A 55123-nucleotide genomic window follows, 5' to 3' on the forward strand; every position below is an offset into this window, starting at 1 on the left:
ACACCGTCATGCCCTTGCCATCGACCACGATCTTGCCCAGCGAGGAGTCGGCGAGCGCCAGGGACGCGGCACCCATGTCGCCGCTCGGGCTGCTTTCCGCCGGGGCGGAGGACACGGCGCTGGACTGGGCGTCGGCGGAGGGGGAAGCGGTATCGGTGGATCCCGAGTCGTTCGCGCATCCGGTCAGGGCCAATGCCAGGGCCACGACGGCTGAGGTTGCTGCGCACCAGGACTTCAGTGACGATTTCATGAGCTGTGCCTTTCTCGTGGTGTCCGCGTGAGCGGCTTGCCTGCTACACGAGGCGCAGCCCGTCCCGGTTCACTGATCCAGCAAATTCTTGTCCATCGGCGACTGCAGGACCGTCAGTCCGGCCAGGGTCTTCACCGTCACCTCGGCGATCTGGTCGACCGGCAGCGAGGTGGCGGCTTGGAGGGTGATCTTCTTGCCGGGCACTGCCTTCCACGTGGCGACCTGCATGGTGCTTCCCTTGGTGTCGGTCACCAGCAGCGCGTAGGACCACGGGCCGTTGGCGTCGCCGAATTCGTAGCCTGCGGGATAGTCGCAGTCGATGTTCAGCCGGGTGCCCCACGCCACCGACTCGAAGCCGACGTCGGCGCTCAGCGACTGCTCGGCAACCTGCTGCAGGGCAAGCACCGGTCCGGGAGCGGCCGGGCGCAGCAGGAACGGCAGGCCGATGCCCAGGATCACGGCGACGGCGGCCGCGGCCAGCAGGATCATGCGGGTGCCGCGGCGCCGGCGCGCGGAGGCCGCGCGCCGGGCGGTCTTCTCGAACAGGTCCGCCGGGGGCTGCGGCACCAGGGCCGTCACCTCTTCCGGGTCGTGCGCGCGCGAGAGCAAGCCCGGCAGCGCGCTGAGCTCGGATACGGCGCCCTGGCAGCGTTCGCAGTTCTCCAGGTGCTCTTCGAACAGCCGGCGGTCGGCCGGCTCCAGCGCGCCCAGCACATAGGCGGCATCCCATTGGGCGAACTTCTCATGCTCGCTCATCGTATTACTCCCCGTTCCTGGAGGGCCAGCTTCAAGGCCCTCATCCCATAGTGCAGCCGGGACTTCACGGTTCCGTCCGCGATGCCCAATTCCGTTGCGATCTGCTGCGTGCTGCAGGCGCCGTAGTAGGCCAGCACCACCACCTGCCGGTGCGGTTCGCTGAGCGCAGCGAGCGCGTCATGAATGAGGATCTCGTCGAAAATCTGGTCGGCGTGATCCGCGGCGGGCTGATCAGGCAGCCGTTCGATGCTGCGTTCATGCCGTGAGCGTGCGCTGCGGGACTGGTCGATCACCAGGTTGCGGGCCACCGTGAACATCCACCCGCGGACCTCTTCCACCGGTTCGTCGAGAATCCGCGGGGAATTCCAGGCTTTGAGCAGGGTCTCCTGGACGATGTCCTCCGCCTGGTACGAGTCTCTGGTCAGCGAGAAGACATAACGCCACAGCGGCTGCGCGTATCTTTCATGCAGCAGCCGCAGGGTGGCGTCATCGCTGGTTGTCACGCGCCCCTTTCGCGGCCGGGATTTTCCGAGTTGATTCTCGCTCATGCCTGATACACGAGCGAATCGGGCATTTCGTTCAATCCAGGCCAAGGATATCCGCAATCAGCCGGCGTGCGCTCGCCGGGGCCGAAGGCGCCGTGCCTATCTGTTCAGGGCCTGCTTGATGGCCCTGCCCAGCGGGGTGGGTGCGCGGCCGATCAGCCGGGCGAGGTCCGAGCCGTGCACCTCAAGGGCGCCGTCGCGGATACGCACGTCGGTGTCCACCAGGATCTCGGCGTAAACCTTGGGAATTCCGGACTGTTCGTAGATGCCGGCCAGGGTCTGCGGGTCCAGATCCCGGTAGGTGACCTCTTGCCCGGTGGCGGCGCCGAGCGCTCCGGCCAGCTGGCCGAGCGTGAAGGACTTGTCTCCGCCGAGCTCGTAGATGGTTCCCCCGGCAACCTGCTCATCCAGCAGGACGGCCGCTGCAGCCTCGGCGAAGTCCGCGCGGGTGGCGGCGCTGATTTTTCCCTCGCCCGCCGCGCCGAGGATCACCCCGCTGTTGAGGTAGCCCATGAGCTGGTCCGTGTAGTTCTCGGTGTACCAGCCGTTGCGCAGCAGGACATAGGGGATCCCGGATCCTGCCAGCAGGTCCTCGGTGGCCACGTGTTCGGCGGCCAGCTTCAGCTGGCCGGTGCGCGCGTTGGCGATGGATGTGTAGGCGATCAGCGACACGTTAACACGACGGGCGGTATTGATGATGTTCTCGTGCTGCGGGATCCGGTGTCCCACGTCGCTGCCGGAAATCAGCAGCAGCCTGTCGACGCCTTCGAGGGCCGCGACGAGCGTGTGCGCCGCGTTGTAGTCGGCGACGCGGGTCTCCACGCCCTTGGCTGCCAAGGCGGCGAGTTTCTGCGGGGACCTGCCGAGCGCGACCAGGCTGCCCGCTGGGGCGTCCCGGGATAACAGCGCATCGATAACGAGGGTGCCGAGTTTTCCGGTAGCTCCGGCGACTGCGATCTTCATGAGTTTCCTCCGTTGACGGTTACCGTTGCCAACGACGTGCCGGCCGAAGGCATTCCCGCGGCCGGTGGCAGGTCAGTGCAGAACTTCCGAAAACCTAGGATGCGGCGCTCAGCTCGCTGGCGCTTGCCTTCAGCAGGTCCTCGAAGATCGACTTGTTCCACTGGAACCCGCGCTTCGCCTCGTCCAGCACCGCTTCGGCATGCGAGGTGTTCGCCCCGAAAACATCGAGTTTGTCGCGGTAGGAATCCTTGTAGATTTTTGGCTTGTCGATGGCCTCGAACTTCCACATGTTCAATGCTTCATCGGGAATGGAATAGTGGCGGGATACGAGCTTTCCGATGGCTAGGCCGCCGGACAGGTCTCCCAGATAGCGCAGGTAGTGGTGGGCGACGAGGCGCGCCGGTTCCGCCGCCGAGGCGCGGATTGCCGCAACGTAGGCCTCGGTGGCCGGCAACGCCGCGGGGATCTCCTTCAACCCGTGGGCCGGCAGCAGGACATCCAGGTCTTTTGCAATCTGCCCACTGCGTTCAAGTGCCGCGTCGAAGATTTGGCGAAGTTCCGGATCCGCGGCAAGCACCCGGACTTCCTCTTCCAACGCACCGTAGATGTAGTGGTACTGGGCAATAAGCAGCATGTAGTCGCGTGCCGAGCGTTCCCCGCCCATCAGCGTGGTGATGAAGTCGCTGGATTCTGCGGCGTGGTGATCTTCCTGGGTGACGCTGCGAAGCCGGGCGGAAAACTGTGTTGCGTCGGTGGCGGTCATGTTGCCCGTCTTTCTTAGCGCGATTGGAATGGCGAAATTGCTTATTATGGCTAACCTAATTTCCGGTTCCAATCGAGGGTTGTTCCATTCCGCAGCAGACGGTGATTTCCGTGTTCACCGGACGGCGGACGCATCGGCTTGGGAAGCGGCAGGCCGTGGTCGCTGATATCGCGATTTTGCCCCACTAGCTCCTTCACCCATGGAGCCGCAACAGATCTTGCGTCCTGGTGCCGAGTCAAGAATTTGTCAGAGCTGTCGACAAGAATCGTCACAAGACGCTTTGTGACGTGCAAAATGACTCGTTTCAAGAGCGTTGATAACCGTTGCTGGGTTTCATGACGTTTTACTTACGTCACGCTTGGTCACATTCAACTCCGTGTTCGACACTGAAATTGTTCAAGAAATTGGACACCACACCATCCAGAGCGACTGAGAGACCTGGCTCGTTGACGTCGCAGCAACCACCCGACAGCGGAAGCGGTGCTAAGGCCCGGACCGATGGAGATCTTTTACTTCTCGATGCTGACGATCGTGTTAATCAATCGCAAAGCAGGGAAGAATGCTCCGCCTTAAGACGAAGTAAGGAGCGAACATGATCCACTTGCAAGACGTGACGACAACCTTTGGCGAAGGGGAAAACAAATTTACCGCCGTCAAGAACGTAAATCTTGACATTGCACAGGGCAGTATCCATGGCATTATCGGGTTCTCTGGGGCCGGTAAATCCACATTGCTGCGAAATATCAACCTCTTGCAAAGACCGACATCAGGGAAGGTGCTGGTCGAAGGTATCGACCTGATGTCACTCAATGAAGAGGAACTGCGCGCACAGCGGCATCAGATCGGAATGATTTTCCAGCATTTCAATCTGCTGAACAACCGAACAGCCGTTCAGAATGTTGAACTTAATCTGAAGTTCCAGGGCGTCCCAAAAAGGGAACGGCGCCAGCGAGCGTTGGAAGCACTCAGTGTTGTGGACCTGTCCGACAAAGCATCGGCCTATCCCGGCCAGCTATCTGGAGGCCAAAAACAACGGATTTCGATTGCAAGGGCGCTGGTTACGGAACCGAAAATTCTGCTTTGCGACGAGCCCACTAGCGCGGTTGATCCCCGAACGACCGCTTCGGTGCTGCAATACCTCAGCGACATCAATGCCAATCTCGGGATCACGACAATTATCGTCACGCACGAAATGAACGTCATTAAGGCAATTGCAGACAAAGTGTCGGTCATGGAAGACGGTTCAGTAGTTGAAGAATTTGAGCTGAGAAGTCTGAAGGAACCAGGTTTTGAACCACAAACTTCAATTGGCCGCTATTTGATTAGCGATGAAATTAGCCTGCAGCGCAGGAACAAAACCAATGAGCTTGCAACATCGGTCTTCGCCTAGATCGAAAGGGAGAAGAAACTGATGAACAACCTAAATGTACTGCTGACCACTCAAGGGGTATCAAGCTTCACCATCGAGCGAGTAGCTGAACTGGCACCCGAAATTTGGACTGCTATTGCGCAAACGCTAGCGATGCTCCTTGTCTCGATCCCTCTTGCAGTTCTGATAGGAACTCCATTAGGCATCTGGCTATATTCCATGTCACCCAATGGATTGCGTCCGCGGCCGCGACTGCATCGAGTAGTCGACGGGATCGTGAACACTCTGAGGTCGTTCCCGTTCCTGATCTTGCTTATCGCGATCATTCCATTCACCAGATTCGTTGTAGGAACAACCGTTGGCACGGCAGCGGTGATCGTCCCACTTACCATCAACGCTATCCCTTATTTTGCTCGGTTCGTCGAACAGAACATCACTCAACTCGGTTCAGGCGTTGTCGAAGCAGCACAGGCAATGGGTGCAACACGAGGACAAATCATCAGAGATGTCCTCCTAGTCGAAGCTAAACCGGCTCTCCTGTCTTCCATGACGATCATGACCGTCAGCTTTATCTCTTACTCAGCAATGGCCGGACTTGTAGGCGGCGGTGGCATCGGGGACTTTGCAATTCGCTACGGCTATTACAGATATGAAACCGGAGTCATGCTCATTGCGATCATTCTCATGATCCTCATGGTTCATGCAGTTCAACTTTTGGGAACCACGTTCTCGCGACGCGCAGACAAGCGCTAACCAACAAACCTCAGTCTTCGAATAGAGATCAAATCATGCAGAAAACAACTCGTCGTTCATTCCTGGCATTGGCAGCTAGTGCAGTGGCAGTCATGGGACTAACCTCCTGCGGGCTATCCGGTGGAAACGCCGCATCCTCCGACGATAAGACGATCAAGATGATCGTTACGGAATCAGCTCCCTCGCAGGAACCAACCAAGATCGCTCAGAAGATTTTGGAACAGCAGGGTTGGAAGTTGGAAGCCACATACGTTACCGACATCGTTCAGCCTAACCATGTGGTTTCCAACGGAGAATACGACGCGAACTTCTTCCAGCACGGAGCCTATCTTGAGCAGTTCAAAAAGGATCAGAATGTGGATGTTGAACCTGCGTTCTACACATACAGTTCGCCGGCTGGTGTGTATTCGTCGAAATACAAGTCGGCATCTGAACTGCCGGACGGGGCAAAGATTGCGTTGCCTGTAGACCCCGCAAACAATGGCAGGGCCTTGGCCCTCTTGGACAAAGCAGGGCTTTTGAAGGTTACCGAGGGAAAGAGCGTCATCCATTTGTCGCAGAAAGACATTCTGGAGAATCCGAAGAATTTCAGTTTCGTCGAGGTGGATCAGCAGTCTCTGTCGAAAACCCTGCCAGACGTTGATGCCGGATTCTTGTTTGCCCGCCTTGGAGCCGAAATTGGCCTGACTCCTGAAGATGCGCTGCTCTTTGAAAAAGAAGAAGAAGCCCTTCCGTATATCAACCTCGTTGCGGCCAAGCCGGGATTCATGGACACGGAAAAAGGCAAAGCACTTGAAGCTGCCTACCACTCTGATGAAGTCCGCGACTGGTACAAGAACTACCTTGATGGCGCATTGACCACCCCTTGGGATCGCGATTGGAAGGCCGACTTCGCGACGTGGAATAAGTAATTTTCGATCGAGGCTCGTTCCCCATCCGTCTCAGCTCGAGAGCGAACGAGCCCTCTTTTTAGCAGGATTTATGAGCGTCAACAAGTCGCCACTAGTTTTTGGAGAGAAATGAGCCTGCAAGCAACTGATTTAGTTGGCAGCGAAGCCGCCTACCAGCAGCTCTCGGCCCGCTTCAGCGAGGTATTCGCGCGCATCGCCGAAGGCACTCGCGAACGCGAACAGCAGCGCATCCTGCCCTTCGAGCAGGTCCAGTGGCTGAAGGACGCCGGATTCACCACGCTGCGCGTTCCGGCCAGCCACGGCGGGGATCCGGTCAGCCATGAGCATCTTTTCCGCCTGCTCATCGAACTGTCGGCCGCCGACTCCAATGTGTCGCACCTGCTGCGCAGCCATTTCTCGTTCGTTGAAACCATCGCGCTGCAGCCGCAGGAATTCCAGGACCGCTGGTTCCCGCGTGTGCTCGCCGGGGAGATCTTCGGCAATGCCGCCACCGAGCGCGGCGGCAACGCGCTGGGCAGCACCAACACCAAGCTCGTCAAGTCCGATGCCGGGTGGGTGCTGCGCGGCGAGAAGTACTACACCACCGGCTCGATCTTCGCTGACTGGGTAGTTGTCATGGCGACCACGGACGGCGTCGAGGGGCGCCAGTACGCGGTGGTCGACCGCCGCGCCCAGGGCGTTGAGATCCTCGACGACTGGGACGGCTTCGGCCAGCCGCTGACCGGCACCGGCACCGCGATCTTCACCAACGTCGCGGTGGACGAGCAGAACATCATCCAGCGCAAGGTGGCCTCCACCCTGGAGCCCGCGTTCTTCCAGCTGTGCCTGCTCTCGGTGCTGGTCGGCATCGGCAAGGCCGCCCGCAACGAAGCCGCCCGGATCGTCGCCACCCGCACCCGCACCTTCAACACCGGCTCCGGCGCGCTGTTCAAGGACGACCCGCAGATCCAGGAGCTTGTGGGACGCCTGGCCTCCAACGTCTTCGCCGCGGAATCGATTGTGGTGTCGGCGGCCCGAGACCTGGACGCCGCGCTGGACCCGAGCCTCGGACTGGATGCGGAGGCCGCCTTCCTGCGCGCCGAGCTCGCGGTGCAGCAGGCGCACGTGGCGGCCCCGAAGCTGGTCCTGGACGCCACCAGCGAGCTCTTCGACGTCACCGGCGCCTCGGCGGTCTCCACCTCCAAGTCGCTTGACCGCTTCTGGCGCAATGCCCGCACCGTCGCCACCCACAACCCGGTCGCCTTCAAGGCCCGCTCGGTGGGCGACTACTTCATCAACGGAACCATCCCGACGGGACTGCACTCGATCGGCGAAGCCAAGGGAGCCAAGTAGCCATGGGAACCTTCGACTCGCGGCCGCGCTTCCTGCTCTCGGCCTTCCTGATGAACACCTCCAGCCACATCCTCGGCGGCATGTGGCGCCACCCTCAGGCCGAGCAGCACAAGTTCAACGAGCTGGCGCTCTGGGTGGAGCTGGCCAAGAAGCTGGAAGACGCCAAGTTCGACAGCCTGTTCTTCGCCGACGTGGTGGGCTTGTACGGCGACCACGAGGGCGGCTGGGCCTCGCTGGTGCGCAAGGGGCTGCAGGTTCCGAGCCAGGACCCGCTGGTGCTGCTCTCCGCGCTGTCCGCCACCACCAGCGACATCGGGCTGGCCATGACCAGCTCGGTGGTGCAGGCGCACCCGTTCCAGTTCGCCCGCCAGGCCTCCACGCTCGACCACCTGTCCAACGGCCGCGTGGCCTGGAACATCGTGACCAGCGTGCTGGAGAACGCGCACCGAAACTTCGGCGGCGACAACCTGGTCGCGCACGACGACCGCTACGCCTGGGCCGAGGAGTACGTGGAAGCCGCCTACAAGCTCTGGGAGGGCTCTTGGGAGGACGATGCGCTCAAGGCAGACAAGGAGTCGGGCATCTACGCCGACCCGGCCCGGGTCAACAAGATCAACCACCGCGGCCAGCTGTACTCGATCGACGGGCCGCACCTGGCCCTGCCCAGCGTCCAGCGCACCCCGTTCCTGTTTCAGGCGGGGTCCTCGCCGCGCGGCTCGCAGTTCGCCGCCACCCATGCGGAGGCGACGTTCCTGTTTGCGCCGCACCCGGAATACGTGGCCAAGAAAAACGCCCAGCTGATCGGCAACCTCGAAGCCGCCGGCCGCACCCGCACGGATATCAAGGTCTTCGCAGGGCTCTCCTTCGTGGTCGGTTCCACCGAAGCAGAGGCCAAGGCCCTGGAAGCGGAATACGACCAGTATCTAGACCTGGAGGCCATCGTTGCCCATATTGGGGGAGGCATCGGCGTCGACCTCGGCGGGCTGGACTTGGACACTCCACTGGGCGCGGTGAAGACCGAAGGCGCCCAGGGCGTGCTGGAAGCGGTACTGGCCTCGACCCCGGGACGCAATCCAACCCTGCGCGACCTGGCGAACTACCGGGCCAAGGCCCAGCAGATCGTGGGCACCCCGGAACAGATCGTCGACGAGCTGGAGCGCTGGCAGGATGCCGGGATCGATGGGCTGAACATCATGAACCACGTGCTGCCCGGCTCGTACGACAACTTCATCGAAGGCGTCCTTCCGGAGCTGCGCCACCGCGGCCTGGCGCAGAGCGAGTATGCGCCGGGAAGCCTGCGGCAAAAGGTCTTCGGACGCGGGGACAAGCTCCCGGCAAACCATCCGGCAGCCCAGTACCGCGGCGCCTTCACCGAATACTCGGCCGCAAATTCCGAGGCCAGCCTGCAGTACCAGGGCTAGCAACAGAGCTTGGCAGGCAGATGCAACTGGGAGGGGATCTGCCTGCCATTTCCTGATCCGCAGACTTTCACCGGCAACGGCGGTATCGTTGCGCACATGGGCACCAACCACGTAAACGATCCCGCAGTCATCCGGCGATTGCTGACAAATCGAGGCCGCTGGGCAGTTGTCGGCTTGACCAACAATCCGCGGCGCGTTGCGCCTTCGGTCGCACGCTTCCTCCAGGACTCGCTGGGCATGGAAATCATTCCGGTGTCGCTCACCGGGGAGTCGGTATTCGGCCGGAGCGGTTACGAGAAGCTGGCGGAGATCCCGGGCACGATCGACGTGGTGAACTGCTTCGTCAATTCGCAGAAAGTCGGCGACGTCGTCGACCAGGCAATTGCCGTCGGCGCGCGGGCAATCTGGCTTCAACTAGGGGTGATAGACCAGAGCGCGGCACAGAGGGCAGCTGCTGCCGGCTTGGACGTCGTCATGGACACCTGCCCCATGATCGAATTTCCGCGTATTTAGCGACCCGGTATCGTCGGGGCGCCGATAGCCCAGCACGAAGCCGATTCAGGCTGATACCGTTGGCTCCGAAACGTGGATCGTTGAGGGAACCGGGGAGCTCACAATGTCGGGCAATGGATCGTCGCATAGCGACAAGGAACGCACGGAAAATGCCTGGCGGGCCTTGTGCCTGCAGATGCCCCGCGCCTATGAAGACCATCCGTTCGGGCCGGAAACGACAGTCTTCAAGGTCGCCGGCAGGGACCGGGAGAACGGCAAGCTGTTTGCCTTGATCATGCACCTGCACGGCGAACTGCTGCTGAACCTGAAATGCGAACCCGCGCTGGCTGACCAGCAGCGAAGCGAGCACCCGGAGATCACCCCGGGATATCACATGAACAAGAAGCACTGGAATTCGGTGCGAATGGGGCTGGACGAGCAAACCATGCGCGAGCTCATCGAGGACTCCTATGATCTGGTCGTCGACGGAATGCCGAACCGGGACAAGGAAGTCATCCGCCGTTCCTGGTGAATGCCGGCCAAGCCGGCAAGGCAAAAAGTATCGGGAGGGGCGGCTCTCCACCGTATTGGGGGTAAGTGGAGAGCCTCGCTGCCGCACAAATAACTTGGGGGATTATTTGCGCCGCCCCGGCAACAATGGATGGTTGCAAGCGCCATCCTAAATTCAGTCTTGTCAGGATGAATTTGGAATTCAATATACGGCTCAATCATTCACTACCTATATTTGCCCAGGCTGCTACCTGCAAATAGAAACAAGCGGCTCCTGCTTTCGGCATCGCCCGGGCCGGACGCCTCTATCCAAGGCACCGGGCCTGCGGCGCATGGTCCTGCTTCCGGGAATCTGGGGCCTGAGTCCAGGTCGGGGACCGGAGCCTTCGCGGATGCTTGAGGCGAGCCGACGCGGGGCATTGACAGCGCATCGTCGAATGAGAACCATGGATTCATGAGCCTGTTCATTACGTGCCCCGTCCAGAGCGTCGAGCGGGCCACTGCGTTCTACACAGCCCTCGGTTGGACGCTGAACTCCGAGATGTCCAGCGACGAGGTCGCCTGTTTTGCGATCTCGGCTGATCAGTATGTCATGCTCGGCAGCCGTGAAATGTATGCGAGTGTCGGAGGCGTGGAAGAACTTATCGGCGGGCCCGATACGCCCTCGAAGGTCACGGTGTCATTCGACCTGGGCAGCCGCGAAGCGGTCGACGAGCTGGTCGAGCGAGCTGGAGCCGCAGGAGGAAAAATCGGCGACACCGATGACTATCCGTTCATGTACCAGCGGCAGTTCGACGACCCGGACGGATACCACTATTCTCCGTTCTGGATGAAGGACGAGGCCGGCCCGACCACTTAAGCCCCTATCTGCCTCATGCCTTCTTGCCAGCCTCCGGAGAAGGTTCTGGCCGGGACCTGTGGACCACGGTTTCGCCAAAGGGACCAAGAATACATGTGCTGAAGGGCCCAAAACGCCGGTGGATCAATAGACTGGAAGCATGTACTTCATCGTTGTTAAATATCAGGTAAAGCCAGAATTCACCGACAGCTTCATGGACCACGTTGCCGAGTTCACCAAGGCCACCCGCGCCGAAGAAGGCAACCTGTGGTTTGACTGGTCGATCAGCGTCGAGGATCCCAACGAGTTCGTGCTCGTCGAGGCATTCCGCGATGACGAAGCCGCTGGCGCCCACGTCAACTCCGCACACTTCGCAGCCGGCCTGGAGTCCATGCGCCCGCTGCTGGTAACCACCCCGAAGATCGTCTCCCGCAAGGTCGACGGCGAGGACTGGGACGCCATGGGCGAACTGGTCATCGACTAATTCACTCATTAAGCGTTGAAGGCGCGGACCCCGTCAGGGGTCCGCGCCTTCGCTCTACGCAGCTGGTGCGGCGATCAGCCTAGTGGCTGTTCTTGTTTCCGAAGCGGCGTACCAGCAACAGGAGGATGCCCAGCAGGACGATGCCCCCGGCTGCCATGCCGATCCAGGATGCGCTGAAACCAGTCTGCGCCAGGTCATCACGGTCATTCTGGTTGCCGTTGTCCGTCGGGGTGGCCGAAGCTGTCGGCGTGGCCGAGCTGGTCGGCTCGCCCGACTCGTCAGGAGTCTGTGTCGGGGACGGGCTTGCAGTGGGCGATGCGCTTTCCGAAGGCGTCGGGCTGGCCGGCGGCTCGGCGGCCACCACGGTGAACGTGGTGGAGATGCTTTCGCGCTGCACCTGCGAGATCAGCAGCTCGTAGTCGCCGGCCTCGGTATCTTCGGCGATCGGCAGGGTGAACGTGGTGCTTCCCTGCGCATCGGCCGCCGGAATGTCGGTGATCTCCAGCTCGCCTCCGAAGGCCGACGCGGTGATCTGAGCGCCTTCCTCCAGCCCGGTGATGGTGACCTCGATGTCCTGGCCGGCTTCCGCCTCGGTGGCGGAAAGCTCGATCTGGGCCCAGTCGGTGCCTGCGACCATCGCGCGGCCCAGCGGGGCCGGGTCGACGACGTCGTGGGACTTGAAGTAGTTCACGGTGGCCTCCAGGTCGATCTGCCCGGAGTCGGCGTGGTTCGTGCCCTCGGCGAAGGCCGCGAAGTTGTCGCCGCCAGCGGCCAAAAACGCATTTGCTGCAACCTGGAAGGTGGCGGCTTCGTCCAGCGGTTCGCCGTTGAAGGTGATGTCCTTGATGTGCTCCCCGCGAGGTGCGTCCTCGACGTAGGTGTAGGACAGACCCTCGGAGATGCCCAGATGCAGCTTGGACCGCTCGGAGCCCTCCGGCTGCCACTGTTGTTCCAGCGCCTCGCGTACCTGCGCACCGGTCATTTCGAAGGTGATCAGCGTGTTGGCGAACGGTTGCACATCGGCGGCTTCCTTGTAGGAAACTTGGCCGTCCTTGTCGCTAGGAACCTTCGGGGCCTTCGCATACACCAGGTCTGCGCGCAGGCCACCCGGGTTCATGAAGGCAATCTGCGCCGGAGTTCCGGCGAAGTCCTCATTCGAGGTGGCCCACAAGTGGATGTCTGCTACAGTGTTGCCCAGCGTGGATTCCACACCGCGGTCGGATCCCGGTTTCTTGCCACCGCGCAGGATATCGGCGGAAATTTCTCCGACCTTCACGTTGCCGACTTCTTCGGAATCCGCCACCGCCTTCTTCACGATGTTTTGTACTGTTGCGTTCGCGGTGTAGTTTGGCTTCCAGTCGCCGGCCTCGTCCTCAGTTGCCAGTGGCAAGAGCCCAGTCGAGAAGCTGGTCACTTCACCGCTGGTTCGGTCGACCACGAGGGAGATCTTGCCCAGGGTTGTGCCGTACTGGTGGGCTTGGATGACCGGACGTTTAGTGCCCGTGGGCCCTGCGATGTTATCGCACTTGTACCCCTGGTGGGTGTGGCCGGACACAATGGCGTCCACTTGCTCGCTGGCACCACGGACCAGCTCGCCGTAGGTGGTTTTCTCTGCGGCGATAGCTTCGCAGGTGGTACTTTCCGAGCCGTTGTGGGTCAACGCGACAATGACAGATGCTTCGCCGTTGGTCGTGTCGCCGTCGGAAAGCTGCTTGGCGACGCGGTTGACCGCTTCGAGCTCGTTGCCGAACGCCAGGTCCTTGATACCTGTGGGAGTGACTAATGACGGGACATCTTCGGTCACGGTTCCGATGAAACCGACGTTGATGCCATTGACTTCCCGAATCGCGTATTCGCGCAGGGCTGGGATCTTGGTGCCCTTTTCATACACATTTGCTCCAAGGGCGAAATCTTCACCTTCCTGCCCCGACGCAGTGGCGTAGCGGTTGATGACGCGCCTGTCGCGGCCACTGAGATCGTCGAATCCCTTGTCGAATTCGTGGTTGCCTACCGCGGAAACATCGAGCCCGCCCGCGGCCAACGCGTCAATGGTCGGGTTGTCGTCCTGCGAGGCCGAAGCGAAGGTCGAGGCGCCGATGTTGTCGCCAGCTGAGACGAACAAGGTGTTCGGGTTTTGCGCGCGCAGTTCGTCGACTGCTCCTGCCAGGACTGCTGCGCCGGCAGAGTCGCTGTTGGGAGCGATGCGCCCGTGGAAATCATTGATGTCCAAGATGTCCAGGGTGAAAGTTTCGGCAGCTGGCTCTGCCACCGTTGCGGCCTGGGCTACCGCGCAACCGGCCGCAACCAAGGATGCGGTAGCCAGGGAAGTCAGCGAAATGTTCTTGATCCGCCTGAGCGCAGGCATAGATTCTCCTCAGAGTTAAGCGTGTGACTTCTCTCATGTTTATCCCATGAAGGTGAACCTGTCGATGCTTGAACGTAAATTTCACGTATAAAACAGATCTTTTTGTGCAGCAAGAGTCCTGTTCGGTGGGTTGCATCACTGGAAATGCCGCATGCCCTGCCGATGCGGCAGGGCATGCGGTGAAAAAGAGTCGGAGGCTTTAGCGCTGGCGCTTGCGTCGTGGATCTCCGGCGGTCACCGAGGAAGATCCGACGATGCCGCTGAGGAGCAGCATGGCTGCCGCAATGAACATCAGGGTTGAAGTGACCCAGCAGGTGGTTGCCAGAGAGCGTTGGGAGTTGTCCAGCGCGAGCACGAAAATGCAGACGCTGGCCAGCAGCAGTACTACGCCGAGCAACCGTGACTTCATCGTGCACCCTTGAATTGTCGATTTTCGCCAAATAATCGCGAAAACAATTCGCTATCGGCTGGAATAACATCAATGATGCCATAAATCCAGCCGGTTGAACATACGCCCAAAGTGGTAATTTACTGGGAAACGCTCAATCTGTGGGTTGAGAACGGTTTCCGAAGATCTTCTGCTAAACGCAGGACGTCAGGATCTTCTTGATGGAATCATGCTCGGCTTGTGTCATCCATGCACCGTACTTGGCCTTGACCTGGGTCTGCCGCGACACGTATTCGCAGCGGAAGTCCTTGTTTGGTGGCAGCCATGTTGCCGCGTCCTTGTCGCCCTTGGCGGCGTTTGTGGGTCCGTCCGAGGCGAGGAGATTCAACGGATCGTTGGCGAACTGGAGGCGCTCATCCTTGCTCCATTTCTGGGCGCCCTTCTGCCAGGCGTCCGACAGCGCGACGACATGGTCGATCTGTACGGCGGAACTTGTGGTTTGGCCGCGCTCGAAATTGATCGTCTTGCCCGTGTAGGGGTCATGGAAAGTTCCGCTCAATACCACGCAGTCGACCCGGGCCGGTTTGTATTCAACATTGTCCAGATCGCGAGCGAGGATATCGTTGCGCGCATCGCAGCCGTTGTTGTCGGTATCTTTCCATCCGTTGCTGAATTGCTCGCGAGAGTAGCCGGTCTTCGGTGCGCGACCCTTGATGGCGATGTCTTCCAATTGGTTCAGGGACGTGGCATACGTCGCCTGCTGATCGGCTGTCGGGGTCGCGGCCTGGGCGCCGTTTGTCCCGGTGAAATCCGTGGAAGCCAGCGATGAGCAGGAAACCAGTCCGAGGGTGGATGCGACGAGAACTAGGGACAGGGTGCGGCGCAGCAGTCGCATGCGGTGGTACTTCTCCTTGAATATGCGGCGGGACTGCAATCCGCGGTCCCAGCATTCGACTCTATGTGCCTGCACCGACGAAACTCTGATTCGCTCCAGGTGTCTTGCTGTGATTCTCTTCTCGGAAGTTGGCAGGCTGAATTGAAAAAGTTACCATTTTGCCGCCATAATCCGCTGTGACAAGTATTGTTTTCTTTCGGTAGACGAAATATGGTCAGCATGATGCTGATTTGAATGACCATCGGGATGTTGCTGTGAAGAAGTTTCTGTATCCACTGCTGGCCGGCGTACTGCTGCTCAGTGCCTGTACGACACCCGTATCCAAGCTTAAACCCGTGGAACAGCAAGATCTCGGCGGGTATGACTCGGCCTGGGAAGCGGAACAACACGGTGACGATCCCTACGCGAAGTATTACCAAGAAGGTGTTCCGATTTTCTCAGAGCTGCAAACACAGGTTCTGCGAGCTACCCCGATCTTCGGCGACCTTGATACGCGTGATGATGTGGACGAATTTGCCATGGGACTTTCGGGATTTTTCCGATCCACGACCTTTATAGGCGAAAATGGCGAGCAAGAGGTTATCAACGATTCGACATCCATGAGCGGCACCGCGGAAGAAGCGGGTGATTACAAGGTTGAATTTGGTTGCTGGGGTGTTGGGCGCGCGGCCGTGCAGGTTTTCATCAACGTAGATTTTCCGGAAATTGGCATGGAGCCATCGGTCGAGATCCCATTGACCTGCGAGGTCCCCGCAGCAACCACCCACGGCGAGTTTGAAATCGGTCCATCCGCCGAGAGCTACAGCATTTTGGTTTCCGGTGATCCCGAAACCATCGGATCCTACGAACTCAACCTGTACCAAAATGATGGCAAGTGAGCGAATGAAGAAAATGCTGCCTCTGCTCGGAGCTGTAATTCTTGCGCTCACGTCCTGCACAACTCCGGTGTCCCAGCTCGGCCCGCTAGATCGCGAATCGCCCAGGCAACAGTCAAACACCCTCCAATTCCAGCAACCCGTCGAGGAATCGTCGCCTGAGGAGATCGCCCACCGCCAAGAAGTTGCACTGCACTACCCGCCGCTGATGTATCTGGCGATGGTCGGAATATCCTCAGACCCTACCGCTATGGACGGCATAGGATTCTGGCAGGGCGAAATCGAGCAGCGCGGATATCAAGGGTTGGTTGCATGGAACGCCGCACGCTTTCTGTACCAGCAAGGCGGAACCCTTGCGCCGGAAGAACTCTCCTTGGAAACAGATGGCTTACCGGGTCCCTATTTGATCAAGTTCAGTTGTTCAGGCGTGGGCCAGATCGACCTACGCGTCAGGGATGGGCAGAGCGCCCTGAAGCAAAAAGTCGTCCAATGCTCGACAGAAGCAAACGTCGTGGAAGTCGAACTTGACGAGAAAAATATCGAGAATCTGGTCATCGAGCTGATCCCGGAGCTCTCGGCTCCGGCGGGTTTTGAAGTCCAGGTCATCCAGTAGCTCCGGAAACACCCGGCGAAGACACGTGTTCGGCCGTCCCGGACGGCTTGTGGTACTAATGGGACGTAGTGACACGGGGTGCCGCCATGCGGCTGAGATAAAACCCGTCGAACCTGATCCAGTTAGCACTGGCGAAGGGAATGTCCTGGATACCTCGATGCCACGCATCTACGCCGGGGTCCCGTTCGCCTTGACACATCTTCAAGGAGTTCGAGCACCATGAACGCACACGCAGCAACCGACACCGCAGCTTCTTCCACCACCGCACTGCCGCTCAAGGAACAACTGGTGCTGGTCACCGGCGGCGCCCGCGGGCTGGGCGCGGCCATCAGCGCCGCTTTTCTGGACGCCGGGGCGAAGGTCGTCGTCAACTACCGCAGCTCGTCGCAGGCGGCCGAGGAACTTGCCGCCGCATTCCCCGGACAGGCGCTGGCATTGCAGGCCGACGTGCGCGACGCCGCCGGGCTGAAGGACCTGGCCGCCGCCGCGGCCGAGCACTTCGGCCGCCCGATCACCACCTTGGTCAACAACGCGCTGGTGGATTTCTCCTTCAACGCAGATGCCCGTTCCAAGGCAGACGAGCTGTCCGCCGAAGAGCTCACGGCCCAGTTCGCCGGCTCCGTGCTCGCACCCGTCGCCGCGATCCAGGCAGTGCTTCCGGGCATGCGCCAGACAGGGTTTGGGCGCATCGTCAACATCGGTACGAATCTGTTCCAGCACCCAGTGGTTCCGTACCACGACTACACCGCCACCAAGGCGGCGCTGCTCTCGCTGACCCGCACCTTCGCGGACGACCTGGGCCCGGAAGGCATCAACGTCAACATGGTTTCCGGGGGCCTGCTGCGCACCACGGATGCCTCGGCCGCCACTCCTGAAGAGGTCTTCGACCTGATCGCCTCCGGTACCCCGCTGCGCCGGGTGACCTCGCCGGCCGAGCTCGCCGACGCGGTGCTGTTCTTCGCCTCGCCGCTCTCGCGCGGGGTGACCGGACAGAACCTGATCGTCGACGGCGGCCTGGTCAAGGGATGAGCGCATCGAGGAAGCAGGCCCGGTTCAACCTGTTCATCTACGGCGCGGGGCACCACCAGGCGGCCTGGCGGGCGCCGGATTCCCCGGCCGAGCGGCTGGGCGAGACCGCGTACTACGTGGAACTGGCGCAGCTGGCCGAACGCGGCCTGCTGGACGCGGTGTTCCTGGCCGACGGCCAGGCCGTCTCCCCGGAGGCCGCGGCGGCCGGACCGACCTGGTTCTTCGAACCGTTCACGCTGTTGTCGGCGCTGAGCCAGCACACCAGCCGGATCGGTCTGGTCTGCACGGTGTCCTCCAGCTTCTACACCCCGTTCCATGCCGCCCGCATGCTGGCCAGCCTGGACCGGCTTTCCGGAGGCCGGGCCGGGGCCAATGTGGTCACCAGCATGTGGGACTCCGAGGCGCAGAACCACGGGCGTGAAACGCTGGGCGACCATGCCTACCGCTACGGCCGCGCCAACGAGTTCATCACGGTGCTGCGAGGGCTGTTCGGTTCCTACCCGTCGGCTGCGGTGCGGGCCGACCGCGCAGGCGTGTTCACCGACCCGAAAAAGCTCTCGCGCATCGACCATGCAGGCGAGCACTTCGGGGTGCGCGGGCCGCTGAACATTCCCGACGGGCCGCAGGGCGCCCCGGTCCTCTTCCAGGCCGGGGCCTCCGCCCAGGGGCGCGAGCTCGCGGCGGTCCATGCCGAGGCGATCTACGCGGTGGCCGCCGACCGGCGGATGGCGCTGGACTACGCGCAGGACGTGCGTTCCCGGGCCGCAGCGGCCGGGCGCGATCCGCAGGCCCTGGCCATCATGCCGGGGCTGGTCGCCTACGTGGGCCGCACCCTGGAGGAGGCCAAGGACAAGCAGCGCAGGCTCAACGACCTGCTGCCCGTCGAGCAGGCCCTGGCCCAGCTGGCGGTATTCGTGCACCAGGACACCAGCGCCTGGGAGCTGGATGCACCGGTGCCCGTACTTCCCTCCGCCGCAGACTTCACCGGCCCGGCCGGACGCTACGCGACGATCCTGCGGTTGATCGAGATCCACCAGCCGACGGTGCGCGAGCTGCTCGGGCTGCTGGCGGCCGGGGGAGGGCACTGCACCTTGGTCGGAACGCCGGAGATGATCGCCGACGAGATCGAGCTCTGGCTGGATACCGGGGCGGCTGACGGCTTCAACCTGATGCCGCCGAGCCTGCCCGACGGCTTGGCGGATTTCGTCGAGCTGGTGATCCCCGAGCTGCAGCGCCGCGGACGCTTCCGCACCGCCTACGAGCACCGCACGCTGCGCGGCAATCTGGGCCTGCCGGCGCCGGTGGCCGGGGACGCGCTCGCCGGCGCGCGTTAGGAGCTGCGTCGTGATGCGCTGGCGGGAAGACAAACGAAGTGGATTGCGTTCGTGGATTCTTCTCCGGGGCCGGCAGGCCGCCGGCACAGCGGTCAGCGCATCAGCCGTCCTTCGCGAAGCGTCCAGTAGGAGGAAATGTGGCTGGAGCGCTTCGACAGGTTCCAGCGGTCGCAGATGCGGCTGATGGCCTTGACGGTGCTTCGTTCAGCATGGGCCACGACACCCAGGCCTTGGTGCGGGACCGCCAGCGTCTGGAAAGCCTCGGCCAGGACGTCGCTGCGTCCTGCCGGCACGCCGTCGCGGGAAAGCCAGCGTAAATCAATGCCCTGGGGATGTTTCACGTCAAACATTGCTCCTTCGTCGGCAATTTCAAGCAGCGCCACACCCTGCGCGTGCTCCGGCAGCGTTTCGAGGATCTTGGAGATCGCCGGTATCCCGGCTTCATCCGCGGCCAGCACATAGTAGTCGGCGCCCAGCTGGATGGAGGTCTTGCTGCGCGCCGGGGAAATGACCAGCGCCGCACCGGGCTCGACAGTGCCTGCCCAGTGTCCGACAGTTCCGGGCTCGCCGTGGAGCACGAAGTCGATGGCCAGCTCATCGACCACCGGATCGATCCAGCGGATGGTGTAGGACTTCGAGCGCGGCACCTGCTCGCGCGGCAGCCGCTGGCGAAGCTCTCTCAGGTCGTAGGGCGGAACCAGCCCGAGGGCGGGATCCGCGGCATACACCTTGACGTATTCATCCAGTGCGCCGTTGGAGCGGTAGCCGTCGAGCTTCGGTGCGCTGGCCACGAGGCGCACCAGCTGGTCGCTGAGCTTCTGCACCCGGGTGACGGTCAGGACATGCTGGTCGATCTTGTGCCGAGGGGCTTCGACTTGGCTGACCGGCGGTGAATAGCGGGCCAACGGCTCCTCGTAGGTTTCGGAATACGGCCGCGTCTCCTGCGCGGCAGCGGGTGCTGCGTCAGACGCCGCGCCGGGAGCCGGCGGAGCGTAGTGGCTCGGCCTGAATGAGGTGCGCAGCGTCTTGTCCAGGACCTTGCGCGCCGCGGTGAGCGCCGCCGCGGCCCCGGCCCGTTCGGCGGCGGCCAGCAGTTCGTCGGTCTGCTGCTCGTTCAGCAGCGACCCCCTGGCGATGCTCTGATACAGGTGTTCCTTGGCTGTTGCCTGCCCGGCTTGGGCTCCGGCCTTCTCGGCAAGCTTGAGCACCTCAAGAGTCAGGCCCTCCTTGGCGGAGATGGACACCTGGGGGCCGTACTTGTTGTATTTGTGCTTCGACATGGTGTGCCTTCCCGCGCTGTTCGGGCTACTGCTCCTAGCCTGAGTATGAGCGAATCGGACCGGCCAGGCAAGGGCGAGTCCCACTGGCAGGGGGTCTCTGCCGGCAGCCGGAAAACGCCCGCTTTGCGAAGAGGAATCCGCTTCCGTCCGATATTCGATTCGGTCGACAATAAACAGGTCAGCTCACTAAAATTAGCTCCATGTCTGATACTTTGCCGCCATGCCCGAACTGCTCCAGCGAGTACGCCTACCAGATGGATGCGCTGCTGGTCTGCCCCGAATGCGGCCATGAATGGAATGCCGAGGCCGAGGCGGTTGAAACGGCCGAGGCAGTCATCAAGGACGCCGTCGGAAACGTCCTGCAGGACGGGGATACCGTCAGCATCACCAAAACCATGAAGGTCAAGGGGGCGCAGAGTGCGCTGAAGGCCGGAACGAAGGTGCGCAATATCCGTCTGGTGCAGGGCACCGGAGACCACGACATCGCCGCCAAGGTCGACGGCTTCGGCCAGATGGAACTGAAGTCCTCGATCGTGAAGAAGATCTAGGCTCTGGAACTTTCCTGCTAGGTCAATGCCCGCCCCTTCGGTTGAAGGGGCGGGCATTTCCCTCTGCGCCTACTGTCCGGGGAGCGGGGCCGCCGGGACGGCCAGGCCGATGAGCTCGGCCAGCCGCTCGCGGGGCTGGTTCGCGCCGAATGCCGGCTGCCCGGGCTGCAGCCGCACGCCCTCGGCCAACGGGCCGATCGGCAGCGGGTCGAAGCCGAAGGCATCGATGATCCGGCTGGTTTCCTCCACGTCCGCGGAACGGTCGCCGGCCAGCGCAATGGCCTTGCGCTGCTCGGCGCCAGCTGGACGGGCTTCGTCCTCAAGGTCGTGATAGCCCATGTGGTTGAATGCCTTCACGAGCCGCGAGCACGGCAGGAAGTCCTGGATCAGCGCGGAGGTGGAAACCCCCGAGGTGTTCAGGTCGTCGCGGATCCCGTCGGTCTCCCACCAGTAGTTCATGGCGTCGATGACCAGCTTGCCCTGAAGCTGCGCGGCCGGGATGCTCCGGTACTTGCCCAGCGGCAGGGCGAGGATGACGATGTCGGCCTGGCCGGCGGCGGTGGCAGGGTCCACGGCGACCGCGCCCGGGGTCAGCACCTCGATGGTCAGCGCGATGGCGCTCGGGTCGCCGGATCCGGCGATGAGTACCTTGTAGCCTGCCGCCAGCGCGCGGCGGGCGAGCACGGTGCCGATCTTGCCGGCGCCGAGGATGCCGATGGTCTGCTGCTCCATGTTCTCTGCCTCCTGGCTGCTTAGTTGTTGATCTTGGCTGGCTTCTCGGCGAGCATTTCGCGCACCAGCGGGATGACCTTGGTGCCGTAGAGTTCCACGGCCCGCAGGCGGGCGCCGGCGTCCACTGCGCCGCCCGAGTAGATCAGGTCGAAACGTCCGATGTCCAGGCTCTGCACGGTGGTGGCGATCTTGCGCGCCACGGTCTCCGGGGAGCCGATGTACAGCGAACCTTCGGCGGCTTCATGCTCGAATTCGCTGCGGCTCATCGGGCTCCAGCCGCGCGAGGCGCCGATCCGGTCACGCTGTTCCTTGTAGGCGTCGAACATCAGCTCGCGGGCCAGCTCGTCGGTATCTGCCACGAAGCCGGGGGAGTGCAGGCCCACCGGAAGGGTCTCGTGCCCGAACTGGTCGTTGGCCCGGCGGTACAGGTCCACGTACGGGGCGAAGCGCTCCGGGGAGCCGCCGATCACGGCGAGCATCATGCGGAAGCCGTAGTGGGCGGTGCGGATCACCGACTGCGGCGAACCGCCCACGCCCACCCAGGTCTTCAGGCGCCCGGACTCGGTCTTCGGGAAGACCTCCACGTCCTGCAGCGCGGCGCGCGTGGTGCCGTTCCAGGTCACCGGCTTCTCGCCCAGCAGCTCGTTGAACAGGTTGATCTTCTCGTCGAAGAGGATTTCGTAGTCGGCCATGTCGTAGCCGAAGAGCGGGAAGGACTCGGTGAACGATCCGCGGCCCAGCATGACCTCGGCTCGCCCGTTGGACAGGGCGTCGACCGTGGCGAAGCGCTGGAAGACGCGCACCGGGTCGTCGGAGGAGAGCACCGTGACCCCGGAGCTGAGGCGGATGTTCCGGGTGGCTGTCGCGATGCCTGCCAGGACGGTTTCGGGGCTGGAGATGGCGTACTCAGGGCGGTGGTGCTCGCCCACGGCGATCACGTCCACGCCGGCCTGGTCTGCGACCACGGCTTCCTGCACCGTGGCGCGGATGGCCTGGGCATGCGATACCAGCTCGCCCGACGGCCCGCTGGGCACGTCGCCGAAGGTGTCGATGCCGAATTCGATGTTCTCGATGGCGTTCATCTGCAGTCCCCGTTTCCGAAATAGGTTGATAGCCCAATCATGCATCAAACTTGTTGACGTATCAACTATAGGAGATGAGATGGTGCGCGGCGGCCCGGAAATGCGCGACGGCGGCCGCTCCCGAAGTGGGAGCGGCCGCCGTGGCGCGGCAGTACGGTCGGGGCTAGCCGAAGTACTTTTCCATGGTGCCTTCGTGGGCTTCGCGCAGGTCGTCCACCGAAACGGTGAACTCGCCCTGGACCTCCAGGGCGCCGGACTGCGCGTCGACGACACCCAGGCGGGCCACGGTGACGCCGCGGGCGCTGGTCATGTCGTTGAAGCGGACCTCTTCGCTGCGCGGCACGGCCACCAGGGCGCGGGCCTGCGACTCGGAGAACAGCGCGGTGAACGCGTCGATGCCGTCGCGGGACTTGATCTCGTCAAGTGCCACGCGGGCGCCGACGCCGTAGCGCAGCACCATCTCGGACAGCGCGGCGGCCAGGCCGCCCTCCGAGAGGTCGTGCGCCGAGTCGATCATGCCGTCGCGGCTGGCGTTGATCAGGATCGCGCCCAGCGCCTTCTCGGCTGCCAGGTCGACCTTCGGCGGCAGGCCGCCGAGGTGTCCGCGCAGGTTGGCGAACTCGGAGCCGTCCAGTTCATCTTTGGTGGTGCCGATCAGGTAGATGGCCTGGCCGTCGGCCTCTTCGCGCCAGCCCGACGGGGTGCGGCGGGCGACGTCGTCCAGCTTGCCTAGGGTCGCAACCACCGGGGTCGGGTGGATGGCCTTGTCGCCGGTCTGGTTGTACAGCGAGACGTTGCCGCCGGTGACCGGGACACCCAGCTCCATGCAGGCGTCCGACAGGCCGCGGATGCCCTCTGCCAGCTGCCACATGACGTCCGGATCCTCGGGGGAGCCGTAGTTCAGGCAGTCGGAGACGGCCGCGGGGATGGCGCCGGAGGTGGCGACGTTGCGGTAGGACTCGGCCAGCGCCAGCTGGGCGCCGGCGTACGGGTCCAGGTAGGTGTAGCGGCCGTTGGCGTCGGTGGCGATGGCCACACCCAGGCCGGTTTCCTCGTCGATGCGGACCACGCCTGCATCATCCGGGGAGGCCAGAGCGGTGTTGCCGCCCACGTAGCGGTCGTACTGGCGGGTGATCCAGGATTTGTCGCACATGTTCGGGCTGGCGATCAGCTGAAGCACGGCGGCCTTGAGTTCTTCGCCGGATGCCGGAAGGTTCTTCCCGGCCTCCGAGGAACGGAAGGTGTCGGCCTGCAGGGCATCCTGCCATTCCGGGCGGGCGTACGGGCGGTTGTATTCCGGGCCGTCCACCGCAACGGTGCTCGGGTCCACGTCGACGATGACCTCGCCGTTCCAGGTGATGGTCAGGCGGTTGTCGTCGGTCACCTCGCCCAGCCAGGAGTACTCGACGTTCCACTTGGCCATGACGGCTTCGAAGGCTTCCACGTTCTGCGGGGAAACCACTGCCATCATGCGTTCCTGCGACTCGGACATCAGGATCTCGCCCGGGGTCAGGGTGGAGTCGCGCAGCAGCACGTTGGTCAGCTCGACATTCATGCCGCCGTCGCCGTTGGCCGCCAGTTCCGAGGTGGCGCAGGAGATGCCCGCGGCACCCAGGTCCTGGATGCCCTCGACCAGCGAGGCCTTGAACAGCTCCAGGCAGCACTCGATGAGCACCTTCTCGGCGAACGGGTCGCCGACCTGCACTGCAGGGCGCTTGGACGGCTTGGTGTCGTCGAAGGACTCGCTGGCCAGCACCGAGGCGCCGCCGATGCCGTCGCCGCCGGTGCGCGCGCCGAAGAGCACGACCTTGTTGCCCACGCCGGAGGCGTTGGCCAGGCGCAGGTCCTCGTGGCGCAGCGCGCCAACCGCCAGCGCGTTGACCAGCGGGTTGCCCTGGTAGATCGGGTCGAACACGGTTTCGCCGCCGATGTTCGGCAGGCCCAGCGAGTTGCCGTAGCCGCCGATGCCGGAGACCACGCCGTGCACCACGCGCTGCGAATCCTCGTGGTCGATCGCGCCGAAGCGCAGCGGATCCATCACGGCGATCGGGCGGGCGCCCATCGAGATGATGTCGCGCACGATGCCGCCGATGCCGGTGGCGGCACCCTGGTACGGCTCCACGTAGGACGGGGAGTTGTGCGACTCGATCTTGAAGGTCACGGCCCAGCCGTCGCCGAGGTCGGTGACACCGGCGTTTTCGCCCATGCCGACCATCAGGTCCTTCTTCATCTCTTCGGTGACCTTCTTGCCGAACTGGCTCAGGTGGGTCTTGGTGGACTTGTAGGAGCAGTGCTCGGACCACATGACCGAGTACATCGCCAGCTCCGCCGCGGTCGGGCGGCGGCCCAGGATCTTGACGATCTCGGCGAATTCGTTGTCCTTCAGGCCCAGCTCGGCCCACGGCAGCTCGACCTCGGGGGTCACTGCCGCGTTATCGACGGTGTCGATGTTGAATGCTTGAGTCTGCTCGCTCACTTCTTGCCTCCAACGAGGTGGGTCAAAACACTGGTGAAGAACGTCAGGCCGTCGGTGCCGCGGTGATCCGGGCCGAAGCCTGCCTCGATGGCGTGCTCCGGGTGCGGCATGAGGCCCACGACGTTGCCCGCCTCGTTGGTGATGCCGGCGATCGAGCGGCGCGAGCCGTTCGGGTTCCAGCCCACGTAGGAGAATGCGACGCGGCCTTCGCCCTGAAGCATGTCCAGGGTCTTCTCGTCGGCGACGTACTGGCCGTCCTGGTTCTTCAGAACGATGGTGATCTCCTGGCCGGCTTCGTAGCCGTTGGTCCAGGCGGTCTGGTTGTTCTCCACGCGCAGCACCTGGTCGCGGCAGATGAACTTCAGGTGGTCGTTCTTGATCATCGAGCCGGGCAGCAGGTGCGCCTCGGTGAGGATCTGGAAGCCGTTGCAGATGCCCAGCACGGGCAGCTTGGCGTCCGAGTTCGCGGCGTCCACGATCTTGCCCATCATCGGGGCGAAGCGGGAGATGGCGCCTGCGCGCAGGTAGTCGCCGTAGGAGAAGCCGCCGGGGATCACCACGGCGTCGACGTCCTGCAGGTCGGTGTCGGCGTGCCACAGGGACACTGCCTGGGCGCCGGCGGCGCGCACTGCACGTGCTGCGTCGCGGTCGTCGAGGGTGCCCGGGAAGGTCACCACGCCGATGCGGGCGCCCGACAGTTCAGCGGTTGGCGTCGAGTAGTCGCCAATCAGGGGAAGTTCGGTGCTCATTAGTCCGCAACGACCTCGACGTTGACAACATCTTCGATGACCGGGTTGGACAGCAGGGTCTCGGCGGCCTCGCGGGCCTGGGCCAGGATTGCGTCGGTCACCTCGCCGTCTACGGTGAGTTCAAAGCGCTTGCCCTGACGGACGGCCTCGAAGGAGTTGAATCCCAGGCGGGGCAGTGCTCCCGCAATGGCCTTACCCTGGGGGTCAAGGATTTCTGGCTTGAGCATGACATCTACAACGATGCGGGGCATCCGGCGTATCTCCTGTGCGCGAAGGGGTTAAATGCCACACGGAGACGTGCCGTCTCACACCAAGGGGATTTGGCGCTCCGCGAGCTTGCCTACCCAGTCTAGCGGGAATGTGACGGGTAAAACCGGCCAGTGCAGGCCTAGAACTGTTTCTCCTAGTTATTCGCCATGTGATTTTAGGCTCATGAACTGATTTCCGGGTGCCGCGCGTAAGCTGGACGGATGGAAATCACAGCCGACAGCCCCTGCCCCTGCCGAGCGCTCGACGCGGACCAGGCCAGCTATGCGCAATGCTGCCAGCCGTTCCACGAGCACCGGGCCTCGGGGCAGGTGCTGCCGGCGACCGCCGAGCAGCTGATGCGCTCGCGCTACAGCGCCTTCGTGCTGGGCCTGGCCGATTACCTGCTGCAGTCCTGGCATGAAACCACCCGGCCGGCAGAGCTGCTGCTGGACGAGGACCTGCACTGGGAAGGGCTCGACATCGTGAAGACCCGCTCCGGTGGGGCCCAGGCGTCCCGCGGGGTCGTGGAGTTCACCGCGCACTATTCCCAGGACGGGCAGCGCGGAAGCCAGCATGAGGTGAGCACGTTCGTGCGCGAGAACGGGGCCTGGTTCTACCTCGACGCGCTCTACTAGCTGCTGGCCGCGACGAGCATGTTCAGCATCTGCGTCTGCTGGCGTTCCTTGGCCAGCGTGAAGGCATCCGATCCGGTCTGGTCCTTCAGCGTCGGATTCGCTCCGTGGGTCACCAGCAAGCGGGCGATGGTGATGGAATTCGTGGTTCCCTGGCCCAGCACGATGGTTTCGTGCAGCGCCGTCCAGCCCAGGTCGTTGACGTGGTCGACGGGAATGTCGGTCTTCAGCAGCGCCCGCACGGAACCGACCTGACCGTTCTCGGCGGCCACCGACAACGCGGTGCCGCCCACGCGGTTGGTCGAGCGGGTGTCGGCGCCCTTGTCCAGGAATGCGCTCAGCGTGCTGACCATGCCCGAGGCGCTGGCCCGCAGGAATGGCGACTCCTGGTAATCGTCCTTGGCGTTCGGGTCCGAGCCCGCATCCAGCAGGTGCTTGCAAATGGCTGCATTTCCCACGATCACCGCGCGCATCAGCGGCGTGCGCCCGGAGGAATCCTTGGCGTGCAGATCCGCTCCGGCCTTGACTGCCTTGCGCACCGCATCCGGCTTGCCGTCCTCGATCGCGCGGTACAGCGCCGAGGTCTGCTTTGAGAGGCTGGCGGCCGCAGTCGGCAGCGCGCTGAGCGTCGCCCCCGCCACCGCGCCGGAGGACAGCGGCGCAACGCTCGCCGTGGGCGCAGCAGGGGCAACCGGGGCAGTGGTTTTCGGGGCTGCCGTGGGTTCCACCGATTCGGCGCCGGCGGCGGACTTCTTCGCTTCGGCTTGCACCTGCGTCGTGGCCGGAGCCGGGGACGCGGAGGACGCCGGGGAAGCAGGTTTTTCAGCGGAGGGCGACGGGCTGGACTGGACGCTTTCGGCCTGCGGCGCCGCTGGCCCGCACGCGGTGCAGGCGCCGATGACGGCGGCCAGCGGAAGAGCCAGCAACGCAACACCGCGACGGGTCGTGGTGAATCCGGTACGAGGTGCCATCGTTCCTTTCGCGGTCCGCAAACCTCGTTCGCAGCCGCAACGCGGCGTTGAACACTGCTCGGTAACTTACGTGATCTGCAATTGAGCTTAGCGCTCGAAGCTGAAAATTTGCGGGCAATCCGCGTCGAGAACTCTTGGCGTTCCGCCCCCGGGTTCTTCGCTAAAATCGTAGGCACCATGGAATGCCTTTATTTCTCCGCCGACCGCTGCCGCTCCTGCACCCTGATGACGGTGCCCTACGACCGACAGCTGCAGTCGAAGGTGGACCGCTGCCAGGAGCTGCTCTCGGATTTCGGGCAGCTGACCTTCCTGCCTGCCCAGGCGAGCCCCGAGCAGGGTTTCAGGAACAAGGCCAAGATGGTCATCTCCGGCACCACGGACAACCCCACCATCGGCATCCTCGACGCCGATGGCCACGGTGTTGACCTGAGAAACTGCGGTGTCATCGATCCCGCCCTGCGGGCCATGTTCCCGGTCATCGAACGCTTCATCCACGAGCTGAAGCTGATCCCCTATGACGTTCCCAAGCGCAAGGGCGAATTGAAGCACGTGATCCTGACCCTCTCGGACACCGGGGCGATCATGGTCCGCTGGGTGCTGCGCACCAAAAAGCACTTCGTGGCCCTGCGCAACTCGCTGCCGCAGTTCGTGGAGAAGATGCCCCCGGGCTCGGTGGTGTCGGTGAATTTCCTGCCCGAGCACAAGGCGGTGCTCGAAGGGCAGGAGGAGATCATCCTCACGCGCCGCACCACACTGCAATTCGAGCTCAACGGCATCCCCATGCACCTGCGCCCGCAGGGCTTCTTCCAGACCAACACCCACATCGCGGCGGCGCTCTACCGCCAGGCCCGCCAGTGGATCAACGACGTGGATCCGGAAAGCATCTGGGACCTGTACAGCGGCGTGGGCGGCTTCGCCCTGCACTGCGCCGGCGAAGGCCGCACCGTGCACGGCATCGAGACCAGCGCCGAGGCAGTCGAAGCCGCCGCCACCAGTGCCCGCAGCCTGGGCCTGGAGGGCGTGGAATTCATCGCCGGCGACGCCACCGAGTACGCGCTGGGCGCGGGATGGGCCCCTGACGCGGTCATCGTGAATCCTCCGCGCCGCGGCATCTCCGCCGAGCTGGCCGCCTGGCTGAACGATTCGGACGTCGAGCACCTGGTCTATTCCAGCTGCAACGCCGAATCGCTGGCCCGCGACCTCAAGCGCCTGGACAAGTTCACCCCGCAGCTGGCCCGCGTCATGGACATGTTCCCGCAGACCGAGCACTACGAGGTCATCGTCAAGCTGCAGCGCAGCGCGGCCTGAAGTCCCGCTAGCGGTCCAGCGTCGCGGTGCGCCGGTCCAATCGGCCCATGATCTCGTCGACCAGATGCGGATCGACATTCGGCTCGCGCCGCGCCTTGAGCAGCTCGGCACGTGCAGCCTGCAGCGCGATGCCCTGGATGGCGTCGGCCTTGGCGATCACCGCGCGGATCTGCGTGTACTTCTCGTCGGTGATCGCATCGTGCGGGTCCGGGTCGGTGGCCAGGATGGTGTGCAGCGAATTCATGCGCCGGCGCACCGCCTGCTGGTAGTTCTCCGGCAAATCCTGCAGCTCCACGTTCTTCTTCAGCGTCGCAATGGCCACTGCCTCGGCCCGGCGGGCCAGCGCGCGGCGCGCCCGCTTGGTGTCCTGCTCATTGCCGCGCAGCTTCAGCACACGCATCAGCGCCGGCAGCGTCAGCCCAGGGATCACCAGGGTCATCAGCAGCACCGAGCACGCGGCGACCACCACGAAGTTGCGTCCCTCGATCGGCGCGCCGTCGGCGGTGACCTTGGGCAGCGCCAGCGCCAGGGCCAGCGTGGCCAGCCCGCGCATGCCGCACCAGGTGAGCACCAGCGTGTCCTTGGCGGCGGAGATCTTGGGGTTCTTGCGGTTGGGCAGGTAGTAGGTGGCGAACATCCACACGGCGCGCACGCCGATCACGACCACGCAGATCGCGATAATTCCCGGGATGAAGCCCAGCAGGTTGCTGCCCTCCTCCTGAATCACCGAGTTCATCTCGATGCCCATCAGGCCGAAGGCCAGGCCGGTGGCCAGCATCTCCAGCACCTCCCAGAAGGCGTGGCGGGTCAGCCGCTCCTGCGAATCCTGCGGGCGGTCGCGGCGCACCATTTCCAGCGCGGTCACCACCACGGCGATGACACCCGAGACGTGCACCTCCTCGGCCAGCATGTAGACCGCGTAGGGGGCCACCAGGGTCGCGGCGCAACGGGCCGCGAGGTTCGGCACGAAGCGGTTCAGCGCGCCAATCAGCCAGCCCATGGCCAGACCCAGGACCACCGCGCCGGCCGCGCCGAGCAGGAACTGCGGGATGATTTCCAGCCCGACCTCGGACTGGTTCTCGGTGGCCTGCACCGCGAGCTGGAAGATCACGATGGCCATCGCGTCGTTGAACAGGCCCTCGGTTTCCAGCAGCGAGGTCAGCCGCCGCGGCATCTTCACCTTGGTGGCAATCGCGTCCACCGCCACCGGGTCGGGCGGGGCGACCACGGCGCCAAGCGCCAGCGCCAGCGGAATCGAGGCGATGGGGGCGAAGGCCCAGGCCGCAGCGGCGACCAGCCCGGCGGTGACCACGATGAGGATCACGGCCAGGCGGATCAGCGCCTTCCAGCGGAACCGGAACACCGACCAGCTGCTGCGCTGCGCCGTGGCGAAGAGCAACGGCGGCAGGAAGATCGGCAGGATCAGCTCCGGATCGATGTGCATCTCCGGCATGAAGGGCAAAAAGCCCGCCAGCGTCGCGAAGATCAGCATCAGGATGGGATAGGGGAGCTTGATCCGCTCGCCAATACCCACGATCAGGATCGTGGCGAACAACAGTGCAATGACCAGCAGGAAAAACTCCATAGTCTTCCTATTCTAGTTCTCAGCCCCGCAGGATCAGGGATTTTAGTTGCTGTTTAACGCGCCGTCGCCCAGCAGCGGGGCCGCGGCAGCCCAGTCGTCGATGGCGCAGCCGTTGTGCCGGTCGAAGGAGACGCTCACGCTGCGCCCGGCCAGCGTCCCGGTGATCTGGGCGGTGTCGGGGCCTCCGTAGATCTCGGTGCAGATCCGGTTCTGGTTGGCCGCGGGGGAGAGCACGGCGGGGTTGGAAGCGAGCAGCGCGCAGGCCGCCTCGGCGGTGGGCAGGGTGCTGCCCGCGCCGACCTGCTCGCCCTGGCACCGCAGCCGGTATTCGCCGGATACCGTCGCGCCGTCATTGCGGACCACGATCTCCAGGTCCGTCGGGGAAGCCTGGGGTTCCGCCGCGGAACAGCTGGCCAGCGCAATTCCGGCGGCGAGCACCGCGGCCGCAATCAACAACCCGGAGGCCAGCGGAGGCTGGCGTTTCAGCGTCTGCGCATCATCCATGGGCTCATTCTGCACGCCAGCTGCGCACATTGCCAGAGGTCGTGGCCGCAGGGCCGCTCGGTCCGTTTATTCGGGCAGCACCAGGGCATTGGCCACCTCCAGCAGCCGGGCGCGCAGCACCTCGGCCCGCTGCGCGAAGTCCTTCTGCAGGCGCACGTACTCGGCCTTGCCCTCCGGGGTTTCGATGCGGATCGGCTCATGGCCCCAGTCGCCCAGGTCGTAGGGGGAGGCCTGCATGTCCATGGTGCGGATGTCCCACGCCAGCTCGAAGCAGTCCATCACCAGGTCGCTGGGCACCGCGGGCGTGAGCTTGTGCGCCCACTTGTACAGGTCCATGTTCGCGTGCAGGCAGCCGGGCTGCTCCAGGTCGCGCTGGGTATCACGGGTCGGCTGCAGCTCGTTGAGCGGCGCGGCCTGCGGGGTGTAGAAGCGGAACGCGTCGAAATGCGTGCAGCGGATCCGGTGCGATTCGACTACCTCGTCCGTGCCGGCGGCGCCCAGCCGCAAGGGCAGGTACTCGTGGCGGATGCCGTTGACATCGGACTTGTAGGCCATGGCCCACTCGTGCAGGCCGAAGCAGGCGAAATTGCCCGGACGCTGCGCGGTACCGGCGAGGATGATGCGGGCGAACCGGATGGCCTCGGTGCGGGCCTGGCCGAAGGCCTCGGCATCCAAAGCCCAGCCGGGTCCGGCGGCGGTGTCCACCGGCCGATAGAACTTCCAGCTCTCGCGCTGCGCGGCCTCGGGCCCGGAAAGCACCACATCCATCCCGGGATGCCAGCGGTAGAGTTGGCCGGGCTTCTGCGTGTAGTAGGTGAACAGGAAGTCCTCGATGGGGTGCTTGCGCCCCTTCATCCTGCGGGCCACGAAGGGCTCGCCGAAGGCGCGGGCGCGCTGCTCGTGCGCGGCCGCCCGGGACAGCCAGTCGGCGGGAGCAAGGACCTCAAGGGTTTGGGGCATGGCTCAATTATCCGGTCTCGCGCGCGGCAACTCCACCTTTGGTACGCCAGTTCACACCTCCCCCAAACGCCGGGGAGGCTGGCGGACGGCGCCGCGGCTGCGCATACTGCAAGGCAGGAACACCAAAAACCCAGGAGGCCGCACGATGAAGGAACCATTATGGGAGCCGCCGCTGGCCGGCACGGAAGCACAGCACCTGTTCGGCATGCTTGACCGGCTGCGCGCGACCTTCCGCTACAAGGCCGACGGGCTGGGCATCGAGCAGCTGCGCTTCAGGCTTGCGTCCAGCGCGCTGAGCCTGGGCGGGCTGCTGCAGCACCTGGCCGCAGTGGAGGACGAGAAGTTCACCTGGCTGATCGCCCGGCGCAAGCCCGAAACGCTGCTGGCGCTGACCGCGGACGGGACCGACCAGTTCCGGGTCGTTGGCGAGGATCCCGCTGCGGTCTACCGGATCTACGACCGCGCCGTGGCCGCCAGCCGGGAGATCCAGCTCGAACTGCTGGAACCCGGGGCGCTGGAGAAGCCCAGCGCGCTGGATTTTGGCGGCGAACACCCCAGCATCCGTCGGCTGGTGTGCGACGTGATCGAGGAATACGGCAGGCATGCCGGCCATGCGGACCTGCTGCGCGAGGCGCTGGACGGCCGCGTCGGCGAGGACCCGCCTTGGGACTACCTGCCGCCGTGGTATCCGCGCAGCTGAAGGCAAAAAGCTGCGGCCCGCACCGCCACCGATCGGGTGGAGGTGCGGGCCGCGGTGGCGGCGGATGCCGGGGGCAGATCCGACAGGCGCCTAGCCCATGGCGATCGCGCCGAACAGCACGCCGGAGGCGAGCATGACCAGGCTGACCACCAGTGCACGCCACAACACCTTCTTGTGGTGGTCGCCCAGGTCCACGCGGGCCAGGGAGACCAGCAGGAGGATTGCCGGGACGAGCGGGGACTGCATGTGCACCGGCTGGCCGGTGATGGAGGCGCGGGCCATGTCCACCGCTGGAACTCCGAAGTGCGCTCCGGCCTCGGTGAGCACCGGCAGGATGCCGAAGTAGAAGGCGTCGTTGCTCATGAAGAAGGTTGCCGGGATGGAGATCAGGCCGGTGATCACCGCCATGTACTGGCCCAGCGAATCAGGGATGATCGTCACCAGCCACTGGCTCATCGCGTCGACCATGCCGGTGCCGGACAGCACGCCGGTGAGCACCGCGGCCCCGAGCACCATGGAGACTACCGCGATAATCTCGCTGGAGTGCGAGGCGATCATCTTGACCTGGTCGGAGACCTTCGGGAAGTTGACCACCAGTGCGATGGCGGTGCCGATCATGAACAGGTAGGACAGCGGCAGCACGTCCACGACCAGCAGCACCATGATGGCAACGGTCAGCGCGAGGTTGAAGAAGAACAGCTTCGGGCGCAGGGTTTCGCGGTTCGGATCCAGCACGGTGCCGTCCATGGTCGCGGTTTCGGTGCCGTCGCCCTTGGTGGCTACGGCTTCCAGCACGGCGATCGGGGAACCGGACACGCCGCCCCGGGTCTTGCCGCCCTTGCCGGAACCGCCCTGGCCGCCGGCGAGGTTGCCGCCGCCGAACGAGGTGCCCCACAGCTCGGGATGCTCGCGCTGCATGCGGCGGCGCTCGGCGATACCCATCTGCCAGGCGAAGATGCCGATGACCACCAGGGCGATGCCCAGCGACGGGAGCATCGGGACGAACACGTCGGAGGCCTCGACCCCCAGCGCCGCGGCGGCGCGGGCGGTCGGACCGCCCCACGGGACGATGTTCAGCGTGCCGTTGGTCAGGCCAGCCACGCAGGTCAGCACAACAGGGCTCAGGCCCAGGCGCTGGTAGATCGGCAACAGGGCCGCGGTCACCACGATGAAGGTGGTGGAGCCGTCGCCGTCCAGCGAGATCACCGCGGTCAGCAGGGCGGTGCCCACGACGACCTTGGCCGGGTCGTTGCCGACCAGCTTCTGGATGCCGGCGACCAGCCGGTCGAAGAGCCCGACGTCGATCATCAGGCCGAAGTACATGATGGCGAACATCAGCAGCGCCGCGGTGCCGGACATCGACTTGATGGCGTCCATGATCATGTCGCCCAGGCCGAAGCCGGCGCCGGCGAACAGGCCGAACGCGGTCGGGACGATGATCAGCGCCAGCAGCGGGGTCATGCGTTTGGTCATGATCAGGACCATGAAGGTGATGACCATGAGGAATCCGAGTGCAACGAGCATTGCCCCGACCTCCTTGGATCTGTGGTGCCACATCGGCGTGGCATCCGGTGGAATGAGGAATCCCTTCCACGCTACGTGTCGGCGCTCACGTTGCGGGGCTTGTGCTGATTACCGCCCCCTTTTGGTCATTGGAATCTTTTTGCTCATAAAACTCACTCGGGCGCACTCCGGTGGATATGCTTGGTGCCATGCATTCCTCCCGACCCGGAACCCGGCACTTCGCCTCGCGCATCATGCGCCTGCAGTTCATCGTGGTCGGCTTCCTGATCGTGCTGGTCACGGCGGGAACGCTCTACGCCAGCTACAACCAGGTGTTCAACCGGGCCGAGGACCGCTCGCTGACCATCGCGCGTTCGGTGGCAGTCATGCCCTCGGTGGTCCAGGAGGTCGAGCGCTACGCGGCCCAGGACCGGCTCGATGTCCAGGCGCTGAGGACCGGCCCGCTGCAGGAGACGGCCCAGGCGATCGTGAACCGCGGAGATGCATACTTCGTCGTGATCACCGAGGACCGCGGCCTGCGCCTGAGCCATCCGAACCCCGCTGAACTGGGGCTGAAGGTCTCCACCGAGCCGGTGGCCTTGGCTGGTATCGAGGACGTTTCGCGCGAGCACGGCACCCTGGGCGAGTCGGTGCGCGCCAAGGTCCCGATATATTCCTCTTCCGGCATGGTCATAGGCGAGGTATCGGTTGGCGTGACCACCGATTCGCTGACCGGGGCGCTGGCGCAGTCCTTCAGCTGGATCGCGCTGTTCGCCCTGCTGGCCGCCGCGCTGGCGGTGCTCGCCGGACGCTACACGGTGCGCAAGCTCAAGCGGCAGACCCTGGGCCTGGAACCCTCGGAGATCGCGCAGCTGGTCCGCGACCAGCAGGCGGTGCTCTACGGCGTGACCGAAGGCGTCATGGGCATTGGCGTGGACAACCGGATCACGGTGCGCAACAAGGCGGCGCGACAGCTGCTGGGCCTGCCGCACCGCACGGAGCTGCAGGACGTCGTGGGGCGCCACTACGCGTCGGCCGGGCTTGATGCGGCCCTGGTGCGCGCCATCCGCGAGCACGACAAGGCGCCGCTGCGGTTGAATGCGAACGGGAATTCGCTGATCGCCCGCGTCACGGACGTGAACCGCGACGGCGTGGATCTCGGGCAGGTGGTGCTGTTCCACGACGTGACCACCGTCGAGGCGCTGGGCACCAAGCTTGACGCGGTGCAGGACATGGCCGATGCGCTGCGCGCCCAGCGCCACGAATTCGCCAACCGCATGCATGCGGTGCTGGGGCTGATCAACCTGGGCAAGATCGAGCAGGCCGAGCAGTACCTGCAGGAAGTCATGGAGACCGGGCCGAAGATCGCCCAGGTCCCCGGGCTCGAGGCAGTGCAGGACGCCTACCTGTCGGCATTCATCTCCGCCAAGGCGGTGCGCGCCCACGAGCAGGGCATCGAGCTGCGCGTCTCGCCGCAGTCGATGCTCTTCGGGCAGATCGCCTCCGCCCATGACGCGCAGGACGCCACCGCGGTGCTCGGCAACCTGCTGGACAACGCCTTCACCGCCGCGCTGCGCGGCGCCGGGGAACCCTGGGTGGAGGTGGACCTGCTCTCCGAGGGAACCACCTTGCACCTGGCCGTGGCGGACTCCGGGCCGGGCATCACCACCGGCCTGGACATCTTCTCGCCCGAGGTCTCCACCGGCTCCGCCCTGGGCGGCGAGCACGGCGCCGGGGTGGGGCTGCCGCTGATCCGCCGGCTGGCCCAGTCGCGCAGCGGGGACGTCTGGGTGGCAGACCCCGGAGGCGCCGACGGCGGGGCGGTGCTGGCTGCCCGGTTGCCCGCGGCGCTCGCCGAACCCCGAACCCCCACCGAAACCCCAACGGAAGGACAGCGCCCATGAGCGGCAAAACCACGGGAAACTACCGAGTGCTGATCGTCGACGACGACTTCCGCGTCGGCGCGCTGCACGCGGAGATGGTCAACGCGCTGCCCGGATTCCAGGCGCTGGAACCGGTGCAGGATCCGCGGGTGGTGCCCAAGGTCGTCGCCGCGCAGAAGCCGGACCTGGTCCTGCTGGACCTGTACCTGCCGCATGTCAGCGGGCTGGAACTGCTGCCAGCGCTGGGCGTGGACGCGATCATGATCTCTGCGGCGACCGAGCCGGAGAACATCTCCCAGGCGATCTCGCGCGGGGCGCTGTCCTTCATCATCAAGCCCTTCGGCGCCAAGACGCTGTCCTCCAAGCTCAAGGGCTGGGCCCGCTACCGCCGGCAGCTGGAGGGCGCCGGGCAGCTGGACCAGCAGGGCATCGACCGGCTTTACAAGACGTTGCAGGGGGTGGACGACGCGGCCGCCGCGGGCGCGAGCGCCGCGCCCACCGAGCAGGCGGTGCTGGCCTGCGTGAAGCAGTCGGCGCAGCCGATGAGCGTCGCCGAAGTGGCTGAGGCGGTGGGCGTCGCGCGGGCCACCGCGCAGCGCTACCTCGCGGCGCTGGTGGCCAACGAGGCGCTGGAGCTTCAGCTGGGCTACGGGACGCGCGGTCGCCCCGAGCACCGCTATATCTCGCGTTAGGTGGCGTCCCAGAGACGGCGGTAGAAGTCGATCTTCCGTTCATCGGGCTCGATGCCGTAGCCGGCGCACACCTCGGCCTGGACCCCTGCCCCGAAGTTCCATTCGGTGCTCCATGCGGCCACCGCCAGATCGGCCCAGCGGTCGCCCACGCCCAGCTCGCCGAAGTCCACGTGCCCGGTGACCTCGTACCCGGGGCCGACCAAGGTGTTCGGCGCGCAGGCGTCCCCGTGGCAGACCACCAGGTCCTCCTCGGGCGCCTCGGTGAGGAAACGCTCGCGCAGCTCGCCTGTGAGCCAGCCCGCGCGGGTGGCTACGTCCCAGCGGAACGGGCAGCGCTCGACCGGCAGCGCCTCGTGCAGCCGGCGCAGCCCGCGGCCCAGTGCGCGGGCCGCCAGCTTCGGTTCGGCCTTGCCGACATCGGACACCAGGTTCTGGCCGGGCAGCGCGGCGGTGACCATGAGCTGGCCGTCGTCGAACTCCTCCAGCGACAGCACCCGCGGCACGGCCAGGTAGTCCGCGGCCCAGCGCAGGCGCTCGGCCTCGAGGCGCAGGTCGAGCTCATCGGCCGCGCTGCGGCCCGCCCCGTTGGCAGAGGCCGTGTACGGGGACCACTTCGCGAAACGCTGCGCCGGTCCTTCGCCGAGGCGGTAGGTCACCCCGCCCAGCGCGTTGAGCCAGACCCCGTGGACCGCCTCGCCCCTGGCAGCCTGGAGCACGCGGGGCGGCACGGGAAGATTCTCCGGCGGGGCGGCGGCGAGGAAAAGGGGTTTGCTCATGCACCCAGCATGACAGCGCCGCGTCCGGCCCCGCAAAGCCCGCCGGCGCGTTAACGCCGCAGGCGGCCGGGCACCGAAGTGCCTGGCCGCCTGAGGATCCAGCGGATGGTGAGCCTAGCGGCCGGTGCCGCCGTACACGGTGGCTTCCACCTCGGTGTCCAGATTGAACGCGGTGTGGATGGCGCGCACCGCGTCGTTGAGCTTGTCGGCGTCGGTCACCACGGAAATGCGGATCTCGGAGGTGGAGATCATGTCCACGTTCACTCCGGCCTGGTGCAGTGCCTCGAAGAAGGTGAAGGAGACGCCCGGGTTCGAGCGCATGCCGGCGCCGATCAGCGACAGCTTGCCGACCTCGTCGTTGTGCTCGATGTCCTCGAAGCCGATCTCGCCCTTGGCGGTGTTCAGCGCGTCCAGCACATGCTTGGTCTCGGTCATCGGCAGGGTGAAGGAGATGTCGGTCTTGCCCGAGCCGCGGGTCGAGATGTTCTGCACGATCATGTCGATGTTGGCCTGGGCCGCGGCGATCACGCCGAAGATCTGCGCCGCCTTGCCCGGGATGTCGGGGACACCGATGACGGTGACCTTCGCCTCGGAATGGTCGTGGGCAACACCGGAGATGATTGGCTGTTCCAAGGGTTCTCCCTCTTGAATCTTGATCTTGTCGTTGGGGTCCGGGAGCACCCAGGTGCCCTCGTTGGTGCTGAAGGAGGAGCGCACATGCAGCGGCACTCCGAAGCGGCGGGCGTATTCCACGCAGCGCAGGTGCAGGATCTTGGAGCCGCTGGCCGCCATCTCCAGCATTTCTTCGCTGGTGATCTGCTCGATCTTGGTTGCGGAAGGAACCACTCGGGGGTCGGCGGTGTAGACGCCGTCCACATCGGTGTAGATCTCGCAGACGTCGGCGCCGAGCGCTGCGGCCAGCGCCACCGCGGTGGTGTCGGAGCCGCCGCGGCCCATTGTGGTGATGTTCTTCGATTCCTTGCTCATGCCCTGGAAACCGGCGACGATGGCGATGAATCCGCGGTCGATGGCGCGGCGCACGCGCTGCGGCGAGACCTCCATGATGCGGGCCTTGCCGTGGGTCGAGTCGGTGATCAGGCCGGCCTGGGAACCGGTGAAGGAGGCCGCGCGTTCGCCGAACTGGTCGATCGCCATGGCCAGCAAGGACATGGAGATGCGTTCGCCGGCGGATAGGAGCATATCCATCTCGCGGGCGGGCGCCTCGTCGGTCAGCTGGCCGGCAAGGTCCAGCAGGTCGTCGGTGGTGTCGCCCATGGCGGAGACCACCACGACCACTTCGTGGCCCTGGTTCTTGGTGTCAATAATTCGGCGCGCGACGCGTTTGATGCCTTCGGCATCCGATACGGACGAACCGCCGAACTTTTGCACAATTAGGCCCATGGGCACTCACTCCACCTGTTGAAAGCTGTGGCTCGCGCGCTTGTCCGAAGCACCGCCGACACCGCGGGTGGCGGGCGCAGGAAAATGCCGCGCGAGACATCTACCAGATAAATATTGTGACAGCTTCGCTCGATCATGACCTACTTGTGACGTTAACGGTTGGTCATATTGCCTAGAGAGCGCCGGGGAATGTGCCTTAAATCGCTCCCTATCCCTTGGTGCGAGCCAAAATTTGTCGCCAAAAGGACTTCCACTCCGACACCATCTCGGGGTCCCCAGCCTTAGTAACGTTTACGGCAATGCTGACTTTTTCGCCCTTGAGCCCAATGTCTACTTGGGTCTTGGTGCCGTCGCTGAAACTCGCCCGCCAGTAGCGCCAACGTTCGCTGGAGCTGAGCGCAGGGTCCTCGGCCAGCGTCTGCCCGTTGAATTCGGCCAAGCCGGAAACCGCCTGCAGCCAGCGTTCCAGTGCGCCGTCCAGCGTCGTCGGGAGCGTCGCGGTGGTCGATCCCTGGAAGCTTCCATCCTGGGTCTGGCCGGGAACTCGGCGGCCGATTTCCTGTTCGAAGGCCACCGCGACACTCTGGGCCCACCATTCAGGGTTCTTCAGGTCCTTCGGCATCAGCGTGGCGGCCAGCTGGGCAATCTGCTGATGGACCAGCTCGGTCGCCGAAGCCTCATGCAGGGCCTTCGACCATTGGCTCCACGGCCGTCCGGTGGCGCGGGCGATTGCGTCGGTGTTGCTGCTTCGTGTTGCCATGCTTGAAATCTAGCGTGAATGCGCCGCACCCTCCAGTTGGGGACGTGTTATTGCCTGCAATAGGCGCACACGATGGAACGCGCCAGCGCCAGGCGTTCGTTCTCCGGGACATTTCGGCGCAGCTTCGATTTTCTTGTCCGGATCCATAAACGAAAGGAGCCGCGGACTTCGATATGTGTCGAAGTCCGCGGCTATTCCGGCGGCGTCCGGAATCTAGGCGCAGTCGAAGTCCAGGTTCAAGCGGCCGATCAGCGTGGTCAGCGCGCCGAGGTCGTCATCGCTCCATTGCTCCATGCGGGCCCTGAGGTCCAGCCGCCAGTTGTGCAGCCATTCGCGCCGCCGGGTCACCGCCAGCTCGGTGGGCAGCAGCTGCGAGACCCGGCGGTCGTCCGGATCCACTTCGCGGGTGACCAGTCCGAGTTCCTCGAGCTTGGTGACCATGCGAGAGAGCGCCGCCTTGTCGATCAGCAGGCGGTCGCAGATCTCGGACTGCGAGATGCCCTTGGAGCGAACGACCAGCCCGAGCACCGGCAGCGCCGCCGTCGTCAGCCGGTGCTCCATGCGTGCGGCGACTTCCCGCTTGGTGCGGGCGATGACCGCGATGAAGTCCAGCAACTGCTGCTCGGCGGCCTCGTAGAGTTCGGCGCGCTCAGCGCTGGTGCTGGCGACGCGGCCGTTCACGGTATCCATGGGCCTTCCTACGCCCCGGCGGGGGAGCCGGGCTTCTTCTCGTTGTCGCCGTCAGCGATGGCAGGGGCTTCGGTGAGCAGGGTGCCTTCGGCGCGCTGCGCCTCCAAGCCCTTAGCACCGTCAACGGCAGGGGCCGAGGCAGGAGCCTGGCCTTCGCCTTCCTGATGGCGTTCAACCGCGGTCTGCGTGCGCAGCTTCTGGTTCGGCAGCAGGCACACGGCCACGACGGTGATCAGGGAGATCGGGGCGGCCACTGCGAACAGCGCCGCGACACCGTCGCCGTACACGGATTCGAAGATCACTCGCACCGGCTCGGGCAGCGTGGAGATGCTCGGCAGGCTGCCGGAAGCCAGCTGCGCGGAGACCTCGGCGGCCTTGTCGCCCAGCGTGGCCATCGCCTTGGCCAGATCGGACTGGCGGTCGGCGATCATGTTCGGAATGTTGATTGCCAGCAGGGCGCCGAGCCCTGCGGTGCCGGCGGTGCCGCCCAGGGTGCGGAAGAAGTTCACGGCCGAGGAAGCCACGCCGAGTTCATTGACCGGAACGGCATTCTGCACCACCAGGACCATGTTCTGCATGACCAGGCCGACGCCGGCGCCCAGGATGAACATGTACACGCCCACCAGGACGAAGTTGGTGTCGTAGTGGATGGTGCCCAGCAGGAACAGGCCGACGACCTGAAGGATCGAGCCGGTGACCACGAAGGCCTTCCACTTGCCGAAGCGGGTGATCAGCGCGCCGGCGATGGTGGAGATGACCAGCAGGCCGGCCATCATCGGGAAGGTCATCAGACCGGCCTGGGTGGCGGTCGCGCCGCGGGCCATGATCATGTACTGGCTGAGGAACACCGAGGTGCCGAACATCGAGACGCCGATGGCCAGCGAGGCGATGACTGCAAAGGTGAAGGTGCGGTTCTTGAACAGACCCAGGTTCAGCAGCGGTTCGGCCGCCTTGAATTCCGTGAGCACGAACAGTGCCAGCAGAACCACGGAGCCGCCGGCCATCAGGTAGCTGGTGGTGGAGTTCCAGCCGAACTGCGAGCCGCCCATGGACATCCAGATCAGCAGCAGGGCTACGCCCGAGGACAGCAGCATGATGCCCAGGTAGTCGATCTTGACCTTGCGCTTGGCGAAGGCCGGAAGATGCAGGGTGCGCTGGATCAGCAGGATCGCGACCACGGCGAACGGCAGCGCCACGAAGAAGTTCCAGCGCCAGTTGATGGTGTCGGTGATGAAGCCGCCGATCAACGGTCCGCCCACGGTGCCCACGGCCATGACGGCGCCGAACAGGCCCATGTACTTGCCGCGTTCACGCGGGGAGAGGATATCGGCCATGACGATCTGGCTCAGGGCACCCATGCCGCCGCCGGCCAGGCCCTGGATGACGCGCATGGCGATTAGGAATTCGGTGTTCTGCGCGAAGCCCGCGGCGGCCGAAGCCAGTACGAACATGGCCAGCGCCAGCTGCAGCAGCAGCTTGCGGTTGCCGAGGTCGGCGAGCTTTCCCCAGATCGGGGTGGAGATGGTGGTCGCCAGCAGCGTGGCGGTGACGACCCAGGTGAAGGCGGTCTGGCCGCCGTCCAGATCGGAAACGATCACTGGAAGTGAACTGGAAACGACGGTGCCGGCCAGGATGGAGACAAACATACCCATCAGCAGGCCCGTCAGGGACTGCATGATTTCGCGGTGGCTCATCTTGGGCTGGGCGACCGGTGCGGTTGCGGTCATAAGCGCTCCAAAGAAGAAGAGAAGAAAGGTTGATTCTCGTCAACTATAAATGATTAGTTGACAATCATCAACCATGTGTGGGGTGCTCCACAAAAGTGCCGCGGCGGGAATAAAAACACCCCGCCGACGGCGCGTTGAGCGCGGGCGGCGAGGTGGATCCTGCGGAGAGCGGGTGGTCAGCGGGTCGCGCTGCGATGGTCGTCCATCTCCGGAACGACGAAGCGCGGCTGCGTTTCCGCACCGGCCTCGGAAGCCGGCTCCGGGCCTTGCTCGGCGGGCTGGTCCGGCGCAGGGGTCTCCCTGCGCGGCTGCGGTTCGGGATCCGGCAGCTGCGGCGCAACCTGCGGGGCGGCGGCCCGTCCGGCAACCCGGCGGCCCTCGAAGGCGCGAGCCAGCGTGACCTCGTCGGCGTACTCCAGGTCGCCGCCCACCGGGAGGCCGGAGGCCAGGCGGGTGATCTTGATGCCCAGCGGGGCCAGTGCGCGCACCAGGTACACCGCGGTGGCTTCGCCCTCGAGGTTCGGGTCGGTGGCCAGGATCAGCTCGGTGATCGAGTCGTCGGCCAGGCGGGTGACCAGCTCGCGGATGTGCAGTTGCTCGGGTCCCACCCCGGCCAGCGGATTGATGGAGCCGCCCAGCACGTGGTAGCGGCCGGCGAAGGCCCGGGTGCGCTCGATCGCCAGCACGTCCTTGGACTCCTCGACAATGCAGATCGTCGTGCCGTCGCGGCGCTCATCGCGGCAGATCGCGCAGGTGTCCTGCTCGGAGATGTTGAAGCAGATTTCGCAGAACTTCACCTTCTCCTTGACCAGCTGGATCGAGGCGGCCAGGCGGGTCATGTCCTCGGCGTCGGCATCGAGAATGTGGAAAGCGATGCGCTGCGCCGATTTCGGGCCGATCCCAGGCAGCCGACCGAGCTCATCGATCAGTTCCTGTACAGCACCTTCGTACACGTGCGCCTTCTTTCGTCGCTTGCAGGGATAGGTCTTGAGCGGCCCGCGGGCCGGTTGCGGGGAGGCCAACGCACCCCGCCAACGTACACACTAGTGTCTCACTCCGACAGTTGGTATGGCTGCCGGATCGGTCACAGGCTGCGCTTGATTTCCACGATGTTGCCGTTCACGTCGCGCTGCTCGATGACCATACCGCCGAGCAGCCGCTCGACCGCAGGAACGCCGATCAGGGCGGAGTCCTCCACCTCGATGTCGTCGTCGCTCGGGACGAACTCGTAGGGATCCTCCATCGCAGGTTCGGGCGGCAGCGGCGCGCCACCCCAGCCGCTGGCGGACTGCACCGGCGCGGCGGCCGGAGCAGCGTCCTTTGCCTGGTTCATCAGCTGCTGGTAGCGGCTCATGCGCCCGGAGCCTGCGCTCGGACGCGGGTCCGACGGGGTGCTCGCGGGCTGCGCGGCCGGATCCGGGGCGCCCCAAGACGGAACGGTTTCCCGGGCAGGGGCCTGCGGCGGCTGCGCGGGCCGGAACTGCTGCGGAGCGCCGTGCGGCGCCGGGGCAACGGGTGCCGAAGCTGCCTGCTGGGACGGAGCTTGCTGCGCGGGGGCCTGGGACTGCGCCTGGATCGGTCCAGGGGCCTGCGGCTCGGGCTCGCGGGCGCTGGCCGCCGGCTCGAAGGAGCCGGTGGTGCTGCCCGGGCGCAGCGGCGTCGAGGACACCGGACGGTCGATCGAGAAGCCGGGGCGTTCGGCCTGGCGGGCGTTCATCCCGGCGGTCATGCGCGGGCGCGGAGCCACCGGCGGGCCATCGAAGGAACGCGGGGCGCTGCTGCGCTGCGGGGCCGGAGCCACCGGAGTCTGGAAAGCAGGTGCTTCAGGCTGGAACGGCTGGACCTGCTGGACCGGTGGCGCGGCGGGAGCCGCTGGCTGAGCCGGAGCAGGCGACGGAACCTGGGGTTTCGTCGCCGCGTAGGGGTCGCCGAAGGCGCCGTCGTCAGGGAACGGCGGCTCGTCCATGTACGGCTCGTCGTACGGCGGAGGCACGTCGTCGTAGCTGGACACGTAGCCGTTGTCTCGCGCGGGCGCGGCGGCAGCCGGCGCAGCGGGTGCCGGGGACTTGCGTATCGCCGGAGCGGCCGCGGTCCGGGCCGATGCAGGCTTCGAGGGGCGCGAAGCTACCCCAGCGGAATCAGCCTTGATGAACTTGGTTGGTGCTGGGGTTGGCGCCGGGATCGGCCGGCGCTCACCTTTTGGGGAACCACCGCCTGCAGGGTTCGAGCCGCCTTCGGTGATGACAACCTCGATCGGCCCGCCAGCCACCTGCGAAAGCACTCCGGTGAGCGTCTGCATCATGTCCGGCCGGTTTCTCAGATTGACGATCGGACCGGAATTGCTGAAGGCAAGCGTCAGCGTGCGGCCGTCGAATCCGGCGACCGATCCGTAGTTCGACACCATGGAGTGCAGCACGCGCGAGTTGGACTGCAGCTGTTCCAGAATCTGCGGCCAGGCCTGCTGGAACTTGGTGACCGGAGAAGCTCCGGCTGGAGCAGCCGTTGGCTGGTTTCCCTGCTGAGGGTGCTGCTGCTGGTACTGGTTCTGCTGCTGGGCGGACTGCGCCTGCTGGCGCTGCGCCGCTTCGCGTTGGGCTTGTTCGCGCTGTGCCTGCTCTTGGGCGGCCTGTTCCTGGGCTGCGCGTTGGGCTGCTTCGTGCTCGGCCTGCTGGCGCTGGGCGGCTTCACGCTGCGCCTGTTCCTGGGCTGCACGCTGGGCTGCTTCATGTTCGGCCTGCTGGCGTTGGGCGGCTTCGCGTTGGGCCTGCTCACGCTGAGCTTGTTCATAGGCGGCGCGCTGCTGTGCTTCGGAGTCCGGCTGGATTGGCGGGACCTGGGCGACATGCTGCTGCTGGTGTTGCTGCGGTGCCTGGCTCTGCTGAGCCGGGTTCTGCAAGTGCTGTGCCTGTTCGTAGGCGGCGCGCTGCTGTGCTTCGGAGTCCGGCTGGATCGGCGGGACCGGGGCTGCCTGCTGCTGTTGCGGGGCCTGGTTTTGCCGGGCAGCGGCCTGGGCTTGCTGCTGCGACTGCTGCTGGGCGCGGGTTTCTGCCGCGCGGCGGGCGAATTCAGCCATGGCAGGGTTCTGCTTGACGTCGTCGATGGAGACACCGGTCCCGAAGGACAGGTCTTCGCCGCTGGCTGGATCCGGCACCAGGCTGAACGGCGCGACGCCGTCGGGGCGCTCGGCCGGAACGCTCGGGCCGGGCTGGATCTCGGTGGTGACCGGGTTCCGGTCTTCCTTCGGTCCCCAAGTGGCGCCCCAATCGGCGTCCGCGCCGGTGTTCAGCGAGGCTGCCGCTCCCGGATCCAGCGGAGCGTTGAGATCGTCCGCGGCCTGAGCCTGGGCGGCGGTCTGCTGCTGTGCGTCTGGCTGCGGCTGGGCAGGCGCCTGGGAAGCGTGCGGAACCTGGGATTCTTGGTGCCGCTGGGCTGGCTGGGTGTGCTGATCCTGCGGGGCCGATGCGGGCTGCGCCGGAGCCTGCTGCACGGGAGCCTGCTGAACCGGTGCAGGCTGGGTTTCGGCCGGAGCTTCTGCAAGCGCTTCGGGAATCGGCTCTCCGTCGCGGCGGGCCTTGGCCGCGGCCAGAGCCTGGCGTACGGCGGCGGCGCCCTGGCGCGCTGCGCCAGGATTCGGCGCCGAGCCCATGGAGACGGCAACGTCCTCGGATCCCTCGCCATCCAGCGCGGGCAGCGCCCCGCCGGTCATGGCATGGCGCTCCAAGCGGTCCAGCCGGGCGGCGAAGGAACTGTCCGAGCTCTGCGAACCGGGAAGCAGCAGGCGCGCGGCCAGCAGCTCAAGGTGCAGGCGCGGGGAGGTTGCGCCGGTCATGTCGGTCAGCGCCTGATTGGTGACATCGGCCCAGCGGGACAGCTCGCCGGCTCCGGCCAGCCCGGCCTGCAGGTGCAGGGCTTCGAGCTGGTCGGCGGGAACTCCGCGCAGGATCTTCTCCAGGCCCTCCGGCATCGCCTTGGCGATCACCAGGTCGCGGAAGCGCTCCAGCAGGTCCTCGACGAAGCGACGCGGATCAAGTCCGGTCTGGATGATGCGGTCGATCGCGCTGAACAATCCGGCCCCGTCTGATTCGTGCAGGGAGAGGACGACCTCGTCCAGCAGCGTGGAGTGGGTGTAGCCCAGCAGCGCGATGGCGGTTTCGTAGTCCAGGATCCCTTCGCGGGCGCCGGCCATGAGCTGGTCAAGCACCGACAGGGTATCGCGGACCGAGCCTGCTCCGGCGCGAATGACCAGCGGCAGCACGCCATCGGCCACCGCGACGTTTTCGCGGTCGCAGAGGACCTTGAGGTATTCCAGCAGCGCCTCGGGCGGCACCAAGCGGAACGGGTAGTGGTGGGTGCGCGAACGGATGGTGCCGATGACCTTGTCCGGCTCGGTCGTCGCGAAGATGAACTTGATGTGCGCCGGCGGCTCTTCGACGATCTTCAGCAGCGCGTTGAAGCCTGCCGAGGTGACCATATGGGCCTCATCGATGATGAAAATCTTGTAGCGGTCGCGGGCAGGGGCGAACGTCGCACGCTCGCGCAAGTCGCGGGCATCTTCCACGCCACCGTGGCTGGCGGCGTCGATTTCGATGACGTCCAGGGAACCGGGGCCGCCGTTGGCCAGCTCGACGCAGCTCGGGCAGGTGCCGCAAGGGATCGGAGTGGGACCCTGCTCGCAGTTCAGGCAGCGCGCGAGGATGCGGGCCGAAGTGGTCTTGCCGCAACCGCGCGGTCCGGAGAACAGGTATGCGTGATTGACCCGGTTCTTCTCCAGAGCGGTCATCAGCGGTGCGGTAACGTGCTCCTGTCCGATGACGTCGGCGAAGGTATCGGGACGATATCTGCGGTAAAGCGCTGTAGTCACACCGGTTCCCTATCGGTTGCGCGATGCCGGGGGCATCAGCTGTTGGACAATGTTTTCAGGCCTCACGATCCACGGTTCGCGCGGAAGCGCGGCCGGGTCGAATGCCTCCAAGGCTGCCTGCAAATCCTGACCCGGCAAGCCCAATGACTCTAGCAAAAATGCACGTATTTCGGCTGGATGCACACCTTGTTCGGTGATCTCTTCGAGCGTTACAGCGCCATCGCGCTTGGCCAGCCGCTGGCCCTTCTCGTTCAGCGCCAGCGGTACGTGCGCGTACGTCGGAACGGTGTAGCCGAGCAGCTGCGCGAGATACGCCTGGCGTGGTGCCGACGAGAGCAAGTCATCGCCGCGGACTACTTGGTCGATTCCGCTGGCCGCATCGTCGACGACGACCGCCAAGTTGTACGCCGGTGCACCGTCGTTACGCACCAGGACGAAATCATCCACCGTCCCCGTGTAGCTGCCGGCGAGCTCGTCCTGAACAGTAAAAACGTTCGCTTCGGCGCGCAGACGCAGCGCCGCTGGCCTGTGCCGGGCCTTTTCGGCACGCTCTTCCGCGGTGAGGTTCCGGCAAGTTCCGGGATAGGAGCCCGGAGCGGCATGCGGAGCGCTGCCGGCCTCGGCAATGTCCTTGCGGGAACAGAAGCATTCGTAGACCAGCCCCTGCGCTTTGAGATCATCCACAATGGCGCGGTATACAGGCAACCGATCGGACTGACGCACCATTGTTCCGTCGAAACTTAGACCCAGCGCTTTGAGCTCGGCAAGCTGCTCGTCTTCGGATCCGGCACGAACGCGATCCAAGTCTTCGACGCGCAAAAGATAATCGCGGCCAGTGGAGCGGGCGAAAAGCCAAGCCAGGACAGCGGTGCGCAGGTTGCCGATGTGGAGGCGCCCTGACGGGCTAGGGGCGAAACGGCCAGCGCCCACGTGGACTCCATTCGGCTTGCGTAAAAAGTAAAGACCCCTCATGCACCTGTCAGAGCCCATCTACCCTTGCTACCTTCCGGTCCTGGGGGAGTTCAACAGGATGACACCACACGAGGGGTCACCAAAAATACTACCCGAGGAAGGGGTGTGGATAAAAATCGTAGGGCGTGCGCTTGCTCTCACCGGGTGCCCGCAAGTGAAAGTGAACCAAAAATTTGATCAGATTTCTCACGCGGCTCGTTTCCGGGTGGCCAGTCAATTGCTTGTCGGCGACTAAGGCCGGAGTTGACGCAAAATTTTGATCAAGCAATTTGTTCAGGCGAAGATCGGGCGTAGGCGGCTGAGATTTGTAATCCCTTGCGCTTGCGGTTTACAGAGTTAAAAATCTTGTCAAGATCTTTTAGTGCCACTGCGTGGGCTAGTGAGCTTGCGTCAGATGCACTCGTTGTGACGGCATTGCCCAGAATTCTGATCAAAAAATTTGATCAGGAAGACAACTAAGTCGCCAAGCGCCGGAGGCGGCGGCCTGCGCTGAAGGTCTCGGCGAACTGAACGAAAAATTTGATCAGAATTCGTCGAGGTCTCCAACTTGTACTCGCGGCTGCAGCCCTACGCATGATGAGCGAGGGCTGTTGCATATCTTGACCGGAGAATACGGCCATTTGGACCAGAACGACATGGCGATGTGAGCCCTTCTGAACGGGTCCACGACGTACGGGAAGAATACTTTGAATGTCGTGCGGCTGTCGAAAGAACTTTAGGGCTGGGTTTCTGATCAAAAAAATGGATCAGCATCTCATCAACTGGTGATCTGTTGCGGAGGCTATCCAGCAGCGGCTTCTGGAGGGTCGTACCAGCCAAGTACCCTGCGAACGCGATCAGTCATCTCAACCTCGGGAAGGACCGGCGTCTGGTTTCTCTCGAAGTCGAAGTTCTGTACTGATTTCACGCTCCCCGGAACCTCAAGACAAACAATCCCATTAGGTGTGCGCCAGTTGACAGATCCATCAGGGCGATAGGTTACTTCCCAACCCAACGCGTGTTTGAACAGCTGGTGCCTTTTGCATAGGAGTTCGGTATTAGTGCGTGATGTGTGGCCTCCCTGCGCCCAGCCATCAATATGGTCGGCCTCTGACTGCTCGGCCAGCCGATTGCAACCGGGAAAACGGCACTGAACGTCGCGGAAACGCAGAAGATCCTTTAGCGCCTTGCTTGGGCGATACTTTTCCCGGGCAACATCAATCGCGGCACCCGTCCACGGGTCTGTTAGCACCTTGATGAACGATGGTGCATCCCTTGCAATATTCAGTGCTGTACCAATAGGTATCGGACCGTAGCCTTCTAGCTCGGCGAGGGACTTTTTGGGGTCGGCCAACATTTCCAAGGCAGGGATAGTTACGGCTACGCGCGCTTTCAAAGGAGTGCCATTCGTGTCAGGCCAGCCATCAATCATTGCATCGCGGAAAATGTCAGCTCGGCGCTGCCGCTCGGTGCGCTCATCATCCTCATCAACATTCGTCACGGCGAACCAGTTGACTGTGTTGATCATACTGAAAATATCCTCCGCGGGAAGATAGACCTGAATCGTGGCCATGCCATTTTCATCCGCCCACCACGTAATGGAGCGACCTTCACGTGCCTCTTTATGTCGTTCGTCAAGGGGCTTCGGATGAAGCCGCTCTCTCATTCGGCGGGCTCTTTGCGAGATCGCTGAGTCTGTAGCTGTCTTGGCCAGGGGAAGCAATACGTGTTCCATCTGTTTGATGTCTTCAGGCTCCAGATCCTGAGATTGCTTGACTATTTCTTTGGCCGCTTTCGTAGTGATATCGCCATTGGCCAGAGCTGACAAGGTATCTACGCACAAGTTGCGCAGACCTTCCGCGGTGAACAGCTTGCCTTGAATGTGAGTTTCCGAATCTCGCATGGCGACTGCCGCTTCGGCGATGAAAGACGACCTGACCGTGATCTCGTCAGCCAAATTGACGCCGTAGTACTTAGCCGACAGCTCTCGGGCCTGATCGTCCTCCTGATCGAGCAAGGAATCTTGGACGCCCCTGTTGGCAGATTCGCGGGCACACATTTCCAAGGTGTCCGCCATGAGTGACGCTTCGGCTGCGTCCAGCATGCTTCGAAGCCGGCCGATGGCTTCAAGACGCCTGAACCCGTCAGCTGGTGTATCCACAGGCGGAAGGTTGTATAGATCCAAGGCGGTGGACGCGAATTTATTGAAGAACTTGTGCTGGTCAAGTTCCGCGTCCCACACTCCTCCTGAACCGAAATTCTTTCGAAGACCAGGAGGATACATCGGTAGACGATGGGCATCATCGTCGCTGTGAAATACCTCTCTTTTGCTCATGTTTTGAGTATCCTCCGCACTACGGACAGTTTGGTGGGGCCTGTTGCAGCGTGGGGAAAGCGCGGAAAATCGGCTAAATCTAGGGGATCGCGGAGTCGCTCGGAAAGCGATTTGCCAGCGCGTGGTCTTCGATTCGTGATTGTGTGGAAATTTAGATATGCTTGATTCTGCTCCACGGAGCAGACTGAGGAGGATTCGCCTAGCGGCCTATGGCGCACGCCTGGAACGCGTGTTGGGTTAACGCCCTCAGGGGTTCAAATCCCCTATCCTCCGCCAATGGAAAACCCCCGAGAAATCGGGGGTTTTTTCGTTTAATTTCACTGGAACGGGATCCCCGCCGTCCACGCGATCTTGAAGTGTTCTTGCAAGATGTCGGATTGCCAGCTGATTCGCCGTTACCTCCAAAGACAACTTGTAGTTTCGAGCCCTAGACAGCAATTGGACGCCTCAAAGTGATACGCGGTTCCCCTAGGATCTGGTCTTGGGCGAAGTTCAGCGAGGCGCTTTTTTGCTGATTCGCTGGCAACTTCCGGTTTGGTCGCGTTAAAGGGAGATAGGCGTATCATCCGAGGCGAAGGCGGTCATCCAAGTGCTGCCTGTGGAGCGGGAAGTTGTGGGCCATGTCCGTAGTCATCAGTGAGATTGCCATTGATTGTAAGAATCCAATGCTTGTTGCCAAGTTTTGGTGCGAAGTATTGGGCTATGAAGTTCGAGAAGAAGCCGCAGGCTTGGTGACCATTGGGCGGCGCGGAGATGGGTCAAATGAAGCAGTGATCTGTTTCGCGCAGGTGCCAGAGGAGAAGAGCATCAAGAACCGGATGCATCTTGACCTTCGGCCGCAGGGTAGTTCGCAACAGGACGAAGTCGACCGTGTGCTGGCGCTGGGGGCGCAGTACGCGGACGTCGGGCAACGCGACGACGAAGACTGGGTTGTTCTTTATGACCCGGAAGGTAACGAGTTCTGCGTGCTCTCCGGTAGCATTTAGTCCACGCAGCGGTCTGTAACGTTAGGCCGCCGCGATCGCCTTAACAGGGGATTGGGGAAAAACGTGGTTGGGGAAATAGCAAAGGCTGTCGTCATTGAGTACGACGAAGCCGTGCGTGGAAAAATGACAACTCTGCTTCGGCAGATCGGGTTTGCCATACAAGAGGAGTCCAGCGGGCAAAGGGGAGTTGCGCTGGCCCATAGGGCAAAGCCGGATCTCATTGTCGTGGGCTTTGGCCTGCCCGATATCGATGGCATCGAAACGATTCGCCGCTTAAGCGCCCATCTTGACGCGTACATCTTGGCGGTGATGGACGTCAGCGAAGAGATTGAAGTGGTTTTGGCCTTCGATGCAGGAGCAGACGGGTATTCTCCGAAGCCGCTGCGTGAACGTGAATTCCGGGCCAGGATCGATTCGTTCTCGCGACGTCAAGCCCGCATCAACCAGATGTTGAGCGACAGGCAGGGCTCCGCCGTCGAGGTGCTGAGTCATGGCGCGTTGCGCTTGGACTCTTCAACGTGGGAAGTTCATCTGGATGGCATGCCCATCGTCCTGACGGCTACCGAATTCACCCTCCTCCATGTGCTAATGCAAGTTCCGGGCAGGGTGCGCAGCAAGAAAGAGCTTGCTCGGAGGGTCAGCCTTGAAGGCGACGATCTTGAGCATGGCTATGTTTCCGACTCGGACGTTCGAAGCATTGAGGTTCACATAGCAAACCTCCGGCGCAAGTTAGGTGACTCTGCGCGTTCTTCGCAGTGGATTGAGACCGTGAGGGGCGTTGGATACAGATTGGTAAATGATCCCGGTTCATACTAGTGATACCTGAAGCTTTTTAAAGAAAACTATTGGATTTTCGGAGGCTTGATGCAATCTTGAGCTAATTGATAACACAGCTTAAGTGTGGTCTTGCACAATGAGTCCCATGGCCGAAAGGTCTAGCGAGAACTACGAAACTGAACGATGGCTGGTTTTTGGGGGAATGGCCAAATCGCCTTGGGGGAGGCGTCGGGTAAGACAGCAAGCTCGCGAAAAACGTGAAGACTTCGATGCGGTGGCGCAATACCCCGTCGAAGTCTTCACGTTTGTTCTGTCCGGAACCCGGTCGCTCATTGAGCTGTTGGGGTCAGGCGGTAGCCCGATTCTGGATCAGCTGCGGGTAGTGGATCGCAGCGGTCTGCGGATGGGCGCGCAGCCAACCCTTGAGCACGTTGGCCCCGTATGAGGCCAGCATCGGGTTGTGCGGGTCGTCTGAGACGCCGCGCGCGTCGGCGGCCAGCTCGGCCGGAAGCTCAACCTTGTCGATGACAGCGTCCAGGCGCGGGGAGTAGAAGAACGGCACCGAATAGCGGTCGACATTGGCCGGCGGGGCGATTACGCGGTGGATGGTGGCCATCAGGTAGCCGTCGGTGGCGACCTCGAGCATTTCTCCCAGGTTCACCACGAGTGCCCCTGGAGTCGGCGGAACCTCGATCCACGAATCCTGGCCGTAGGGCTGGACCTGCAGCCCGCCGACCTGGTCTTGTAGCAGCAGGGTGACGAAACCGTAATCCGCATGCAGACCGACGCCCTGGTTGCCGGCCTCCGGCACGATGCCGCCGCCCACGTAGTGCACCAGCTTGCCCATCCATGCGGGAGCTCCGGAGAACGGTTCGTCGAAGTAGTCCTCGCCCAGGCCCAGACCGACGGAGATCGCCGAGAGCAGTTCATGCCCGGTGCGGTTCATCAGCTCGGCCCATTCCATGGCGTGTTCGCGCAGTTGCGGGAAGTCCTCGGGGAACTGGTTGCGGCCCTGCAGGTTCAGGTACGGCTTGTCGGCCGGCACGACGGCCAGCGGCTCACGGTCCGGCCCGTAGTCGATCTGTTCGCGCGAGTCGGCGCGGCCTCGGGTGATCTCGGTGCCCAGGCGGGTGTAGCCGCGGAACTGGGCGCTGTTGCGGTTGTCGAGCCCGATCTTCTCCTCGACGGGCTTCGCGAAGAACTCGGCAACCGTGTCCAGCAGTTCCTGATCCTGGTTGGCGCGCGAGGCGTACCCGACGATCTGGAAGAAGCCGACGCGGTGGGCAGCGTCGAGCAGTGCGGCAACGAACTCGGGATTGAACGTGCCATCGGCATTCCGGGAAGTGGAGATATCAAGGACTGGGATCTCGGTTACTACGTTGTTCATAACCCTAGGGTGCACCCGACTGATGGATTGTTACTATCTAAAATGACGCACCGTTCCGCCACGTTTCAGCCGTTGTAACAATCCTTGCCAAGCCCTGAACCTGGGCGCATACTTTGCGCTCGCAGGGGTTCGGGACCGGATTTATCTGCGAAGCGGATGTTTGAGGTTCGCGATTCGGCGGTGGTCCGTTCGACGTGCATAATGCCCGATTCAGCGCCCGGCCCGGTGATCTGGTCGCTTCCTCGGGTAATTTGTTACGCGGGTGCCTATGCTTGAAGGGTGATTTTCAGAGCAGTGGGCGATTCGCGTCCGTACCCCGAGCACGAGTTGACCAGCACCCGCGACTGGAGCGCCATTCCGCCCTCGCAGGTCAAGCTCGACCAACTGGTAACCACCAAGTCAACGCTTGATCTGGAAACGCTGCTCTCCGAGGATTCGACGTTCTTCGGCGACTTGTTCCCGCACGTCGTGCGCTACCGGAACGTGCTGTATCTGGAGGACGGGCTGCACCGGGCGCTGCGCTCGGCGCTGCACCACCGTTCGGTGATCCACGCCAGGGTCTTGGATCTCGACGCGGATTAGGTATGCTTTCGCCACAAAGGGGAGCTGCCTGAAAGTGGGTGCGATGATGCACGAACGCGAGGACCCTGCGACGTTGCGCGGGGCTCACATCGTTGGCGAGCGAGAGCTGAGTTTCGTGTCCAACGCCCAGGCAAAGCGCGACGCGCGCAAGCGGCAGAACGTCATATTCTCGATCATGGCAATCATGGTGCTCGTGGCGTTCATCGCCGCCACGCTGGCCTTCACCGGGGTGCTGAAGATCGGCGGCGCGCCGACGGCGGTGCAGGCCGACGACCAGCCCGCGGAGCAGATTGCCAACCCGGCCTGCCCCACGGCCAGCTTCAGCTACCAGGACCCCGCAAGCTTCAAGGTGCGCGTGCTGAACACGACCACCATTTCGGGACTGGCCGGCAGGACCGCGGAGGCGCTGAAGGAGCGAGGCTTCCAGATTTCGGCCACCACCTCGGGGCTGGACAGGTATGAGGACAAGGTCGCCGTGGTGCTGGCCGGCCCCAAGGGGTACGCGCAGGCGCTGACCATCCAGCGTCAGGTGCCCGGCTCCGAGTTCGTCTACGACGAGATGATGTACGGCACCGAGGTGGACCTGGCGCTGGGCACCGGATTCGAGAACCTGGTCAAGGACCGCAAACTGAACACCGCCCCGGGCACGCTAGAGTGCATCGCGCAGCAGTAGCGGGGAACCGGCCCGGCAGCCGCTAGTTGGCGCCGACGGTTTCGGCGTGGACCTGGGTCAGCGCGTTGGCGAAGACCTCGGCCGGCTGCGCGCCGGAGATGCCGTACTTGCCGTCGAGGATGAAGAACGGCACCCCGGTGACGCCGATCTGGCGCGCTTGGGCGATGTCCGCGTTGACCTCGTCGGCGTAGCTGCCTGCCTCCAGCGCGGTGTGCAGCGCGGCGGCGTCAAGCCCGACCTCGGCGGCCAGCTGCAGCAGGGTGTCCACGTTGCCGGTGTCCAGGCCCTTCTCGAAGTGCGCGGAGAGCAGCGCTTCCTTCATTTCGCCGCCCAGCCCCTGCTGCTTGGCATGTTCCAGCACACGCAGCGCGGTGAACGAGTTGGCGACCACCAGCTTCCCGAAATCGTAGGACAGGCCTTCCTCGGCGGCCTGGGCGGTGACGTGCTCCAGCATGCCCTCGACCTGGGCCGGATCCA

52 protein-coding genes, 1 tRNA gene, 1 other RNA gene, 1 pseudogene and 2 riboswitches (2 of these 57 running past the window's edge) are annotated in these 55123 nt (G+C 63.9%); of the genes and pseudogenes, 24 read left to right on the forward strand and 31 right to left on the reverse strand.

Features of this window, described 5'->3' with window-relative positions; genetic code table 11:
* The 5 genes from RF641_RS12405 to RF641_RS12425 all read right to left on the reverse strand — a co-directional run.
* Nucleotides 1-250 carry the beginning of a COG4315 family predicted lipoprotein gene (locus tag RF641_RS12405; protein ID WP_113607585.1) on the reverse strand. It extends 278 nt beyond the left edge of the window, so the window shows 250 of its 528 coding nt (coding positions 1-250); its start codon is at nucleotides 248-250; its stop codon lies beyond the left edge, outside the window.
* Nucleotides 251-319: 69 nt separating this feature from the next.
* Nucleotides 320-1006 carry an anti-sigma factor family protein gene (locus RF641_RS12410; RefSeq protein WP_424573304.1) on the reverse strand — a complete coding sequence of 229 codons (687 nt, stop codon included), beginning with the start codon at nucleotides 1004-1006 and terminating at the stop codon, nucleotides 320-322.
* Nucleotides 1003-1509 (reverse strand): sigma-70 family RNA polymerase sigma factor, encoded by a 507-nt coding sequence (locus RF641_RS12415; protein WP_424573305.1) that lies wholly within the window; start codon nucleotides 1507-1509, stop codon nucleotides 1003-1005. The genes RF641_RS12410 and RF641_RS12415 overlap by 4 nt, the downstream gene beginning before the upstream one ends.
* Before the next feature lie 141 nt (nucleotides 1510-1650).
* Nucleotides 1651-2514 carry an SDR family oxidoreductase gene (locus RF641_RS12420; protein WP_424573306.1) on the reverse strand — a complete coding sequence of 288 codons (864 nt, stop codon included), beginning with the start codon at nucleotides 2512-2514 and terminating at the stop codon, nucleotides 1651-1653.
* Between the two features lie 94 nt (nucleotides 2515-2608).
* Nucleotides 2609-3277, reverse strand: coding sequence for a heme oxygenase (biliverdin-producing) (locus RF641_RS12425; RefSeq protein ID WP_424573307.1), 669 nt, complete (start codon nucleotides 3275-3277; stop codon nucleotides 2609-2611).
* Between the two features lie 413 nt (nucleotides 3278-3690).
* Nucleotides 3691-3782: riboswitch (SAM riboswitch) on the forward strand.
* 87 nt (nucleotides 3783-3869) lie between these two features.
* Here RF641_RS12425 and RF641_RS12430 point away from each other — a divergent pair.
* The 9 genes from RF641_RS12430 (at nucleotide 3870) to RF641_RS12470 (ending at nucleotide 11387) form a co-directional block, all read left to right on the forward strand.
* Nucleotides 3870-4667 (forward strand): methionine ABC transporter ATP-binding protein, encoded by a 798-nt coding sequence (locus RF641_RS12430; RefSeq protein ID WP_053797236.1) that lies wholly within the window; start codon nucleotides 3870-3872, stop codon nucleotides 4665-4667.
* Between the two features lie 21 nt (nucleotides 4668-4688).
* Nucleotides 4689-5399 (forward strand): methionine ABC transporter permease, encoded by a 711-nt coding sequence (locus RF641_RS12435; RefSeq protein WP_082344606.1) that lies wholly within the window; start codon nucleotides 4689-4691, stop codon nucleotides 5397-5399.
* Between the two features lie 35 nt (nucleotides 5400-5434).
* Complete coding sequence (locus RF641_RS12440) at nucleotides 5435-6310, forward strand: MetQ/NlpA family ABC transporter substrate-binding protein (protein ID WP_053797237.1); 876 nt, start codon at nucleotides 5435-5437, stop codon at nucleotides 6308-6310.
* A 108-nt stretch (nucleotides 6311-6418) separates the two neighbouring features.
* Nucleotides 6419-7642, forward strand: coding sequence for an acyl-CoA dehydrogenase family protein (locus RF641_RS12445; protein WP_424573308.1), 1224 nt, complete (start codon nucleotides 6419-6421; stop codon nucleotides 7640-7642).
* 2 nt (nucleotides 7643-7644) lie between these two features.
* Nucleotides 7645-9063 (forward strand): NtaA/DmoA family FMN-dependent monooxygenase, encoded by a 1419-nt coding sequence (locus RF641_RS12450; protein WP_424573309.1) that lies wholly within the window; start codon nucleotides 7645-7647, stop codon nucleotides 9061-9063.
* Nucleotides 9064-9159: 96 nt separating this feature from the next.
* Nucleotides 9160-9576: a CoA-binding protein gene (locus RF641_RS12455; RefSeq protein WP_047118234.1), complete on the forward strand. Its 417-nt coding sequence runs from the start codon at nucleotides 9160-9162 to the stop codon at nucleotides 9574-9576.
* Nucleotides 9577-9679: 103 nt separating this feature from the next.
* Nucleotides 9680-10087 carry an MmcQ/YjbR family DNA-binding protein gene (locus tag RF641_RS12460; RefSeq protein ID WP_047118100.1) on the forward strand — a complete coding sequence of 136 codons (408 nt, stop codon included), beginning with the start codon at nucleotides 9680-9682 and terminating at the stop codon, nucleotides 10085-10087.
* A 432-nt stretch (nucleotides 10088-10519) separates the two neighbouring features.
* Entirely contained in the window at nucleotides 10520-10924 is a 405-nt protein-coding gene (locus RF641_RS12465; RefSeq protein WP_053797240.1) for a VOC family protein, read from the forward strand.
* Nucleotides 10925-11063: 139 nt separating this feature from the next.
* On the forward strand, nucleotides 11064-11387 hold the full coding sequence (locus tag RF641_RS12470; protein WP_113607595.1) for a putative quinol monooxygenase: 324 nt from the start codon (nucleotides 11064-11066) through the stop codon (nucleotides 11385-11387).
* Nucleotides 11388-11466: 79 nt separating this feature from the next.
* On the opposite strand, the gene RF641_RS12475 is transcribed toward RF641_RS12470, so the two are convergent.
* The 3 genes from RF641_RS12475 to RF641_RS12485 all read right to left on the reverse strand — a co-directional run bounded on the left by RF641_RS12475 (nucleotide 11467) and on the right by RF641_RS12485 (nucleotide 15035).
* Entirely contained in the window at nucleotides 11467-13752 is a 2286-nt protein-coding gene (locus tag RF641_RS12475; protein WP_424573310.1) for a 5'-nucleotidase C-terminal domain-containing protein, read from the reverse strand.
* Between the two features lie 199 nt (nucleotides 13753-13951).
* The gene (locus tag RF641_RS12480; RefSeq protein WP_146956067.1) at nucleotides 13952-14161 is read right to left on the reverse strand and encodes a hypothetical protein; all 210 of its coding nucleotides are present in this window, start codon (nucleotides 14159-14161) and stop codon (nucleotides 13952-13954) included.
* Nucleotides 14162-14333: 172 nt separating this feature from the next.
* Nucleotides 14334-15035, reverse strand: coding sequence for an HNH endonuclease family protein (locus tag RF641_RS12485; RefSeq protein WP_113607719.1), 702 nt, complete (start codon nucleotides 15033-15035; stop codon nucleotides 14334-14336).
* Nucleotides 15036-15289: 254 nt separating this feature from the next.
* Between RF641_RS12485 and RF641_RS12490 the strand changes: the two genes are divergently transcribed.
* From RF641_RS12490 to RF641_RS12505, 4 genes are all read left to right on the forward strand, one after another.
* A complete protein-coding gene (locus RF641_RS12490; protein WP_113607597.1) occupies nucleotides 15290-15913 on the forward strand; it encodes a hypothetical protein in 624 nt (207 codons plus the stop codon).
* A gap of 4 nt (nucleotides 15914-15917) precedes the next feature.
* The gene (locus RF641_RS12495; RefSeq protein ID WP_424573311.1) at nucleotides 15918-16523 is read left to right on the forward strand and encodes a hypothetical protein; all 606 of its coding nucleotides are present in this window, start codon (nucleotides 15918-15920) and stop codon (nucleotides 16521-16523) included.
* Between the two features lie 64 nt (nucleotides 16524-16587).
* A riboswitch (TPP riboswitch) is annotated at nucleotides 16588-16681 on the forward strand.
* 61 nt (nucleotides 16682-16742) lie between these two features.
* Nucleotides 16743-17552: a 3-oxoacyl-ACP reductase gene (locus tag RF641_RS12500; RefSeq protein ID WP_424573312.1), complete on the forward strand. Its 810-nt coding sequence runs from the start codon at nucleotides 16743-16745 to the stop codon at nucleotides 17550-17552.
* Nucleotides 17549-18886 carry an LLM class flavin-dependent oxidoreductase gene (locus RF641_RS12505; RefSeq protein ID WP_424573313.1) on the forward strand — a complete coding sequence of 446 codons (1338 nt, stop codon included), beginning with the start codon at nucleotides 17549-17551 and terminating at the stop codon, nucleotides 18884-18886. Before RF641_RS12500 ends, RF641_RS12505 begins: the two co-directional genes overlap by 4 nt.
* Nucleotides 18887-18978: 92 nt before the next feature.
* On the opposite strand, the gene RF641_RS12510 is transcribed toward RF641_RS12505, so the two are convergent.
* Nucleotides 18979-20166, reverse strand: a complete 1188-nt coding sequence (locus tag RF641_RS12510; protein WP_424573314.1) for a siderophore-interacting protein — start codon at nucleotides 20164-20166, stop codon at nucleotides 18979-18981.
* A 200-nt stretch (nucleotides 20167-20366) separates the two neighbouring features.
* Between RF641_RS12510 and RF641_RS12515 the strand changes: the two genes are divergently transcribed.
* Complete coding sequence (locus RF641_RS12515; RefSeq protein WP_053797248.1) at nucleotides 20367-20714, forward strand: zinc ribbon domain-containing protein YjdM; 348 nt, start codon at nucleotides 20367-20369, stop codon at nucleotides 20712-20714.
* 69 nt (nucleotides 20715-20783) lie between these two features.
* Here RF641_RS12515 and RF641_RS12520 read toward each other — a convergent pair whose 3' ends face one another.
* The 5 genes from RF641_RS12520 to purS all read right to left on the reverse strand — a co-directional run bounded on the left by RF641_RS12520 (nucleotide 20784) and on the right by purS (nucleotide 26004).
* Nucleotides 20784-21446: an NADPH-dependent F420 reductase gene (locus tag RF641_RS12520; RefSeq protein WP_424573315.1), complete on the reverse strand. Its 663-nt coding sequence runs from the start codon at nucleotides 21444-21446 to the stop codon at nucleotides 20784-20786.
* Nucleotides 21447-21466: 20 nt separating this feature from the next.
* Nucleotides 21467-22528: an LLM class flavin-dependent oxidoreductase gene (locus tag RF641_RS12525; RefSeq protein ID WP_424573316.1), complete on the reverse strand. Its 1062-nt coding sequence runs from the start codon at nucleotides 22526-22528 to the stop codon at nucleotides 21467-21469.
* Nucleotides 22529-22691: 163 nt separating this feature from the next.
* A complete protein-coding gene (purL, locus tag RF641_RS12530; protein ID WP_113607601.1) occupies nucleotides 22692-25004 on the reverse strand; it encodes a phosphoribosylformylglycinamidine synthase subunit PurL in 2313 nt (770 codons plus the stop codon).
* Nucleotides 25001-25753 (reverse strand): phosphoribosylformylglycinamidine synthase subunit PurQ, encoded by a 753-nt coding sequence (gene purQ / locus RF641_RS12535; RefSeq protein WP_047118086.1) that lies wholly within the window; start codon nucleotides 25751-25753, stop codon nucleotides 25001-25003. Before purQ ends, purL begins: the two co-directional genes overlap by 4 nt.
* Nucleotides 25753-26004 carry a phosphoribosylformylglycinamidine synthase subunit PurS gene (purS, locus tag RF641_RS12540; RefSeq protein WP_047118085.1) on the reverse strand — a complete coding sequence of 84 codons (252 nt, stop codon included), beginning with the start codon at nucleotides 26002-26004 and terminating at the stop codon, nucleotides 25753-25755. The genes purQ and purS overlap by 1 nt, the downstream gene beginning before the upstream one ends.
* Before the next feature lie 219 nt (nucleotides 26005-26223).
* On the opposite strand from purS, the gene RF641_RS12545 reads away from it, so the two are divergent.
* On the forward strand, nucleotides 26224-26637 hold the full coding sequence (locus tag RF641_RS12545) for a YchJ family protein (RefSeq protein ID WP_047118084.1): 414 nt from the start codon (nucleotides 26224-26226) through the stop codon (nucleotides 26635-26637).
* Here RF641_RS12545 and RF641_RS12550 read toward each other — a convergent pair.
* Nucleotides 26634-27605, reverse strand: coding sequence for an ankyrin repeat domain-containing protein (locus RF641_RS12550; protein ID WP_113607602.1), 972 nt, complete (start codon nucleotides 27603-27605; stop codon nucleotides 26634-26636). The two genes, RF641_RS12545 and RF641_RS12550, sit on opposite strands and share 4 nt — an antisense overlap.
* A gap of 177 nt (nucleotides 27606-27782) precedes the next feature.
* Between RF641_RS12550 and RF641_RS12555 the strand changes: the two genes are divergently transcribed.
* Complete coding sequence (locus tag RF641_RS12555) at nucleotides 27783-28913, forward strand: methyltransferase domain-containing protein (protein ID WP_113607603.1); 1131 nt, start codon at nucleotides 27783-27785, stop codon at nucleotides 28911-28913.
* A 7-nt stretch (nucleotides 28914-28920) separates the two neighbouring features.
* Here the strand turns inward: RF641_RS12555 and RF641_RS12560 are convergent, their stop codons facing one another.
* The 3 genes from RF641_RS12560 to RF641_RS12570 form a co-directional block, all read right to left on the reverse strand.
* The gene (locus tag RF641_RS12560) at nucleotides 28921-30498 is read right to left on the reverse strand and encodes a cation:proton antiporter (RefSeq protein WP_047118082.1); all 1578 of its coding nucleotides are present in this window, start codon (nucleotides 30496-30498) and stop codon (nucleotides 28921-28923) included.
* A gap of 42 nt (nucleotides 30499-30540) precedes the next feature.
* A complete protein-coding gene (locus tag RF641_RS12565; RefSeq protein ID WP_113607605.1) occupies nucleotides 30541-31002 on the reverse strand; it encodes a hypothetical protein in 462 nt (153 codons plus the stop codon).
* Between the two features lie 66 nt (nucleotides 31003-31068).
* On the reverse strand, nucleotides 31069-31962 hold the full coding sequence (locus tag RF641_RS12570) for a 3-methyladenine DNA glycosylase (protein ID WP_424573317.1): 894 nt from the start codon (nucleotides 31960-31962) through the stop codon (nucleotides 31069-31071).
* A 145-nt stretch (nucleotides 31963-32107) separates the two neighbouring features.
* Here RF641_RS12570 and RF641_RS12575 point away from each other — a divergent pair, with 145 nt between their 5' ends.
* A complete protein-coding gene (locus tag RF641_RS12575; protein ID WP_113607607.1) occupies nucleotides 32108-32662 on the forward strand; it encodes a mycothiol transferase in 555 nt (184 codons plus the stop codon).
* Nucleotides 32663-32752: 90 nt separating this feature from the next.
* Here RF641_RS12575 and RF641_RS12580 read toward each other — a convergent pair whose 3' ends face one another.
* A complete protein-coding gene (locus RF641_RS12580) occupies nucleotides 32753-34186 on the reverse strand; it encodes a CitMHS family transporter (RefSeq protein ID WP_047118079.1) in 1434 nt (477 codons plus the stop codon).
* Between the two features lie 188 nt (nucleotides 34187-34374).
* On the opposite strand from RF641_RS12580, the gene RF641_RS12585 reads away from it, so the two are divergent.
* Nucleotides 34375-36069, forward strand: a complete 1695-nt coding sequence (locus RF641_RS12585; RefSeq protein ID WP_113607608.1) for a sensor histidine kinase — start codon at nucleotides 34375-34377, stop codon at nucleotides 36067-36069.
* A complete protein-coding gene (locus RF641_RS12590; protein WP_047118077.1) occupies nucleotides 36066-36740 on the forward strand; it encodes a response regulator in 675 nt (224 codons plus the stop codon). Before RF641_RS12585 ends, RF641_RS12590 begins: the two co-directional genes overlap by 4 nt.
* Here the strand turns inward: RF641_RS12590 and RF641_RS12595 are convergent.
* The 10 genes and pseudogenes from RF641_RS12595 to RF641_RS12640 all read right to left on the reverse strand — a co-directional run bounded on the left by RF641_RS12595 (nucleotide 36737) and on the right by RF641_RS12640 (nucleotide 50241).
* Nucleotides 36737-37516, reverse strand: coding sequence for a phosphotransferase (locus RF641_RS12595; protein WP_424573318.1), 780 nt, complete (start codon nucleotides 37514-37516; stop codon nucleotides 36737-36739). The two genes, RF641_RS12590 and RF641_RS12595, sit on opposite strands and share 4 nt — an antisense overlap.
* 114 nt (nucleotides 37517-37630) lie before the next feature.
* A complete protein-coding gene (locus tag RF641_RS12600) occupies nucleotides 37631-38917 on the reverse strand; it encodes an aspartate kinase (RefSeq protein WP_047118075.1) in 1287 nt (428 codons plus the stop codon).
* A 208-nt stretch (nucleotides 38918-39125) separates the two neighbouring features.
* A complete protein-coding gene (locus tag RF641_RS12605) occupies nucleotides 39126-39677 on the reverse strand; it encodes a hypothetical protein (protein WP_424573319.1) in 552 nt (183 codons plus the stop codon).
* A gap of 213 nt (nucleotides 39678-39890) precedes the next feature.
* Nucleotides 39891-40367 (reverse strand): MarR family winged helix-turn-helix transcriptional regulator, encoded by a 477-nt coding sequence (locus RF641_RS12610; RefSeq protein WP_113607611.1) that lies wholly within the window; start codon nucleotides 40365-40367, stop codon nucleotides 39891-39893.
* An 8-nt stretch (nucleotides 40368-40375) separates the two neighbouring features.
* A complete protein-coding gene (locus tag RF641_RS12615) occupies nucleotides 40376-42094 on the reverse strand; it encodes a DHA2 family efflux MFS transporter permease subunit (protein WP_424573320.1) in 1719 nt (572 codons plus the stop codon).
* Nucleotides 42095-42456: 362 nt separating this feature from the next.
* Nucleotides 42457-43047, reverse strand: a pseudogene (gene recR / locus RF641_RS12620) (recombination mediator RecR); the annotation flags it as partial.
* 131 nt (nucleotides 43048-43178) lie between these two features.
* Complete coding sequence (locus RF641_RS12625) at nucleotides 43179-46955, reverse strand: DNA polymerase III subunit gamma and tau (protein ID WP_424573321.1); 3777 nt, start codon at nucleotides 46953-46955, stop codon at nucleotides 43179-43181.
* A gap of 9 nt (nucleotides 46956-46964) precedes the next feature.
* Nucleotides 46965-47885 (reverse strand): tRNA glutamyl-Q(34) synthetase GluQRS, encoded by a 921-nt coding sequence (gene gluQRS, locus RF641_RS12630; RefSeq protein WP_060617044.1) that lies wholly within the window; start codon nucleotides 47883-47885, stop codon nucleotides 46965-46967.
* A 26-nt stretch (nucleotides 47886-47911) separates the two neighbouring features.
* Nucleotides 47912-48008: signal recognition particle sRNA small type (gene ffs, locus RF641_RS12635), an RNA gene on the reverse strand.
* A gap of 700 nt (nucleotides 48009-48708) precedes the next feature.
* Nucleotides 48709-50241 carry an HNH endonuclease signature motif containing protein gene (locus RF641_RS12640; RefSeq protein WP_082123768.1) on the reverse strand — a complete coding sequence of 511 codons (1533 nt, stop codon included), beginning with the start codon at nucleotides 50239-50241 and terminating at the stop codon, nucleotides 48709-48711.
* A gap of 188 nt (nucleotides 50242-50429) precedes the next feature.
* Here RF641_RS12640 and RF641_RS12645 point away from each other — a divergent pair.
* The 3 genes from RF641_RS12645 (at nucleotide 50430) to RF641_RS12655 (ending at nucleotide 52043) form a co-directional block, all read left to right on the forward strand.
* A tRNA-Ser gene (locus RF641_RS12645) sits at nucleotides 50430-50517 on the forward strand.
* A gap of 344 nt (nucleotides 50518-50861) precedes the next feature.
* Nucleotides 50862-51227 (forward strand): VOC family protein, encoded by a 366-nt coding sequence (locus tag RF641_RS12650; RefSeq protein ID WP_047118070.1) that lies wholly within the window; start codon nucleotides 50862-50864, stop codon nucleotides 51225-51227.
* A 63-nt stretch (nucleotides 51228-51290) separates the two neighbouring features.
* Nucleotides 51291-52043, forward strand: coding sequence for a response regulator transcription factor (locus RF641_RS12655; protein ID WP_052772210.1), 753 nt, complete (start codon nucleotides 51291-51293; stop codon nucleotides 52041-52043).
* 307 nt (nucleotides 52044-52350) lie between these two features.
* On the opposite strand, the gene RF641_RS12660 is transcribed toward RF641_RS12655, so the two are convergent.
* Complete coding sequence (locus RF641_RS12660; RefSeq protein ID WP_047118069.1) at nucleotides 52351-53391, reverse strand: isopenicillin N synthase family dioxygenase; 1041 nt, start codon at nucleotides 53389-53391, stop codon at nucleotides 52351-52353.
* 279 nt (nucleotides 53392-53670) lie between these two features.
* Between RF641_RS12660 and RF641_RS12665 the strand changes: the two genes are divergently transcribed.
* On the forward strand, nucleotides 53671-53973 hold the full coding sequence (locus RF641_RS12665) for a type II toxin-antitoxin system VapB family antitoxin (RefSeq protein ID WP_047118068.1): 303 nt from the start codon (nucleotides 53671-53673) through the stop codon (nucleotides 53971-53973).
* Between the two features lie 43 nt (nucleotides 53974-54016).
* Nucleotides 54017-54646, forward strand: a complete 630-nt coding sequence (locus RF641_RS12670) for a LytR C-terminal domain-containing protein (protein ID WP_052772209.1) — start codon at nucleotides 54017-54019, stop codon at nucleotides 54644-54646.
* A gap of 22 nt (nucleotides 54647-54668) precedes the next feature.
* On the opposite strand, the gene RF641_RS12675 is transcribed toward RF641_RS12670, so the two are convergent.
* Nucleotides 54669-55123, reverse strand: partial view of a DsbA family oxidoreductase gene (locus RF641_RS12675; RefSeq protein ID WP_053797264.1) — the 3' portion only. Its footprint extends 238 nt past the window's final position; 455 of the gene's 693 nt are visible here — the last part of the coding sequence; its start codon lies beyond the right edge, outside the window — the gene reads right to left on this strand; its stop codon occupies nucleotides 54669-54671.

The organism is Arthrobacter sp. 'calajunan' (genome assembly GCF_046940185.1).
GTDB classification, from domain to species: Bacteria; Actinomycetota; Actinomycetes; order Actinomycetales; family Micrococcaceae; genus Glutamicibacter; species Glutamicibacter soli.

What these genes read in the sequence shown, in the direction of transcription:
- RF641_RS12555 (WP_113607603.1), top strand. Translation starts at nt 27,783, where the DNA reads ATGGAATGCCTTTATTTCTCCGCCGACCGCTGCCGCTCCTGCACCCTG.
- RF641_RS12450 (WP_424573309.1), top strand. Translation starts at nt 7,645, where the DNA reads ATGGGAACCTTCGACTCGCGGCCGCGCTTCCTGCTCTCGGCCTTCCTG.
- RF641_RS12435 (WP_082344606.1), top strand. Translation starts at nt 4,689, where the DNA reads ATGAACAACCTAAATGTACTGCTGACCACTCAAGGGGTATCAAGCTTC.
- RF641_RS12505 (WP_424573313.1), top strand. Translation starts at nt 17,549, where the DNA reads ATGAGCGCATCGAGGAAGCAGGCCCGGTTCAACCTGTTCATCTACGGC.
- RF641_RS12560 (WP_047118082.1), bottom strand. Translation starts at nt 30,498, where the DNA reads ATGGAGTTTTTCCTGCTGGTCATTGCACTGTTGTTCGCCACGATCCTG.
- RF641_RS12430 (WP_053797236.1), top strand. Translation starts at nt 3,870, where the DNA reads ATGATCCACTTGCAAGACGTGACGACAACCTTTGGCGAAGGGGAAAAC.
- RF641_RS12495 (WP_424573311.1), top strand. Translation starts at nt 15,918, where the DNA reads ATGAAGAAAATGCTGCCTCTGCTCGGAGCTGTAATTCTTGCGCTCACG.
- RF641_RS12600 (WP_047118075.1), bottom strand. Translation starts at nt 38,917, where the DNA reads ATGGGCCTAATTGTGCAAAAGTTCGGCGGTTCGTCCGTATCGGATGCC.
- RF641_RS12520 (WP_424573315.1), bottom strand. Translation starts at nt 21,446, where the DNA reads ATGGAGCAGCAGACCATCGGCATCCTCGGCGCCGGCAAGATCGGCACC.
- RF641_RS12485 (WP_113607719.1), bottom strand. Translation starts at nt 15,035, where the DNA reads ATGCGACTGCTGCGCCGCACCCTGTCCCTAGTTCTCGTCGCATCCACC.
- purS (WP_047118085.1), bottom strand. Translation starts at nt 26,004, where the DNA reads ATGCCCCGCATCGTTGTAGATGTCATGCTCAAGCCAGAAATCCTTGAC.
- RF641_RS12475 (WP_424573310.1), bottom strand. Translation starts at nt 13,752, where the DNA reads ATGCCTGCGCTCAGGCGGATCAAGAACATTTCGCTGACTTCCCTGGCT.
- RF641_RS12590 (WP_047118077.1), top strand. Translation starts at nt 36,066, where the DNA reads ATGAGCGGCAAAACCACGGGAAACTACCGAGTGCTGATCGTCGACGAC.
- RF641_RS12425 (WP_424573307.1), bottom strand. Translation starts at nt 3,277, where the DNA reads ATGACCGCCACCGACGCAACACAGTTTTCCGCCCGGCTTCGCAGCGTC.
- RF641_RS12410 (WP_424573304.1), bottom strand. Translation starts at nt 1,006, where the DNA reads ATGAGCGAGCATGAGAAGTTCGCCCAATGGGATGCCGCCTATGTGCTG.
- RF641_RS12440 (WP_053797237.1), top strand. Translation starts at nt 5,435, where the DNA reads ATGCAGAAAACAACTCGTCGTTCATTCCTGGCATTGGCAGCTAGTGCA.
- RF641_RS12670 (WP_052772209.1), top strand. Translation starts at nt 54,017, where the DNA reads ATGATGCACGAACGCGAGGACCCTGCGACGTTGCGCGGGGCTCACATC.
- RF641_RS12640 (WP_082123768.1), bottom strand. Translation starts at nt 50,241, where the DNA reads ATGAGCAAAAGAGAGGTATTTCACAGCGACGATGATGCCCATCGTCTA.
- RF641_RS12615 (WP_424573320.1), bottom strand. Translation starts at nt 42,094, where the DNA reads ATGACCGCAACCGCACCGGTCGCCCAGCCCAAGATGAGCCACCGCGAA.
- RF641_RS12595 (WP_424573318.1), bottom strand. Translation starts at nt 37,516, where the DNA reads ATGAGCAAACCCCTTTTCCTCGCCGCCGCCCCGCCGGAGAATCTTCCC.
- RF641_RS12480 (WP_146956067.1), bottom strand. Translation starts at nt 14,161, where the DNA reads ATGAAGTCACGGTTGCTCGGCGTAGTACTGCTGCTGGCCAGCGTCTGC.
- RF641_RS12465 (WP_053797240.1), top strand. Translation starts at nt 10,520, where the DNA reads ATGAGCCTGTTCATTACGTGCCCCGTCCAGAGCGTCGAGCGGGCCACT.
- RF641_RS12420 (WP_424573306.1), bottom strand. Translation starts at nt 2,514, where the DNA reads ATGAAGATCGCAGTCGCCGGAGCTACCGGAAAACTCGGCACCCTCGTT.
- RF641_RS12580 (WP_047118079.1), bottom strand. Translation starts at nt 34,186, where the DNA reads ATGCTCGTTGCACTCGGATTCCTCATGGTCATCACCTTCATGGTCCTG.
- RF641_RS12500 (WP_424573312.1), top strand. Translation starts at nt 16,743, where the DNA reads ATGAACGCACACGCAGCAACCGACACCGCAGCTTCTTCCACCACCGCA.
- RF641_RS12660 (WP_047118069.1), bottom strand. Translation starts at nt 53,391, where the DNA reads ATGAACAACGTAGTAACCGAGATCCCAGTCCTTGATATCTCCACTTCC.
- RF641_RS12605 (WP_424573319.1), bottom strand. Translation starts at nt 39,677, where the DNA reads ATGGCAACACGAAGCAGCAACACCGACGCAATCGCCCGCGCCACCGGA.
- RF641_RS12510 (WP_424573314.1), bottom strand. Translation starts at nt 20,166, where the DNA reads ATGTCGAAGCACAAATACAACAAGTACGGCCCCCAGGTGTCCATCTCC.
- RF641_RS12455 (WP_047118234.1), top strand. Translation starts at nt 9,160, where the DNA reads ATGGGCACCAACCACGTAAACGATCCCGCAGTCATCCGGCGATTGCTG.
- RF641_RS12565 (WP_113607605.1), bottom strand. Translation starts at nt 31,002, where the DNA reads ATGGATGATGCGCAGACGCTGAAACGCCAGCCTCCGCTGGCCTCCGGG.
- RF641_RS12575 (WP_113607607.1), top strand. Translation starts at nt 32,108, where the DNA reads ATGAAGGAACCATTATGGGAGCCGCCGCTGGCCGGCACGGAAGCACAG.
- RF641_RS12585 (WP_113607608.1), top strand. Translation starts at nt 34,375, where the DNA reads ATGCATTCCTCCCGACCCGGAACCCGGCACTTCGCCTCGCGCATCATG.
- RF641_RS12570 (WP_424573317.1), bottom strand. Translation starts at nt 31,962, where the DNA reads ATGCCCCAAACCCTTGAGGTCCTTGCTCCCGCCGACTGGCTGTCCCGG.
- RF641_RS12460 (WP_047118100.1), top strand. Translation starts at nt 9,680, where the DNA reads ATGTCGGGCAATGGATCGTCGCATAGCGACAAGGAACGCACGGAAAAT.
- RF641_RS12650 (WP_047118070.1), top strand. Translation starts at nt 50,862, where the DNA reads ATGTCCGTAGTCATCAGTGAGATTGCCATTGATTGTAAGAATCCAATG.
- RF641_RS12610 (WP_113607611.1), bottom strand. Translation starts at nt 40,367, where the DNA reads ATGGATACCGTGAACGGCCGCGTCGCCAGCACCAGCGCTGAGCGCGCC.
- RF641_RS12525 (WP_424573316.1), bottom strand. Translation starts at nt 22,528, where the DNA reads ATGAACGCCATCGAGAACATCGAATTCGGCATCGACACCTTCGGCGAC.
- RF641_RS12545 (WP_047118084.1), top strand. Translation starts at nt 26,224, where the DNA reads ATGGAAATCACAGCCGACAGCCCCTGCCCCTGCCGAGCGCTCGACGCG.
- purQ (WP_047118086.1), bottom strand. Translation starts at nt 25,753, where the DNA reads ATGAGCACCGAACTTCCCCTGATTGGCGACTACTCGACGCCAACCGCT.
- RF641_RS12515 (WP_053797248.1), top strand. Translation starts at nt 20,367, where the DNA reads ATGTCTGATACTTTGCCGCCATGCCCGAACTGCTCCAGCGAGTACGCC.
- RF641_RS12550 (WP_113607602.1), bottom strand. Translation starts at nt 27,605, where the DNA reads ATGGCACCTCGTACCGGATTCACCACGACCCGTCGCGGTGTTGCGTTG.
- RF641_RS12470 (WP_113607595.1), top strand. Translation starts at nt 11,064, where the DNA reads ATGTACTTCATCGTTGTTAAATATCAGGTAAAGCCAGAATTCACCGAC.
- RF641_RS12445 (WP_424573308.1), top strand. Translation starts at nt 6,419, where the DNA reads ATGAGCCTGCAAGCAACTGATTTAGTTGGCAGCGAAGCCGCCTACCAG.